General features: G+C 60.6%; 48 protein-coding genes (2 of these 48 running past the window's edge). 29 read left to right on the forward strand and 19 right to left on the reverse strand.

Annotated features, from left to right (window positions below):
• Together rhtA and F8N44_RS22910 are read left to right on the forward strand one after the other, a co-directional pair.
• A protein-coding gene (gene rhtA, locus F8N44_RS22905) for a threonine/homoserine exporter RhtA (RefSeq protein ID WP_150651898.1) crosses the window boundary here: on the forward strand, positions 1 to 609 show its 3' portion. 279 nt of this gene lie to the left of the window's left edge; 609 of the gene's 888 nt are visible here — the last part of the coding sequence; the start codon falls outside the window, past its left edge; it ends in the stop codon at positions 607 to 609.
• A gap of 168 nt (positions 610 to 777) precedes the next feature.
• Positions 778 to 1059 (forward strand): hypothetical protein, encoded by a 282-nt coding sequence (locus F8N44_RS22910; RefSeq protein WP_007917561.1) that lies wholly within the window; start codon positions 778 to 780, stop codon positions 1057 to 1059.
• A 1-nt stretch (position 1060) separates the two neighbouring features.
• Here the strand turns inward: F8N44_RS22910 and F8N44_RS22915 are convergent, their stop codons facing one another.
• Positions 1061 to 1624 carry a TetR/AcrR family transcriptional regulator gene (locus F8N44_RS22915; protein ID WP_150651899.1) on the reverse strand — a complete coding sequence of 188 codons (564 nt, stop codon included), beginning with the start codon at positions 1622 to 1624 and terminating at the stop codon, positions 1061 to 1063.
• Between the two features lie 91 nt (positions 1625 to 1715).
• Between F8N44_RS22915 and F8N44_RS22920 the strand changes: the two genes are divergently transcribed.
• Positions 1716 to 2444, forward strand: coding sequence for an SDR family oxidoreductase (locus tag F8N44_RS22920; RefSeq protein WP_150651900.1), 729 nt, complete (start codon positions 1716 to 1718; stop codon positions 2442 to 2444).
• Positions 2445 to 2481: 37 nt separating this feature from the next.
• Positions 2482 to 3078, forward strand: coding sequence for a 2-hydroxychromene-2-carboxylate isomerase (locus tag F8N44_RS22925; protein ID WP_150651901.1), 597 nt, complete (start codon positions 2482 to 2484; stop codon positions 3076 to 3078).
• A 43-nt stretch (positions 3079 to 3121) separates the two neighbouring features.
• Here the strand turns inward: F8N44_RS22925 and F8N44_RS22930 are convergent, their stop codons facing one another.
• The 4 genes from F8N44_RS22930 to F8N44_RS22945 form a co-directional block, all read right to left on the reverse strand.
• A complete protein-coding gene (locus tag F8N44_RS22930; protein WP_150651902.1) occupies positions 3122 to 4930 on the reverse strand; it encodes an aminopeptidase P family protein in 1809 nt (602 codons plus the stop codon).
• Between the two features lie 56 nt (positions 4931 to 4986).
• Positions 4987 to 6153, reverse strand: coding sequence for an aminotransferase class V-fold PLP-dependent enzyme (locus tag F8N44_RS22935; protein ID WP_150651903.1), 1167 nt, complete (start codon positions 6151 to 6153; stop codon positions 4987 to 4989).
• A 205-nt stretch (positions 6154 to 6358) separates the two neighbouring features.
• Entirely contained in the window at positions 6359 to 6973 is a 615-nt protein-coding gene (locus tag F8N44_RS22940) for a LysE family translocator (RefSeq protein WP_150651904.1), read from the reverse strand.
• 101 nt (positions 6974 to 7074) lie between these two features.
• Positions 7075 to 7332: a hypothetical protein gene (locus F8N44_RS22945; protein WP_150651905.1), complete on the reverse strand. Its 258-nt coding sequence runs from the start codon at positions 7330 to 7332 to the stop codon at positions 7075 to 7077.
• Positions 7333 to 7722: 390 nt separating this feature from the next.
• Here F8N44_RS22945 and msuE point away from each other — a divergent pair, with 390 nt between their 5' ends.
• The 4 genes from msuE to F8N44_RS22965 all read left to right on the forward strand — a co-directional run bounded on the left by msuE (position 7723) and on the right by F8N44_RS22965 (position 11900).
• Complete coding sequence (gene msuE / locus F8N44_RS22950; protein ID WP_038364098.1) at positions 7723 to 8286, forward strand: FMN reductase; 564 nt, start codon at positions 7723 to 7725, stop codon at positions 8284 to 8286.
• 10 nt (positions 8287 to 8296) lie between these two features.
• Positions 8297 to 9442 carry an FMNH2-dependent alkanesulfonate monooxygenase gene (ssuD, locus tag F8N44_RS22955; RefSeq protein WP_150651906.1) on the forward strand — a complete coding sequence of 382 codons (1146 nt, stop codon included), beginning with the start codon at positions 8297 to 8299 and terminating at the stop codon, positions 9440 to 9442.
• 133 nt (positions 9443 to 9575) lie between these two features.
• Positions 9576 to 10763: an acyl-CoA dehydrogenase family protein gene (locus F8N44_RS22960; protein ID WP_099756809.1), complete on the forward strand. Its 1188-nt coding sequence runs from the start codon at positions 9576 to 9578 to the stop codon at positions 10761 to 10763.
• Between the two features lie 36 nt (positions 10764 to 10799).
• A complete protein-coding gene (locus F8N44_RS22965) occupies positions 10800 to 11900 on the forward strand; it encodes a sigma-54 interaction domain-containing protein (protein ID WP_150651907.1) in 1101 nt (366 codons plus the stop codon).
• Here F8N44_RS22965 and F8N44_RS22970 read toward each other — a convergent pair.
• Positions 11897 to 12250, reverse strand: a complete 354-nt coding sequence (locus tag F8N44_RS22970; protein ID WP_150651908.1) for an antibiotic biosynthesis monooxygenase — start codon at positions 12248 to 12250, stop codon at positions 11897 to 11899. The genes F8N44_RS22965 and F8N44_RS22970 overlap by 4 nt on opposite strands.
• Positions 12251 to 12343: 93 nt before the next feature.
• On the opposite strand from F8N44_RS22970, the gene soxR reads away from it, so the two are divergent.
• The 4 genes from soxR to F8N44_RS22990 all read left to right on the forward strand — a co-directional run bounded on the left by soxR (position 12344) and on the right by F8N44_RS22990 (position 15458).
• Positions 12344 to 12796, forward strand: a complete 453-nt coding sequence (gene soxR / locus F8N44_RS22975; RefSeq protein WP_150651909.1) for a redox-sensitive transcriptional activator SoxR — start codon at positions 12344 to 12346, stop codon at positions 12794 to 12796.
• Between the two features lie 104 nt (positions 12797 to 12900).
• Positions 12901 to 13359 carry a VOC family protein gene (locus tag F8N44_RS22980; RefSeq protein ID WP_150651910.1) on the forward strand — a complete coding sequence of 153 codons (459 nt, stop codon included), beginning with the start codon at positions 12901 to 12903 and terminating at the stop codon, positions 13357 to 13359.
• A 248-nt stretch (positions 13360 to 13607) separates the two neighbouring features.
• On the forward strand, positions 13608 to 14483 hold the full coding sequence (locus F8N44_RS22985) for an alpha/beta fold hydrolase (protein ID WP_150651911.1): 876 nt from the start codon (positions 13608 to 13610) through the stop codon (positions 14481 to 14483).
• A 24-nt stretch (positions 14484 to 14507) separates the two neighbouring features.
• Positions 14508 to 15458, forward strand: a complete 951-nt coding sequence (locus tag F8N44_RS22990; protein WP_150651912.1) for a LysR substrate-binding domain-containing protein — start codon at positions 14508 to 14510, stop codon at positions 15456 to 15458.
• 126 nt (positions 15459 to 15584) lie between these two features.
• On the opposite strand, the gene leuD is transcribed toward F8N44_RS22990, so the two are convergent.
• Both leuD and leuC read right to left on the reverse strand, forming a co-directional pair.
• Complete coding sequence (leuD, locus tag F8N44_RS22995; protein ID WP_150651913.1) at positions 15585 to 16199, reverse strand: 3-isopropylmalate dehydratase small subunit; 615 nt, start codon at positions 16197 to 16199, stop codon at positions 15585 to 15587.
• A complete protein-coding gene (gene leuC, locus F8N44_RS23000) occupies positions 16196 to 17614 on the reverse strand; it encodes a 3-isopropylmalate dehydratase large subunit (protein ID WP_150651914.1) in 1419 nt (472 codons plus the stop codon). Before leuC ends, leuD begins: the two co-directional genes overlap by 4 nt.
• Before the next feature lie 405 nt (positions 17615 to 18019).
• Between leuC and F8N44_RS23005 the strand changes: the two genes are divergently transcribed.
• Genes F8N44_RS23005 through F8N44_RS23040 form a run of 8 tightly spaced genes read left to right on the forward strand, consistent with a single transcriptional unit; the run spans position 18020 to position 24277 of the window.
• Positions 18020 to 19219, forward strand: a complete 1200-nt coding sequence (locus F8N44_RS23005) for a PepSY-associated TM helix domain-containing protein (protein WP_150651915.1) — start codon at positions 18020 to 18022, stop codon at positions 19217 to 19219.
• Complete coding sequence (locus F8N44_RS23010) at positions 19216 to 19758, forward strand: thiamine pyrophosphate-binding protein (RefSeq protein ID WP_150651916.1); 543 nt, start codon at positions 19216 to 19218, stop codon at positions 19756 to 19758. The genes F8N44_RS23005 and F8N44_RS23010 overlap by 4 nt, the downstream gene beginning before the upstream one ends.
• Positions 19755 to 20096 (forward strand): hypothetical protein, encoded by a 342-nt coding sequence (locus F8N44_RS23015; protein WP_150651917.1) that lies wholly within the window; start codon positions 19755 to 19757, stop codon positions 20094 to 20096. The genes F8N44_RS23010 and F8N44_RS23015 overlap by 4 nt, the downstream gene beginning before the upstream one ends.
• On the forward strand, positions 20093 to 20668 hold the full coding sequence (locus F8N44_RS23020) for a DUF6162 family protein (protein WP_150651918.1): 576 nt from the start codon (positions 20093 to 20095) through the stop codon (positions 20666 to 20668). Before F8N44_RS23015 ends, F8N44_RS23020 begins: the two co-directional genes overlap by 4 nt.
• A 35-nt stretch (positions 20669 to 20703) precedes the next feature.
• The gene (locus F8N44_RS23025) at positions 20704 to 21633 is read left to right on the forward strand and encodes a metal ABC transporter substrate-binding protein (RefSeq protein WP_095113060.1); all 930 of its coding nucleotides are present in this window, start codon (positions 20704 to 20706) and stop codon (positions 21631 to 21633) included.
• Complete coding sequence (locus tag F8N44_RS23030) at positions 21630 to 22475, forward strand: metal ABC transporter ATP-binding protein (protein ID WP_150651919.1); 846 nt, start codon at positions 21630 to 21632, stop codon at positions 22473 to 22475. The genes F8N44_RS23025 and F8N44_RS23030 overlap by 4 nt, the downstream gene beginning before the upstream one ends.
• Positions 22475 to 23374, forward strand: a complete 900-nt coding sequence (locus tag F8N44_RS23035; protein WP_007917717.1) for a metal ABC transporter permease — start codon at positions 22475 to 22477, stop codon at positions 23372 to 23374. Before F8N44_RS23030 ends, F8N44_RS23035 begins: the two co-directional genes overlap by 1 nt.
• Positions 23375 to 24277 carry a metal ABC transporter substrate-binding protein gene (locus F8N44_RS23040; protein WP_150651920.1) on the forward strand — a complete coding sequence of 301 codons (903 nt, stop codon included), beginning with the start codon at positions 23375 to 23377 and terminating at the stop codon, positions 24275 to 24277.
• A 145-nt stretch (positions 24278 to 24422) separates the two neighbouring features.
• On the opposite strand, the gene F8N44_RS23045 is transcribed toward F8N44_RS23040, so the two are convergent.
• From F8N44_RS23045 to F8N44_RS23070, 5 genes are all read right to left on the reverse strand, one after another.
• Complete coding sequence (locus tag F8N44_RS23045) at positions 24423 to 24647, reverse strand: MbtH family protein (RefSeq protein ID WP_016985437.1); 225 nt, start codon at positions 24645 to 24647, stop codon at positions 24423 to 24425.
• An 83-nt stretch (positions 24648 to 24730) separates the two neighbouring features.
• The gene (locus F8N44_RS23050) at positions 24731 to 26143 is read right to left on the reverse strand and encodes an aspartate aminotransferase family protein (protein ID WP_150651921.1); all 1413 of its coding nucleotides are present in this window, start codon (positions 26141 to 26143) and stop codon (positions 24731 to 24733) included.
• 142 nt (positions 26144 to 26285) lie between these two features.
• The gene (locus tag F8N44_RS23055) at positions 26286 to 26771 is read right to left on the reverse strand and encodes a GNAT family N-acetyltransferase (protein WP_150651922.1); all 486 of its coding nucleotides are present in this window, start codon (positions 26769 to 26771) and stop codon (positions 26286 to 26288) included.
• A gap of 208 nt (positions 26772 to 26979) precedes the next feature.
• Positions 26980 to 28302: an ATP-binding protein gene (locus tag F8N44_RS23065; RefSeq protein WP_150651923.1), complete on the reverse strand. Its 1323-nt coding sequence runs from the start codon at positions 28300 to 28302 to the stop codon at positions 26980 to 26982.
• A complete protein-coding gene (locus F8N44_RS23070; protein WP_007908710.1) occupies positions 28302 to 28982 on the reverse strand; it encodes a response regulator in 681 nt (226 codons plus the stop codon). Before F8N44_RS23070 ends, F8N44_RS23065 begins: the two co-directional genes overlap by 1 nt.
• A 237-nt stretch (positions 28983 to 29219) precedes the next feature.
• On the opposite strand from F8N44_RS23070, the gene F8N44_RS23075 reads away from it, so the two are divergent.
• The 4 genes from F8N44_RS23075 (at position 29220) to dsbG (ending at position 33371) form a co-directional block, all read left to right on the forward strand.
• Positions 29220 to 29912, forward strand: a complete 693-nt coding sequence (locus F8N44_RS23075) for a hypothetical protein (protein ID WP_150651924.1) — start codon at positions 29220 to 29222, stop codon at positions 29910 to 29912.
• Between the two features lie 98 nt (positions 29913 to 30010).
• Positions 30011 to 31744, forward strand: a complete 1734-nt coding sequence (dsbD, locus tag F8N44_RS23080) for a protein-disulfide reductase DsbD (protein ID WP_150651925.1) — start codon at positions 30011 to 30013, stop codon at positions 31742 to 31744.
• Positions 31744 to 32625 carry a TlpA disulfide reductase family protein gene (locus tag F8N44_RS23085; protein WP_150651926.1) on the forward strand — a complete coding sequence of 294 codons (882 nt, stop codon included), beginning with the start codon at positions 31744 to 31746 and terminating at the stop codon, positions 32623 to 32625. The genes dsbD and F8N44_RS23085 overlap by 1 nt, the downstream gene beginning before the upstream one ends.
• Positions 32601 to 33371 carry a thiol:disulfide interchange protein DsbG gene (dsbG, locus tag F8N44_RS23090; protein WP_150651927.1) on the forward strand — a complete coding sequence of 257 codons (771 nt, stop codon included), beginning with the start codon at positions 32601 to 32603 and terminating at the stop codon, positions 33369 to 33371. The genes F8N44_RS23085 and dsbG overlap by 25 nt, the downstream gene beginning before the upstream one ends.
• Positions 33372 to 33496: 125 nt before the next feature.
• Here dsbG and F8N44_RS23095 read toward each other — a convergent pair whose 3' ends face one another.
• Positions 33497 to 34321 carry an alpha/beta fold hydrolase gene (locus F8N44_RS23095; protein WP_150651928.1) on the reverse strand — a complete coding sequence of 275 codons (825 nt, stop codon included), beginning with the start codon at positions 34319 to 34321 and terminating at the stop codon, positions 33497 to 33499.
• A gap of 194 nt (positions 34322 to 34515) precedes the next feature.
• Entirely contained in the window at positions 34516 to 47514 is a 12999-nt protein-coding gene (locus tag F8N44_RS23100) for a non-ribosomal peptide synthetase (RefSeq protein WP_150651929.1), read from the reverse strand.
• Between the two features lie 370 nt (positions 47515 to 47884).
• On the opposite strand from F8N44_RS23100, the gene F8N44_RS23105 reads away from it, so the two are divergent.
• A complete protein-coding gene (locus F8N44_RS23105) occupies positions 47885 to 48439 on the forward strand; it encodes an RNA polymerase factor sigma-70 (RefSeq protein WP_141127401.1) in 555 nt (184 codons plus the stop codon).
• Positions 48440 to 48574: 135 nt separating this feature from the next.
• On the opposite strand, the gene F8N44_RS23110 is transcribed toward F8N44_RS23105, so the two are convergent.
• The 4 genes from F8N44_RS23110 to F8N44_RS23125 all read right to left on the reverse strand — a co-directional run bounded on the left by F8N44_RS23110 (position 48575) and on the right by F8N44_RS23125 (position 52213).
• Entirely contained in the window at positions 48575 to 49588 is a 1014-nt protein-coding gene (locus F8N44_RS23110; protein WP_150651930.1) for a GNAT family N-acetyltransferase, read from the reverse strand.
• Between the two features lie 140 nt (positions 49589 to 49728).
• Complete coding sequence (locus tag F8N44_RS23115) at positions 49729 to 50565, reverse strand: sugar-binding protein (RefSeq protein ID WP_150651931.1); 837 nt, start codon at positions 50563 to 50565, stop codon at positions 49729 to 49731.
• 137 nt (positions 50566 to 50702) lie between these two features.
• Positions 50703 to 51497 carry a substrate-binding periplasmic protein gene (locus F8N44_RS23120; RefSeq protein WP_150651932.1) on the reverse strand — a complete coding sequence of 265 codons (795 nt, stop codon included), beginning with the start codon at positions 51495 to 51497 and terminating at the stop codon, positions 50703 to 50705.
• Between the two features lie 92 nt (positions 51498 to 51589).
• Positions 51590 to 52213, reverse strand: a complete 624-nt coding sequence (locus tag F8N44_RS23125; protein WP_122597091.1) for a TetR/AcrR family transcriptional regulator — start codon at positions 52211 to 52213, stop codon at positions 51590 to 51592.
• Positions 52214 to 52397: 184 nt separating this feature from the next.
• Between F8N44_RS23125 and F8N44_RS23130 the strand changes: the two genes are divergently transcribed.
• The 4 genes in view from F8N44_RS23130 to atuD are tightly spaced (at most 30 nt apart) and all read left to right on the forward strand, a layout consistent with a single transcriptional unit that may run on beyond the window.
• Positions 52398 to 54182 (forward strand): acyclic terpene utilization AtuA family protein, encoded by a 1785-nt coding sequence (locus F8N44_RS23130; protein ID WP_150651933.1) that lies wholly within the window; start codon positions 52398 to 52400, stop codon positions 54180 to 54182.
• 12 nt (positions 54183 to 54194) lie between these two features.
• Entirely contained in the window at positions 54195 to 55064 is an 870-nt protein-coding gene (locus F8N44_RS23135) for an SDR family oxidoreductase (protein ID WP_150651934.1), read from the forward strand.
• Positions 55065 to 55067: 3 nt separating this feature from the next.
• Complete coding sequence (locus tag F8N44_RS23140) at positions 55068 to 56684, forward strand: acyl-CoA carboxylase subunit beta (protein ID WP_150651935.1); 1617 nt, start codon at positions 55068 to 55070, stop codon at positions 56682 to 56684.
• Positions 56685 to 56714: 30 nt separating this feature from the next.
• Positions 56715 to 57671, forward strand: partial view of a citronellyl-CoA dehydrogenase gene (atuD, locus tag F8N44_RS23145; protein ID WP_007908685.1) — the 5' portion only. The gene runs 201 nt beyond the window's last position; the window shows 957 of its 1158 coding nt (coding positions 1–957); the start codon lies at positions 56715 to 56717; its stop codon lies off the right edge, out of view.

Genomic DNA, 57671 nt, shown 5'->3' on the forward strand with positions numbered 1-57671 from the left:
CGCACGGTTCCGCTGGGTATTGCCGTCGCGCTCGAATTTACCGGGCCACTGGCCGTCGCCATCTATGCTTCCCGGCGTGCCATCGACTTTCTCTGGATCGCCTTGGCCGCCATCGGCTTGATGTTGCTGATTCCAACAGGCGCGACCAGTGCTGGAATCGACCTGGTGGGCGCCGGGTATGCGCTGGGAGCGGGTGTCTGCTGGGCGCTATATATTCTGTTCGGCCAGAAGGCCGGCGCCGATAACGGAATTACGACTGCAGCGTTGGGCGTCATGATCGCGGCGTTGTTCGTCGCTCCTATCGGCATCGTGCATGCTGGTGCAGCCCTTTTGACCCCCTCGCTGATCCCGATTGCCATTGGTGTCGCCATCCTGTCCACCGCCCTGCCCTACACCCTGGAGATGGTCGCCCTGACCCGCATGCCAGCACGCACCTTTGGTACATTGATGAGTATCGAACCAGCCTTCGGAGCGTTATCGGGCCTTCTGTTTCTGCATGAATTCCTCACGCTGTCACAATGGATGGCGATCCTGTGCATTATTCTGGCGTCCGTCGGCGCAACCATGACCATGGGCAGCGCTGCGAAACCCGCCATCGCGGCTGATTGAAAGAGGTTTTTACGAAGGTCTGGCAATTGGCGCGCATTTAGGCCATGTTTAGACCCGTAACCCAATGCCAGACATGGATTTTTTCGGACAGGGATTTCAAAAAGCTTAGAGCGCACGCGAACACAGGCAAACCCGAGCATTAGACTCGTGGCCGCTATAAGGACGGTAATGAAACGAATTTTGATACTGATCGCCATACTGGCTGTTGCGGGTTGTGCGGCGACTTCGGAAACTCAGGTAAAACGCGGAAAAAAAGGGCTGCACATCAACTGCTCCGGGCTATCGTCCTCCTGGGACAAGTGCTACGCCAGTGCCGCCAATGCCTGTTTGCCGAAAGGCTACAAGGTCATCGCCAAGTCCGGTGATGCCGTGGAAGAACCCGGCGATTACCCGTTCGGTCTCAATCCTGCGGGCTACACCAGTCGCAGCATGATCGTTATCTGTAAATAGATCAGCGCTGCCCGGCAATCTGCCGGCCGATCTCTTCATGGCTGGACTTCAGCACCGCTTGCTGAACGTCCGGCGTGGCCAACATGCGCGCCACCACCAATGCTCCGACGCATTGCGACAGCACCGACCAAGCCAGAGTCTCGCTTTCCAGTATCTGTGCCCAACGCTCCTGGAGGCGACAAATCCACCGCTCGGCCTGTTCGCGCACCTGGACATCCGAACGGGCGATTTCTGCGCCCAATGCCGGTAACGCGCAACCGGCCTCAGGTTGTTCGACGTGGGCCATGCTCAGATAGTGTTTGAGACAACGCTCCAGTCGTTCACGATCCTGCGCCCCCTCTCCCCCCAACCGCTCAAGGCTTTGACCCAACTCTCGCTCGACGATAGCAGTGAACAGCGCATCTTTGGACGAGAAGTGACTGTAGAACGCCGCCCCACTCAACCCGATAGCCTTCATCAGACCATCGACGCCTACCGTGGAAAAACCCGATCGCTTCGCTGAAAGCGCGCTGCTCTGCAAGAGCTTTTCCCGGGTCTCCAATTTGTGACTGGCGGAGTAACGCATGTATTTGCCCTCGAATCGACTGCCTTGACGTTGCCTGGATCCTAGCATAACGTTCGTTCACTTAACGATCGTTTAATAAAGGGATTCACCCATGAACAACAAGAAGGTCGTATTGGTTGTCGGCGCTGGCGATGCCACGGGCGGTGCAATTGCCAAGCGTTTTGCCAAAGAAGGGTTCATCGCCTGCGTCACCCGGCGCAGCGCCGACAAATTGCAGCCACTGGTGGATGCAATCAAGGCTGAAGGCGGCGAAGCCCATGGCTTTGCCTGCGATGCGCGCAAGGAAGAAGACGTCATCGCCTTGATTGAAGACATCGAAACCCGCCTCGGTCCGATCGAAGCCTTTGTGTTCAATATCGGCGCCAACGTGCCGTGCAGCATTCTTGAAGAAACCGCGCGCAAGTATTTCAAGATCTGGGAGATGGCCTGCTTCTCGGGCTTCCTCAATGCTCGTGAAGTAGCCAAACGCATGGTCACTCGCCAGCGCGGCACGATTCTCTTCACCGGAGCCACCGCCGGACTTCGCGGCGCTTCCGGATTCGCCGCATTCGCCGGCGCCAAGCACGGCATCCGCGCACTGGCGCAAAGCATGGCGCGGGAAATGGGGCCGATGAACATCCATGTTGCCCATGTGGTTGTGGATGGCGCGATCGACACCGACTTCATCCGTAACAGCTTCCCCGAGAAGTACGCGACCAAGGATCAGGACGGCATCCTCAACCCCGAGCACATTGCCGAGAACTACTGGTATCTGCACAGTCAGCCACGGGATGCCTGGACGTTCGAGCTGGATCTGCGCCCGTGGAACGAACGCTGGTAAGCCCACGCCATAACAATAAAGAGAGAGAGAAGCCCTAATGACCAAAACCGTGGAGTTCTATTTCGACCTCGGCAGCCCTGCCACCTATCTGGCCTACACCCAGTTACCGAAGATTTGCGCCGAAACGAACAGTGAACTGATCTACATCCCGATGCTGCTCGGTGGCGTCTTCAAGGCAACCGGCAATGCATCGCCGGCGATGATTCCGGCGAAGGGTCGGTATATGTTTGAGGATCTGGACCGCTACGCGAAACGCTACGGGGCGCCGCTGACATTCAATCCGCATTTCCCGATCAACACACTGATGTTGATGCGTGCGGTCACTGGCATCCAGTTGCGTCAGCCAGAACGCTTTCAGGCGTTTATCGATTGTCTGTTCACGGCGCTATGGGTTGAAGGACGCAGCCTGGACGAACCCGAGACAGTCGCTGCCGTGCTGAGTGAACACGGCTTCGATCCGCTTGAAGTGCTGGCACTGACTAACGACGAGTCCGTCAAAGCCGTACTCAAGGACAACACCGAGACCGCAGTTAAACGCGGCGTGTTCGGTGCGCCGAGCATGTTCATCGGCAATCAACTGTTCTTCGGCCAAGATCGGCTCGACTTCGTTGAGCAAACCTTGCGCCAAGGCTAAGCAATCATCCAGGCGCTGATAACAGAGCCTGGATTGCAACCGATCAGATGGCGGCAGTGCGGGTATTCAGCCATTCCAGCGCGGCACCCTCAAGCAATGGACTCAAGCGCTCACGCACTTGTGCGTGATAGTCGTTGAACCACTGCTTCTCTTCCTCCGACAGCAGCGCTGGCAGCAGGCAACGCGTGTCGATCGGGCACAGTGTCAAGGTTTCGAACTTGAGGAATTCACCGAATTCGCTGCTACCCGCCTCGCGGTTCATCGCCAGGTTCTCGATACGCACGCCCCAACGACCCGGACGATAGGTGCCCGGCTCGATGGAAGTAATCATCCCCGGCTGCATGGCCGTCTGCGGTGCAGGCGCGGCCTGATAAGCGATCACCTGCGGACCTTCATGGACGTTGAGGAAGTAGCCAACGCCGTGACCAGTACCGTGACCGTAATCCACGCTTTCGGCCCAGATTGGCGCACGGGCAATGGCGTCCAGCAGCGGCGAGAGAATGCCTTTCGGGAACTGCGCGCGCGACAGGGCAATCACGCCCTTCAACACACGCGTGCAATCGCGTTTCTGCTCTTCAGTCGGCGTGCCGACCGGCACCATCCGCGTGATATCCGTGGTGCCGCCCAGGTATTGACCACCCGAGTCGATCAGCAGCAAGCCGTCACCCTCGATCACCGCATGCTCTTCTTCGGTGGCGTGGTAATGCGGCATGGCGCCATTGGCGTTAAACGCCGCAATGGTGTTGAAACTAAGCGAGACATAATTCGGGCGACGTTCACGAGCAGCGGTGAGCTTCTCGTCGATGGTCAATTCGGTAATGCGCTCGCGACCCCAGGCCGATTCCAGCCAGGCGAAAAACTCGCACAGTGCCGCGCCGTCCTGCTCCATCGCTTTGCGGATGTGCCGGGCGTCGGCTTCGCTTTTCTGCGATTTGGCCAACGTAGTCGGGTTCAAGCCTTCAACCAATTTCACGCCGCTGTCGAGGTTATCCAGCAGACCACTGGTCACCCGGGCCGGGTCGACCAGCAGGCTCGCGCCACTCGGCACGGCACGCAGGGCTTCGGCGACTTCGCTGTAATCGCGCAGCGTCACGCCATCCTGTTCCAGCACGGCGCGCAATTGAGCATCAACCTTGCTCAGCGCCACAAACAATGTGGCTTGCTGTTGATTGATCAACGCAAACGAAACAAACACCGGATTGAACGACACATCGCCGCCACGCAGGTTGAACAGCCAGGCAATGTCGTCGAGAGTGGCGATGAAATGCCAGTCCGCCCCGCGCTCTTGCAAGGTTTCGCGCAGTTTGGCGAGTTTCTCGCCACGGCTGACGGTCGCTTGCGGCGGCAGATGCTGATAGATCGGTGCATTCGGCAGGCTCGGGCGATCGCGCCAGACTTCCTGCAGCAGATCGATGTCGTTACGCAGACGCGCGCCGCGTGCTTCCAGCTTGCTGCTCAGCGTACGCGCCGATGCCACGGCCATCACCGCGCCGTCGACCGCGACCACACCACCTTCAGGTGTCTGCTCGGCCAGCCAGTCCAGCGGGCTCGGCTGACCCGGTTGCAGTTTGACCAGTTCGATGCCGCTGCCTTTGAGCTCCTTGCTCGCTTGCTCCCAATAACGACTGTCGGCCCAGACGCCGGCGAAATCAGCGGTAACGATCAACGTCCCGACCGAACCATGGAACCCCGACAACCATTGCCGGCCCTGCCAGTAACCCGGCAGATATTCCGACAAATGCGGGTCGGCGGACGGCACCAACAGTGCGTGAATGCCTTCGCGGCGCATCAATTCGCGGGTGTGCGCCAGGCGCTGGGGCACCGATCCTTCGGTCGAGGTCTGGGTACTCATCATGTCTCCTGCTAATCACTTCATCGTTATTGTTCGTAGCCGTGAGGTCGGCTCGTTTAAAGCCCTGTCGCCCAGAATGCCGGAGCACTGGCGCAGGCGGTCTTGATCAGTTGAACGGCCTTGTCGACATCTTCGGCGGTGGTGAAGCGGCCGAGGCTCAAGCGAATGGTGCGACCGGCCAGATGCGCGTCATGTCCCAACGCCAATAGCACGTGGGACGGCGCGTTACTCGCCGAATTGCAGGCCGAGGTCGCGGAAAACGCGATCGAATGACTCAACGCCGCGCTGTTGAATTCGCCTTCGCTGAAGGTCAGGCTCAAGGTGTGCGGAATACGTTGAGTGGCGCAACCGTTCAAGCGTACGCCCGGCAAACTCAGCAGTTGTTCGAGCAAGCGTTCGCGCAGTGCGACGATGGTTTTTTTCTCGGCATCGAACGCCTCGGCGGCCAAGGCAAATGCTGCGCCCATCCCGGCAATCTGGTGCGTCGCCAAGGTTCCGGAGCGCAAACCACCTTCGTGACCGCCGCCGTGAATCTGCGCCTGCAACCGTTGCTGCGCCCGCGGGCCGACGTACAACGCGCCGATGCCTTTGGGGCCGTAAAGTTTGTGCGCCGAAAACGACATCAGATCCACCGGCCATTGCCCCAGATCGATGGCCACTTTACCGGCCCCCTGTGCTGCATCGACGTGGAACAACGCTTCTCGACTGCGCACCACTTCGCCAATCGCTTGAACATCATTGACGGTGCCCAACTCGTTGTTGACCAGCATCAGCGACACCAGAAAGGTGTCTTCACGCATGGCTTCACTGACTGCTTGCGGCGTGATCAGGCCATCGGCGTCCGGCACCAGATAGGTCACGGCGATGCCGGCGTCCTGCAATTGGCGGGCGGTATCGAGGATGGCTTTGTGTTCGATCTGGCTGGTGATGATGTGGCCGCCGGACACGCCGCGCGCCTGGGCCACACCTTTAAGGGCAAGGTTATTGGACTCGGTGGCACCGGAGGTCCAGACAATCTGCTGAGCTTGCGCGCCGACCAGTTCGGCGACTTGCCGGCGGGCCTGCTCGACCGTCTGCCGGGCCTGCTGGCCAAACGCATGGGAGCTGGAAGCCGGGTTGCCAAAGTTACCGTGAAACCCCAGACACTCGATCATCACCTGGATGACCCGCTCGTCAACCGGGGTGGTGGCGGCGTAATCGAAATACAACGGACGTGTGTTCATAAAAGACTCGCAGAGCGTGTTCCGGGATCAGGAGGCTCGTGTCTGCAAACGGTACGGCGCAGCCTTGTGAGCTGCGCGTCGGTTCGAGAGCGTCATCAATACCTGATCGGATGCCGTTAAAGAAGAACAACTTCATTTAAAAGTGCGTAGGAACGCTCCTGAAGTCGAGCTTAACAGGCATCCGGCCTGCGGTTGAAGCGATGCGTCAGCTAAAGCTTTCGAGAAGTAACGGGTACAGCGAAATCACCAGCAATGCGGCCATGCCCCAGTTGAACACGCGCAACCAGCGCGGATCCTTCAGCACATTGCGCAACAACGTACCGCAGGCCGCCCAGACGCCGACGCTCGGCAGGTTGATGATGGCGAACACCGCAGCAATCACCACGACATTAGTGAAATAACCCTGCATCGGCGTGTAGGTGCTGATGGCACCGATGGCCATGATCCACGCCTTGGGATTGACCCACTGAAACGCAGCGGCGCCAAGGTAGCTGATCGGCTTCGCTTCGCCTGCGGCGCTGTCACCGACCGGCCCCGAGTGAGCGATTTTCCACGCCAGATACAGCAGATACGCCGCGCCGACGTAGCGCAGAACTGTATAGAGAATCGGATAAGTCTGAAACACCGCGCCGAGGCCAAAGCCCACGGCCACGACCAGAACGAAGAAGCCACAGGTAATTCCGAGCATATGCGGGATGGTGCGGTTAAAGCCGAAATTCACCCCCGATGCCAGCAACATGGTGTTGTTCGGCCCCGGCGTAATCGAGGTGACAAGGGCAAACAGGGCAAAGCCCAACAGCAGGTCAAGCGAGAGGGTCATGGCAGGCAATCCATCAGGGTCATTCAGGTGTTGACCCTATCCCACGCCGCCCGGCAAGCCCACGGACAGTTGGGTAAAACTTCGAGCAGTACAGTTTGCTTTCAGCTAGGACGACCGTGCAGCTGTACGGCACGTTCGGCACTCATTTCAGCTTTTTTGTCGAACTGGGTCTGACCGAGCAATTGCGCTTTTTTCGCGTGGTATTCGTCGAAGGACAGGCCGCTGCGATTAAGCGCTTCCATCGCTAATTCGCGGGACTCTTCATCGGTGTAAGGGCGCAGCTCCGGCGAAACATGTCCGGCACAACCGGCGAGTACGGAGAAAGCGAGTAACAGGGAAACAGTCAGTAAACGATTCATGGGAGCGTCCTGGCGAGCAATGGGGAGTCGATGAACAAAGGCTACGCCCGGGTGCGCTCGTGCAGAAATCAACGCTCTCAATAGTGGCTATCAGGAAATCGACACAGGTCGGCTTATATCTCCGAACGATCTATAAATATAGATTAACGTTCTTTTACGGAATAACAAACTGCCTTTATAACTTCATTCAAGCGCTGAGCACTGTTGCTCCAGCAACTGTTGCTCAGCCAACACCGATTCAACAAAGCGCCTCGCTACTCACAAGGGCGACCGCCACGCTAACGCTCAACGCCTTGTTAACCGGGGCTTGCAGGAATTGGTACAGCGCTTGCTCAAGCCTGGTGACTCACTCACTGCTCGCTGAGCAACTGTTGAAAAAAGGAACTGATCATGTCGCGTCCCCTGAAAGTCGTCGCCCTCTCCGGCGGCACCTGGCGTCCGTCCCGCACTTTGGTGCTGACCCAAGCCTTGCTCGCCGAACTGGCCGGGCACCTGACCATCGAAAGCCATTTGATCGAACTCGGTGATATCGCCCGTCCGCTCGGCAGCGCCCTGTCGCGTCAGGAACTCAGTGCCGAGGTTGAAGCCGAGTTGCAGGCCATTGAACAGGCCGATCTGTTGATCGTTGCCGCGCCGGTTTATCGCGGTTCCTACCCGGGTCTGCTCAAGCATCTGTTCGACCTGATCGACCTCAACGCCCTGATCGACACGCCGGTGCTGCTCGCCGCAACCGGCGGTAGCGAACGTCATGCGCTGGTGCTCGATCACCAGTTGCGCCCGCTGTTCAGCTTCTTTCAGGCCATGACGTTGCCAATCGGCGTGTACGCCACCGAAGCCGACTTCGCCGATTACCAGATCACCAGCGAACTGCTGAAGGCGCGTATCCGCCTGGCCGCCGAACGCGCCGCGCCGCTGTTCGCCACGCAAATCAAACCCTTGCTGAAAATCGCCTGAGGAGCCGTTCATGGATGTTTTCTGGTTCCTGCCGACCCACGGTGATGGCCACTATCTGGGCACCACCCAAGGGGCGCGCCCGGTCACTCTCAATTATTTGAAACAAGTAGCGCAGGCCGCCGACAGTCTCGGTTACCACGGCGTGTTGATTCCCACCGGGCGTTCCTGCGAAGACTCGTGGGTGATCGCCTCGGCACTGGTGCCGTTGACCGAACGCCTGCGTTATCTGGTGGCGATTCGTCCGGGGATCATTTCGCCGACGGTCTCGGCGCGGATGGCCGCAACCCTTGATCGCCTGTCCAACGGGCGTTTGCTGATCAACGTGGTGACCGGCGGCGATCCGGACGAGAACCGTGGCGACGGGAGTTTTCTCAGTCACGCCGAGCGCTATGAAGTCACCGATGAATTCCTGAAGATCTGGCGCCGCGTGTTGCAGGGCGAGGCGGTGGATTTCGACGGCAAGCATTTGAAGGTGCAAAACGCCAAAGCACTGTATCCGCCGGTGCAGAAACCTTATCCACCGCTGTACTTCGGCGGCTCTTCCGATGCCGCGCATGATCTGGCCGCCGAACAAGTCGATGTCTACCTGACCTGTGGCGAGCCTCCGGCCGCTGTCGCGGAAAAACTCGCCGACGTGCGCGAACGTGCCGCACGGCATGGGCGCAAGGTGAAGTTCGGCATCCGCCTGCATGTGATCGTGCGCGAGACCGCCGAAGAAGCCTGGAAAGCCGCGGACAAACTGATCGAACACATCAGCGACGAGACCATTGAAGCGGCGCAAAAGTCCTTCTCGCGTTTCGACTCAGAGGGTCAGCGACGCATGGCGGCACTGCACGATGGTCGTCGCGATAACCTCGAAATTGCCCCGAACCTGTGGGCCGGTGTCGGTTTGGTGCGCGGCGGTGCCGGGACGGCGCTGGTTGGCGATCCGCAGCAAGTGGCGGCGCGGATCAAGGAATACGCGGATCTGGGCATCGAGAGTTTCATCTTCTCCGGTTATCCGCATCTGGAAGAGGCTTACCGCTTTGCCGAGTTGGTGTTCCCGTTGCTGCCTGAGCCTTACGCCAGTCTCGCCGGGCGTGGCGTGACCAATCTGACCGGGCCGTTTGGCGAAATGATTGCCAATGATGTGTTGCCCACAAAAGCCTCGGCGTAAACCGGATCTCTTGTGTAGGAGCTGCCGCAGGCTCGGGCCGCGATCGGACGATCTTTTGATCTTAAAAACAACATCAAAAGATCGCAGCCTGCGGCAGCTCCTACATGGGCAGTTTGAATTCAGGAGTGTTGGTGTGACCGCCAAACCGCAAAGTACTTTGTTATCCCCGTTGCAGACCGCCCGCCAACTGGCTGCCGAGTTTGCCCTGACCGCCGTCGAGCGTGACGAGCGTGGCGGCACGCCGAAGGTCGAGCGCGATGCCCTGCGCGACAGCGGCTTGCTGGCCCTGAGCATTCCCACCCGCTACGGCGGCCTCGGCGCGAGCTGGAGTGAAACCCTGCAGGTCGTTCGCGAATTCGCCAAGGTCGACAGCTCGATCGCTCACGTTTTCGGCTTTCATCACTTGATGCTCGCCACCGTGCGCCTGTTTTCCCGGCCGGAACAATGGCAGCCGTGGTTCGAACAGACCGCACGGCAGAACTGGTTCTGGGGCAATGCGCTCAATCCGCTCGACACTCGCACCGTGGTCAAGGATCTCGGTGGCTGGCGCGAGTTTTCCGGTAAGAAGAGTTTCTGCTCCGGCGCCAGCGACTCACAAATGCTGATCGCCTCGGCGGTGGATGAAAGCGCTGGCGGCAAGTTACTGATCGCGGCGATTCCCAGCGGCCGCAGTGGCATCACCCTGCACAATGACTGGAACAACATCGGCCAACGTCAGACCGACAGCGGCAGCGCCACGTTTGAACGGGTGCGCGTCGAAGAATCGGAATTGCTGCTCGATCCCGGCCCGCTGAGCACGCCGTTCGCCTGCTTGCGACCGCTAATCGCGCAGCTGACGTTCACGCATATGTTTCTCGGGATTGCCGAAGGCGCTTTCGAAGAGGCCCGGCAATACACCCTCAGCGAAACCCGCCTCTGGCACAAATCCACGGCGCGCGATGTGCGCGAAGATCCCTACGTGCTCGCGCATTACGGCGAGTTCTGGGTGGCGCTGGAAGGCATTCGCCTGTTGGTCGAACGCGCGGCGGCGTTGCTCGATGAGGCCTGGGCCAAAGGCGCGAATCTCAGCGCCGAAGAGCGCGGCCAAGTCGCGACAGCGATTGCCACCGCGAAAGTTGCCGCCAGCCGCCAAGGCCTGGAAATTTGCAGCCGTTTGTTCGAAGTGACCGGCGCGCGTTCGACCCACGCCTCCCTGCGCCTCGACCGTCACTGGCGCAACCTGCGCACGCAAACCCTGCACGACCCGCTGGACTACAAACTCCATGAGTTGGGCGACTGGGCGCTGAATCAGTCGCTACCGGTGCCGACCTTCTATTCCTGACCTGCCTGCATTTGAACTAAAAAAAAGGACGAGCCCATGCAACTGCTGACCCTACCGCCCTCCCCCGCGCTCGCCACGTCGATCCGCGCCACCGCGCAGGTCTTCGAAGACCCGAAGTCCCAGGCCTTGCTCGCGCATTTGCAACAGGTCGCGCCGAGTGAAGCGAGTGTGCTGATCATCGGCGAGACCGGTACCGGCAAAGAGCTGGTGGCGCGGCATATTCATAACCTCAGCAACCGTCGTCATCGGCCGTTTATCGCGGTCAATTGCGGGGCGTTTTCCGAATCGCTGGTGGAAGCGGAATTGTTCGGTCATGAAAAAGGCGCGTTCACCGGCGCGCTGAGCGCCAAGGCTGGATGGTTCGAGGAAGCGGATGGCGGCACGTTGTTTCTTGATGAGATCGGCGATCTGCCGATGGCGATTCAGGTCAAGTTGCTGCGGGTGTTGCAGGAACGCGAAGTGGTCCGACTGGGCTCGCGCAAAAGCATTCCTATTGATGTACGAGTGCTGGCGGCGACCAACGTGCAGCTGGAAAAAGCCATCAACGCCGGTAATTTCCGCGAGGATCTGTATTACCGCCTCAATGTGGTCAATCTGGAATTGAGTCCGTTGCGCGAGCGTCCCGGCGATATCCTGCCGCTGACTCGACATTTCATCGAAGCCTACAGTCAGCGCCTCGGTTATGGACGCGTGAGTATCAGCCCCGGCGCCGAGCACAAGCTGCGCGCTTACAGTTGGCCGGGCAATATTCGCGAGCTGGAAAACGTCATCCACCACACCCTGTTGATCTGCCGCAATGGCGTGATCGAGCGCGACGATCTGCGCCTGTCGAACCTGCGTATCGAGCGACCCGACGATCATGCCGGCACCGACGATTCACCGGAGGCATTGCTGGAACAGGCCTTTCAAAAACTGTTTGCACAACAAGCCGGTGCTTTGCACGAAAAAGTGGAGGACGCCTTGTTGCGCGCGGCGTATCGCTTTTGCCATTACAACCAGGTGCACACCGCTGCGTTGCTCGGGCTGAGCCGCAACGTTACCCGCACGCGACTGATCAAGATCGGCGAACTGGCAGTGAACAAGCGGCGCCTCACGGAAAACCTGAAAGGTGAGCGTTTGATCCAGTTATCGATCTAGCCGACCAGGTGGCAGTGCAGCGCATCGTCGTGACTGCGGGCGATGCTGCTCAGCACCTGGAACGAATTGAAGGTGATGGTTTTCGCCTGATGGGTGTGAATCAGTTGCCAGAAATCCTGCTCGCCACTCTCGAAGCTGCGAAAGGCCGCCTCCCCCGCCTCGCGGGTCTGCCATTGCAGAAAACCCAACACGCGCCGGCCGTCATCGCTGGCCTGCACACTGGCGCTGACAAAACCTGCATAACGCTGAGCCAGACGTTCGGTCTGCATCGATAACGCAGTGACCAAGGCCGGTTGCTGACGTGGTTCGATTTCGAATTCGATCAATTGGGTGAAACTGCGGTTGTTCATGGAAAGCCCCCACTCATCGTAAGCCGAGCCTTGCGACTCGAAGGCCTGCAGGGTAAAACCTCTAGTTAAGTCAAGGTCAAGAGCATTTTTGCAATGATCACCAAGGACACCGTGCACAAGCAGCTCACCGTCGGTGAAGTCGCAGAACGCAGTGGCGTCGCCGTCACCGCCCTGCACTTTTATGAATCCAAAGGCTTGATCAAGAGCCAGCGCAATGCCGGCAATCAGCGGCGCTATCCGCGCGAAGTACTGCGCCGCGTGGCGTTGATCAAAGTCGCGCAGCGGCTGGGGATTCCGCTGGCGGAGATTGGCGAAGCACTGAAAATTCTCCCGGATGATCGTGCGCCCAGCGCGGCCGACTGGAAAATCCTCTCGCAGCAATGGCGCCGGGAGCTGGATCAGCGAATCGAGCAATTGACGCTACTGCGCGATCGGCTCAATGGCTGCATCGGTTGTGGCTGTTTGTCGATGGAGGCCTGCCCGCTGCGCAATCAGGGTGATGTGCTCGGTGAACAGGGACCGGGGCCGCACTTTCCCGAAGACTGACGCTCGTCGGGCAAAAATCTGCAGGGCGAGGACAGTTCTATAGTGAATTTTCCACAAATCCGGTGGAGCCACTTCTCATAGAACAAAAAATCAGGGAGAACGTCATGAGCGTCAAACCCATTCCCGAGGGGTATCACAGCATCACCCCGTATCTCGGCATCCATAAAGCCGCCGAGGCCATCGACTTCTATAAAAAAGCCTTCGGCGCCACCGAAGTCATGCGCCTGGACATGCCCGACGGCGGCATCGGCCATGCCGAACTGCGCATTGGCGACAGCGCGATCATGCTCGGTTCGCCGTGCGATCAGGGGCCACTGAGCAATCCGGATCAAGCAGTGTCAGTTGGTTTGCATCTGTATGTAACCGATGTCGACAAGTCATTCCAACGGGCGCTGGATGCCGGGGCGACCTCGGTGTCCGAGGTCAAGGATCAGTTTTACGGTGATCGCAGCGGAACATTGAAGGATCCGTATGGGCATCTGTGGTTTCTGGCCTCGCGCAAGGAGGATCTGACTGAAGAGCAGATCAAGCAGCGGGCGATGGAGATGTTCAGCCAAGGCTAGCTTCTTGGTTGTCTGGGCTGGCCCTTTCGCGAGCAAGCTCGCTCCCACAGGGTTTCGTTGGGTGGCATAGATAATCGTCATACCGGAAATTACTGTGGGAGCGAGCTTGCTCGCGAAGGGGCCGGCACTGGCAACCCGAGCCTCATCAACACACTTCATGAACCGGCCGACCACGCTTTGCCCCTTGCCGCAAACGCCGGACGATTTCAGGATGCAGCCAACCAGAACCCTGAAAAAGGATCAGCCCGATGTTTGCCGGATTCCGCAAAGAGCAGCGCCACGTCAACGGCGTCGACATTGCCTACCGCGTCGGCGGCAGCGGGCCGGGCCTGCTGCTGTTGCACGGGCACCCGCAGACCCACGTGATCTGGCACAAGATTGCCGAACAACTGGCCGAACACTTCACCGTGGTTGCCACCGACCTGCGCGGTTACGGTGACAGCAGTCGCCCGGCTGCGGATGAGTTGCACGTTAATTACTCGAAACGCGAAATGGCCCGCGACAATGTCGAGCTGATGCAGTCGCTGGGCTTCGAGCAGTTTTCGATCCTCGCCCACGACCGTGGCGCACGAGTTGCCCATCGTCTGGCCCTCGACCACCGCGCCGCCGTGCAGCGCATGATGCTGCTGGACATCGCGCCGACCCTGTCGATGTACGCACAGACCAACGAAGCTTTCGCCCGTGCGTATTGGCACTGGTTCTTTTTGATCCGCCCGGCGCCACTGCCGGAAACCTTGCTCGAAGCCGATCCCGAAAGTTATCTGCGCAGCGTGATGGGCAGTCGCAGCGCCGGACTCAAACCGTTTACCGATGAAGCTTTTGGCGAATACCTGCGCTGCTTGCGACAACCCTGCAGCGCCCGTGGCATCTGCGAAGACTATCGCGCCAGCGCCGGCATCGATCTTGCGCACGACCGCGCCGACATCGCTGCCGGAAATCATCTGAATCTGCCGCTGCGCGTGTTGTGGGGCGCCGAAGGCACGGTCGGGCGCTGCTTCGATCCGCTCAAGGAATGGCAGCAAGTGGCGACCAACGTCAGCGGCCAGGCACTGCCCGCCGGCCATTACATTGCCGAAGAAGTCCCCGAACTGTTGCTTGCCGAAGCACTGGCCTTTTTGCGCTGAGCCGAGCCGCCGGATGCCAGTGCTATGCTGGCGGCTTCTGCCGCCAGTGTGCGTTTTGACATGCCCCAGAAGAAAGACATCGTGCCCCTGCCTGAAGACCTGCGCGTGCTGCTCACCGTGATCCGCAAAAACGGCTTTGCCGCCGCAGCCGATGAGTTGGGCCTGTCACCGGCCTACGTCAGCAAACGCATCCAGATTCTCGAAACCACCCTCGGCACTCGCCTGTTGCACCGCACCAGCCGGCGCGTCTCGCTGACCGAGGACGGCGAACGCGTGCAACGTTGGGCGTTGCGCATTCTCGATGATTTCCAGCAACTGCACGACGAACTCTGCGACGCCCACGACAGCCCGCGTGGGCGTTTGCACCTTTGCAGCAGCTTCGGTTTCGGTCGCAATCACGTCGCGCCAGCGGTGTCGTTGCTGGCGGCACGTTATCCAGAACTGGAGATTCGCCTCGACCTGTTTGACCGGGTGGTGGACATCATCAATGAAGGCTTCGATCTGGAGATCCGTGTCGGCGATGATATTCCCGGCCAGCACATCGGTCGGCGTCTGGTCAGTAACCGGCGCGTGTTGTGTGCCGCCCCCGGTTATCTGCAACGTCGAGGCACGCCGCAGACGCTGGACGAACTGCAACAGCACGATTGTCTGGTGATCAAGGAGCGCGACAACGCCTTTGGTATCTGGAATCTGGATCGCGATGGCGGACAAGAGAGTGTGCGGGTCAGCGGGCCGTTGTCGTCCAACAACGGCGAGATTGTTTTGCAGTGGGCGCTGGATGGGCGTGGGGTGTTGTTGCGGTCATTGTGGGATGTGAAGCCACTGCTGGAGCAAGGACGCTTGGTGCAGGTGCTGGACGATTACAGCCAGAGCGCCAACGTCTGGGCGGTGTACCCAACACGGCTGGCGCATTCCGGGAAGTTGCGCGCGTGCGTGGAGTTTCTTCAGGGGCATTTCAAAGGGCTTTCCCTTTAGTTGAAATACCCGATATCAAATGTGGGAGCGAGCCTGCCCGCGAATGCGTCCAGTCAGTCAACATTGATCTCGACTGAACGACCGCTTTCGCGAGCAGGCTCGCTCCCACAGGGGATCAGTGGTGTGTCAGCAAAGCCAAGGGTTGTTGGCCAGGTGTTGCCGTTCGAAGGCTTTGATCTGTTCGCGGCGTTGCAAGGTACTGCCGATAGCGTCCAGACCGAGGAGCAACGCAGTCTTGCGCAGGGTATCGATCTGAAAGTCGATCACGCTGCCATCCGCCAGGCCAATCCGCTGCGCCTCCAGATCAATACTGATTCGCGCCGTTTCAGCCTGACCGACAAGCTGTCCGACCCGCTGTACCTGCGCCTCTTGCAGGGTGATCAACAACACCCCGTTACGCTGGCAATTGTCGTAGAAGATCCCGGCGAAACTGCTGCCGATCAAGGCGCGAATGCCCATCTGCTGCAAACCCCAGACCGCGTGTTCGCGGCTGGAACCGCAGCCAAAATTCGGCCCGACCAGCAGAAAACTTGCGCCCTGCCACGCCGGTTTGTTCAACACGAAATCGGGGGCTGGGCTGCCATCGCGCAGAAAACGCAGATCGAAAAACAAGCCGCGATCGAGTCCCTGGCGATCAATGCCTTTGAGGAACTGCTTGGGCATGATCACGTCTGTGTCGACATTGGCCGCCAGTAACGGCGCGGCCTGACCGCTGACTTGCGTGAAGGGTTGCAGGCTCATGGGCGTTCTCCAAAGTGGCGGATATCGGTGAGTCGCCCGTTGATTGCAGCGGCGGCGACCATGGCCGGGCTCATCAGATGAGTGCGGGCGCCGGCGCCCTGACGGCCTTCGAAATTGCGATTGGTGCTGGATGCGCAGCGGTCGCCGGGCGCGAGGACATCGTCGTTCATCGCCAGGCACATCGAGCAGCCGGACTGCCGCCATTCGAAACCGGCGTCGATAAAGATCTGCGCCAGCCCTTCGGCCTCGGCCTGCGCGCGAACTTCACTGGAACCGGGAACAATCATCGCCCGTACATGCCCGGCCACCTGCTGACCGCGCACGACGCTGGCGGCATCACGCAGGTCTTCGATCCGCGCGTTGGTGCACGAGCCGATAAAGGCATGGCTGATAACGATGTCGCTGAGCGCCATGCCCGCTTCGAGCCCCATGTAGTTGAGGGCACGACGCATGTCCTGACGCAGGATCGGATCGCTGACCGCTTGCGGATCCGGCACCCTTGCGCCGATCGCGGCGGCCTGATCGGGGCTGGTGCCCCAGGTGACCATCGGCTCCAGCACGCTGGCATCGAGGTGAATCTCGCGGTCAAACACCGCGCCCGGATCACTGCGCAGTTCGCGCCACTTCTCCACTCCCCGCTCCCAAAGCGCACCTTCCGGCGCGCGGGGCTTACCCTTGAGATAGGCGAAGACCTTTTCATCCGGCGCCATGAATGCGCCCCGCGCGCCGGCCTCGACCGCCATGTTGCAGATGGTCATGCGCGCTTCAACGCTCAAGGCATCGATGGTCGAGCCGCAGAATTCAATGGCGTAACCGCTGGCCCCGGAAGCGCCGATGCGGCCGATCAGGGCCATGATCACGTCTTTCGACGTCAGGCCCGGTGCCAGGTCGCCGTCGACGGTCACGCGCAGGCTTTTCAGACGTTTGTAGACCAGCGTCTGTGAAGCCAGCAGATGTTCGATCTCGGACGTGCCGATGCCAAAACCGAAGGCGCCGAGCGCGCCATAGGTGGTGGTGTGGCTGTCGCCAGCGGCAATCACCATGCCGGGCAGAATGAAACCCTGCTCGGGGGCGATCACATGTTCGATGCCCTGACGCTTGTCGAGAATGTCCAGTAACTCGATGCCAAAGTCCCGACAGTTCTGCGCCAGATACGACACTTGCCGCGCGCCACCCGCATCGGGCATTGCCGCGACGCGCACAGGCGTGGTCGGGTTGACGTGATCGACCACCGCCAGCGCCGTGCCCGGCCGCCATACATCGCGCCCGGCCGCGCGCAAACCGCTGAAGGCCTGCGGGCTGGTGTACTCGTTGATCACTTGGCGATCGATGTACAACAGAACGTGGCCCTGGTCGTCGAGGCGGCACACGGTGTGCGAATCGATGTGTTTGTCGTAGAGGGTTCTGGCGGTCATCAAGGCGCTCACTCAGGCATTCGTCATGATTTCCATCATAGGCAGCGCGCAGCGGCCATCAATTGCCTGACAGTGATGGCGGGAATCATGAATCGTGTTTGATCCCATGCACGCAGCAAAACCCTGTGGGAGCGAGCTTGCTCGCGAAAGCGGTGTGTCAGTCACATTAGTTGCAACTGGCCGTCCGCCTTCGCGAGCAAGCTCGCTCCCACAAGGGGATTTGTGGTGATCGGGGAATTGGGAAACATTTGCTTTCATATCACCTTTCGGGATTTACCTCGCTCATCCGTCCTATAGAGATGCAGGCCGTTCGCGTAGGCAAAAGCCACGTCCGGCCTTTCGGGGACTCCCGTGCTGCGAAGCCCGTAGCCACGCGCCCTTTCACCGCTATCAAGACGCGCAATCATGTCGAAGAAATCCCGCTCCAAACTGTGGTTCCTCGTTCATAGCTGGCTGGCGTTACCGATCTGGTTTTTTGTCCTGATCGTCTGTGTCACCGGTACCCTGGCGGTGGTCAGTCAGGAGATCGTCTGGCTGACCAACCCGCAGATGCGGGCCAGCCAGCCATCGGATGACGCACCGCGACTCGGTTACGACCAGATCATCGCGGCGATCAAAACCTCCGAGCCGCAGGCGCTGGTTCAGCGCATCAGCCGTCCGGACGAATCGCATTTCGCACTGGAAGTGACCCTCAGCTATCCCGACGGGCGCTCGCTGGTGACCTACGTCAACCCGTACACAGGGGTGATTCAGGGCACGGCGCCGGAATTCAATTTCCGCGGTTTTACCCGCGCACTGCATGGCTGGTGGCTGGTGCCATTCACCAATGGCTACAGCTGGGGCTGGTATCTGGTGTCGGCGCTGAGCCTGCCGATGCTGGCTTCGCTGATTACCGGACTGGTGGTCTACAAGCGTTTCTGGAAAGGCTTCTTCAGTCCGACCCTGCGTCTGCGTCACGGTGCGCGAATTTTCTGGGGCGATTTCCATCGCCTGAGCGGTATCTGGTCGATCTGGTTCATCGCGGTGATCTCGATCACCAGCACCTGGTTCCTGATTGAAGCCACGCTGTCCGATTACCAGATCTCCATTTCCAGCGAGAAGATCCTTCCGGCGCTGGCGCGCGACAGCGTGCCGTTATCCGCCGATGGCCAACCGCCCGCACAGATCAGCCTTGATCGCGCCATCGAAATTGCCCGACAGAAGATTCCCGGGCTTGAGGCCAGCGTCATCAGCATGCCGTTCAACGCCTACAGCCACCTCGATATCCGTGGCCGTGGCTGGTATCCACTGATGTTCCAGAACGCGTCGCTCAACCCATACAGTGGTGATCTGGAATCCTCGCGGGTGCTCTCCGACCGCACGTCGCTGGAGTTTGTCACCGAGTCCATGCGGCCGTTGCATACCGGCGACTTCGGCGGTTTATGGATCAAAATGATCTGGTTCTTCTTCGGCCTGCTGCTCAGCATGATGGTGCTCAGTGGCTTGTTGATCTGGACCAAACGCACGGCCCTGGCCACCGCCAACGCGCTCAAGCGCGAGCACAAGAAACAACGCGCCAATGCGCAACCACTCATCAACCGTGAACCGTCGGAGGTCAACCTGTGAGCAAGATCACCACCGCCGTTCAACCTTCACGACTGAGCGTGTTCTGGCATAAATGGCGCTTTCACATCAACGTTCTGTTGCTGCTGATCCCGCTGGGGTTCATGCCCAAATACTTCTCCGACGCGGCGCTGTTTCGCGGTGACGCCGGCCTGGGCGAGCGCGAAATCGGTGAAATACAGGTCGGGCCGTGGAGCCTGCGTCTGGCCGAATTGCGCATTGAAGCGCCACGCTCCGACGGTCCCGGCGGCTACTTGAAAGCCTTCAGCGCCGCCCTGTGCACCGCCTGCGTCGAACCGGTCAAGGCAACTTACCTGCGTATCGGCAAACCGCGCAGCCTGCGCGCCGCCGGGGTGATTTTCTTCGGCACGCCTTACCGCATGGGCACGCAACTGCCGGTCCCGGTAAAAACCCCGGCCGACGCCGAACTGTGGATCACCATGGAAGGCTGGGACGGCAGCATGCATCAAGCCTCTATTCCCCTGAGTCAGGCATCCCCCGCCACGATTGCCTGGCTGAACAAACAAGGAGCCAAACCATGAGCTGCTCTTATCGCCTTTTGCGCCTGCACCTGAGTGCTGCGCTGCTGGTGCTGGGCGCCGGCTTCAGCGCCAGCGCCCTCGCCCACAACCCGATGTGCGAATGCAAAGCCATCGATGCCGAACAGATCAAATGCACCGGTGGTTTCTCCGACGGCAGCGGTGCGCCGGGGGTGACCCTCGATGTGATCGGCTACGACGAAACCATACTGGTGCCGGGCAAGCTTGGCAGCGACTCGACCCTGACGTTCAAGAAACCTGGCGCCGAGTTCTATGTGCTGTTCGACGCAGGCCCAGGCCACGTTGTCGAAATCGACCAAGCGGATATCGAATCCCCATGAGTACGCCAACCACACAAATCGTGCGCCCGGCCGGTGCCGGCCATGAAACCCTCAATGTGCTGCTGTTGTGCCTGTTGATCCTCGCGGTCGCTGGCTCAGTCGTCGCGTGGCGCGGGGTTTCCCATGAGCCGGAGCCCGTCGCCAGCAACCAGCTCGATGCACGCCGCGACCTCAGTGCTGCCGAGCAAGGCATCTACGCCGACCTGCGGGTGACTCTCGACGAAATTCGCTTGCTGCGCGAAGAACAGCAAGCCCTGCCGACACCGCAGAATCTGGCCGACGAAGGCTTCGCGCCGTTTGCCCAGGATGCAAGTTCGGTCAGCCGTGGCGGTCATGCCTGGCAATTGCTGGCGGACACCGCCTATTTCGGCCATAGCCAAAACCCGGCCATCGCCGGTTCGTTCGTCATGCTGCTGAACAGCGATGACAAGGCTGCACCAGACATCTGGCTCAACCGCGATGCCAGCCTGCAAGTGCCGACCGCATTGACCGAAGCCGCCCTGTCCGCCGCCGGCTGGAAACAGATCGTCGCGCAATACGATGCCGGGGTTACCCGCGAACATCGCCATTGATTCCTCGCCCTCATCCGAGAGAAGACCGCTTGCCCATGTCTATTTCATCGCCTCGCCGTCCATTGCTACGTTTGTTTCTGGTCGGCCTCTGTGCCTGCCTGCTGAGTCCGCTGGCCAGCGCCGATCAGGCCAAGCGCCTGCGCATCGGTATTACCTTGCACCCCTATTACAGCTATGTGGCGAACATCGTCGGCGACAAGGCCGAGGTGGTGCCACTGATTCCTGCCGGTTTCAACCCGCACGCCTATGAGCCGCGGGCCGAGGACATCAAACGCATCAGCGGGCTGGATGTGATCGTGCTCAACGGTGTCGGCCATGACGACTTCGCCGACCGCATGATCGCCGCCAGCGAAACGCCAAACATCAAAACCATCGAAGCCAACGAGAACGTGCCGCTGCTGGCCGCCACCGGAGTTGCTGCACGCGGCGCCGGCAAAGTGGTCAACCCGCACACGTTCCTGTCGATCAGCGCCTCCATCGCTCAGGTCAACAACATTGCCCGCGAACTGGGCAAGCTCGATCCGGACAACGCCAAGACCTACACCCAGAACGCCCGCGCCTACGGCAAACGCCTGCGGCAGATGCGCGCCGATGCCCTGGCCAAACTGACTCAAGCGCCGAACGCCGAACTGCGCGTGGCCACGGTACACGCGGCTTACGACTATCTGCTGCGTGAGTTCGGCCTGGAAGTGACCGCTGTGGTCGAACCGGCGCACGGCATTGAGCCGAGCCCGAGTCAGTTGAAAAAAACCATCGATCAACTGCGCGAACTCGATGTGAAAGTGATCTTCTCGGAGATGGATTTCCCCTCCACCTACGTCGAAACGATTCAGCGTGAATCCGGCGTGAAGCTGTACCCGCTCTCGCACATTTCCTACGGTGAATACACCGCCGACAAGTACGAAAAGGAAATGACCGGCAACCTCAACACCGTGGTGCGGGCGATTCAGGAGTCTGGCGCATGACTTCCAGAGAAACGATCTCGAACGAACTCGAATCCCCTGTGGGAGCGAGCTTGCTCGCGAAGGCGCCGGGTCAGCCAACATCTTTATCGAATGACACACCGCATTCGCGAGCAAGCTCGCTCCCACAAGTCTGTGGGCCGACTCTGGATTTTGCGGGGGTTGGTCTGACGCTGGGGCGAACCACAATTTTGGATAACGTCACCTTCCAGGTGCAGCCCGGCAGCGTACATGCCCTGGTCGGCCCCAACGGTGGCGGCAAGAGTTCGCTGATCAAGACCCTGCTCGGACAGATGCCACACCAGGGCCAACTCAGCCTGCAATGGCCCGGCGAGCCCGGCATCATCGGTTATGTGCCACAGGCGCTGGAGTTCGATCGCGGGCTGCCGATGACCGTCGACGACTTCATGGCCGCCATGTGCCAGCGACGCCCGGCATTTCTCGGTTTGAGCAAGCGTTACGCCGGCGCCATCGGCGAGGCGCTGGAACGCGTCGGCATGCAGGACAAACGCAAGCGGCGCATGGGCGCGTTGTCCGGCGGTGAGCGGCAACGGGTTCTGCTCGCACAAGGCTTGATTCCGGCGCCGCAACTGCTGGTGCTGGATGAGCCGATGTCGGCCCTTGATGAAGCCGGAATTCAGGTATTCGAACGCCTGCTCGGCGACTGGCGCGCGGCGGGCATCACCGTGCTGTGGATCGAGCACGATCTGGAAGCGGTCGGGCGTCTGGCCAGTCGCGTTACCGGTCTTAATCGTCGTGTGCTGTTCGACGCCACGCCACAACAGGCGCTGACCCCGGAACGCCTGCTGACCCTGTTCTCGACCCATCCACGGAGTGCTGCCTGATGAGTTACGAAGCCTTTCGTTTGATGGTGCAAGGCTGGGCCTCGTCCGGTTACCTGCCGGAGGCGCTGGCCTACGGTTTCGTGGTCAATGCGCTACTTGCCGGGCTGCTGATCGGCCCGGTGCTCGGCGGCCTCGGCACGCTGGTGGTGGTCAAGCGCTTCGCATTTTTCTCTGAAGCAGTGGGTCACGCGGCGCTGACCGGTGTAGCCATCGGCATCCTGCTCGGCGAACCGTACACCGGCCCCTATGGCAGCCTGTTCGGCTACTGCCTGCTGTTCGGCATTCTGCTCAATTACCTGCGCAACCGTACCGGTCTGGCACCGGACACGCTGATCGGCGTGTTCCTGTCGGTGTCGCTGGCACTGGGCGCGAGTCTGCTGCTGATTCTTGCGGGCAAGATCAATGTGCACATTCTCGAGAACGTGTTGTTCGGCTCAGTGCTGACGGTCAACGGCAACGATCTTGCGGTATTGGCCATTGTCGGTTCGCTGGTCATGGCCCTCGCCTTGCCGCTGTACAACCGCATCATGCTCGCCAGCTTCAACCCGCAGCTGGCAGCGGTGCGCGGGGTAGCGGTGAAGACCCTGGATTATCTGTTCGTGATTCTGGTGACGCTGATCACCGTGGCGGCGGTAAAAGTCATCGGCGCGATTCTGGTCGGCGCACTGCTGGTGATTCCTGCAGCGGCGGCGCGTTTGCTCAGCCAGTCGCTCAAAGGCTTCTTCTGGTGCTCGGTGCTGATCGCCACCGTCAGCACGCTGTGCGGGATTCTTGCACCCATCGTGTTCGATCTGCCGATTCCGTCCGGCGCCGCGATCATTCTGGTCGCCGGCATCGCTTTCGCCCTCGCCGCCATTGCGCGCGGGGTTGTCCCGAGCCTGAAAGGGAATCTTGGATAAATGACTTTTTCACTGCGCAAACTGACCCTGGCCATGACCCTGTGCGGCGTCATCTGCACGCCGTTGATGGCCGCCGAAAACACAAAACCGCTGCGGGTGCTGGCCTCCTTGCCCATCACCTTTGGCTTGGCTGAAGCGCTGCTCAAAGGCACCGATGTCAATCTCGAACGGGCGGCGCCAGCGAACCTGCCGGGCAGTCGTCAGAGCGCCTACTTCACGGGACGTGGCGCTCCGGCATTGAGCAAACTGGCAAACGATGCCGATGCCGTGATTGGCGTGCGCTCGCTGTGGCCGGATGACCAGCTGTACCCGATCGCCCGCCGCAGCAATATCCGCATCGTTGAAGTCGATGCGGCGCGCCCGGTCGACGGCGCCCTGCCCGGCATTGCCGTGCAACCAGGTCTGAAGGTCGATGGTTTGAACAGTCAACCATGGCTGGCCAGCAACAACATGGGACGTATGGCGGACGTGATGGCGGCGGATCTGGTGCGCCTGGCACCTAGCGCAAAGCCTGCGATCGAGGCGAATCTGGCGACGTTGAAGCAACGTTTGCTTAAGCTCAGCGCCGACAGCGAAGCGCGACTGGCCAGCGCCGACAATCTGAGCGTGATGAGCTTGAGTGATCACTTCGGCTATCTGATCGGCAGTCTGAATCTGGAGCTGGTTGGCCAGGATCCACGGCCTGATGCCGAGTGGACGCCTGAAGATCTGAAAAAACTGACGGCGACGCTGAAAGACAATGATGTCGCGATGGTGCTGCATCATCGGCAGCCGTCGGAACCGGTGAAAGCGGCGATTGCCGAATCGGGTAGTCGTCTGGTGGTGTTGAGCACCGATGCGGCGGACCCGGTGGCGGAGCTGGAAGGCAATGTGGATCTGGTGTTGAAAGGATTGAAGGGCTGAAGATCAAAAGATCGCAGCCTTCGGCAGCTCCTACTGGGTGTAAACGCTGCACTGTAGGAGCTGCCGAAGGCTGCGATCTTTTTTGCTGGCATAAAAAAACCCGCTGACCGTTATCGGTACAGCGGGTTTGTTTTTGCCCGGTCGCTTATTGCGCGGCGGCCTGCCCTTCCATCTTCTGGCGCAGGCTCAGCGGACGCATGTCAGTCCAGACTTCTTCGATGTAGGCCAGGCATTCCTTTTTCAGGCCGCTCTTGCCCACGGTGCGCCAGCCTTGCGGCACGGCTTTGTAATCCGGCCAGATCGAGTATTGCTCTTCGTGGTTGACCACGACCTGAAAGAGGATGTCCTCGCGGTCGAATACTGACGTCATGCTGGTTCTCCATCGTTGTAAGGGTGGGCTGCACGAGGGGTGCAGCCGGGTATGTAGAAAGAACGTTCGGCGCGGCGAAAAATTTACAGCGCCGCCGTGGCAGCGGCCAAAGCGCGACCGAAGATTTCCGCAACGCGATCGATTTCGGCGGCAGTAATCACCAGTGGTGGCAGGAAACGCACCACCGCACCATGGCGACCGCCCAGTTCCAGAATCAGCCCACGCTTGAGGCATTCGCGCTGGACCAGCGGCGCCAGTCGCGCAAACGCCGGCGGGTGGCCGAGCGCATCCGGCGTGCCGTTCGGCTCGACCAGTTCGACGCCGAGCATCAGGCCACGACCGCGTATGTCGCCCAGTTGCGGGAAGTCGCGTTGCAGGATGCGCAGGTGCTCGCCGAGGCGCTCGCCCATGGCAGCGGCGTGTTCGCAGACCTTGTGTTCAACCAGATAACGCATCACCGCAGAACCTGCCGCCATGGCCATCTGATTGCCGCGGAAGGTGCCGGCGTGAGCCCCTGGCTGCCAGGTGTCGAGCCAGTCGCGGTAGACCACGACAGCCAATGGCAGGCTGCCGCCGATAGCCTTGGACAACACCACCACGTCCGGGGTGATGCCGGCGTGTTCGAAGGCAAACATCTTGCCGGTGCGGGCGAAACCGCTCTGGATCTCGTCGACGATCAGCGCCACACCGGCCTTCTCGGTGATCCGGCGCAAGCCGCGCAACCACTCGATATCCGCCGGAATCACGCCGCCTTCGCCCTGCACCGCTTCGACGATCACCGCCGCAGGCAATTGCACACCGGCCTCGGGATCGTTGAGCAGGTTTTCCAGGTAACTCAGGTTAGCCTTCACGCCTGCTGCGCCACCGAGGCCGAACGGGCAACGGTAGTCATACGGGAACGGCATGAACTGCACGCCACTGCTGAGCAAGGCGCCCAGCGGCTTTTTCGGCCCGAGGCTGCCCATCAGGCTCAGCGCGCCTTGGCTCATACCGTGGTAACCGCCGGAAAACGACAGCACGGTGCTGCGCCCGGTCGCCGTGCGTACCAGCTTCAGCGCCGCTTCCACGGCATCGGTGCCAGTCGGGCCGCAGAACTGGATTTTCGCTTCAGCCGCGAGGGCCGATGGCAGCAGGCCGAACAGGTCCTGCACGAACTGATCCTTGACCGGCGTGGTCAGGTCGAGGGTGTGCAGCGGCAATTCATCGGCCAGCACCTGCTGGATCGCTTCGATCACCACCGGGTGGTTATGCCCCAGCGCCAGCGTGCCGGCACCGGCCAGGCAGTCGATGAAGGTGCGGCCTTCGACGTCTTCGACATACAGGCCTTTGGCACGTTTGAGCGCCAGAGGAATACGCCGCGGATAGCTGCGAGCGTTGGATTCCTGCCGGGCCTGGCGGGCCAGCAATGGCGACTCATTGAACTGGTACAGCGTTTCGGCCGGCGCCGAGCTAACCCGGGCCGACGACTCTTCGATAAGGCTGGTGGCGACTGACATCTCTCGACCCCTCAATTGGCTATGGATAGTGACCAAAACAGCACACCGGACAGGTGCGCATTCCGATTGCGGGGCGCACTTGCAGGTTTTCCTGTTCTGGAAACGCTTAAGGGGCTTGAGGATTTAGCCTGTGATCGAATTGTCAGACCGGCGATGCCAGCGACTTGTGCATGGGCAGGGTCTGCAAGCCTTGGTATTCGAGCGCTGGCGCTGATTCGCGGTAACCCAGTCGGTGATAAAACGCACGACCGGTGCGCGTGCTGTTGAGGTCAGCATGAGAAACGCCGCAAATCCGTAACCAGCCCTCCAGATCCTGGATCAACGCTCGCCCGACGCCCCGGCGAAATGACTCTGGCTGCACGTAACACAGCGAAATATCGCCACTGACCTCGGCCATGCCGACACCAACCGGTCTGTCCGCCCACAAAGCAATACATAGATAGAAGTGGGGATCGGCAAGTCGAGCGCTGATGAAATCGGCGCATTGCCGGCCGATCCATTGGCTGACGAGTATCGGATCATTACGGTGGTCGAGCGCACAACCGATGCGAATCGAACGTTCGATGATGCGGCTGATGATACCGGCGTCGGCCAGGATGGCCGGACGAATGCAGATGGGTGCTTCCATGGCGCAGTTCCCTCAATCCATTGAGTCAAAGCTGCGTTGACCTTACCCCTCCCCCTGCCGGATAGCGAACGCCGAGAAGTTACATTTGATGTGTCTGGCGCGATTTACTGCAGGAGCTGCCGAAGGCTGCGATCTTTTGATCTTGATCTTGAAAAACAAAATCAAAAGATCGCAGCCTTCGGCAGCTCCTACTCAGGCGGTGCTGGAATCAGACAGGCTGCAACGGCATGGTCAGCTCGACGCGCAGGCCATCCGGGCGGCTGTCGAAATGCAGGGCACAGTCGCAGCGCTGGACGATCGCCTGAACAATTGCCAGGCCGAGGCCACATCCGGTGCTCTGGCCGTTGCGCCAGAAGCGTTGGGTCAGGTGTTGCAGATCATCCGGCGCAATCCCCGGGCCATGATCGCGCACAATAAAACGTACGCGGTTGCCAATGGTTTCCAGGCTCAGTTCAACCGCACAGTCTTCGGCGGTATGGCGCAAGGCGTTATCGAGCAGATTGCGCAGCGCCGCAATCGACAGCACCGCCGGCATTTGCAGCGGTGCAACGGAAAGGCTGGTCGGCAGGTGCAATTTGATCCGCAGGCGCTCGCCCCCCGTGGCGTCCTGAATCGCCAGGCGTGCCACTTGCTCGGCGCTGCATTGCGAGCCGTCATCGAACGACAGACTGCCCTCGACCCGCGCCAGCAACAGCAGTTGTTCGAGGGTGCGATGCAGACGATCGGCGCCCTCCTCGGCCCGCGCCAGCGACTGATCGCGGGCATTGCCTTCAGTCATGCGCGCGACTTGCAGGTGCGTCTTGATCGCCGTCAGCGGGCTGCGCAGTTCGTGCGCCGCGTCACCGGTCAGGCGGCGTTCACGCTCGATGGTTTTGCCAATGCGCTGGAACAACTGGTTTTGCGTTTCGAGCAACGGCTTCAGTTCACTGGGGAAGGTCTGGATCTGCAACGGCTCAAGCGAGTCGGCGTTGCGTCGCATCAGCGCTTCACGCAGGCGATTGAGCGGCGCCAGCCCTTGGCCGATACCCAACCACAGCAGGCACAGACAACCCAGCAACGCCACCCCCACCGGCACCGACGCCGCGAGCAGGATCGACATGTTCAGAGCTTCGCGCTCGATCTGCCGGTCAGCGGTGGTAATCCGCACATCGCCTCGGGCAAGGGTGAAACTGCGCCACGGTGCACCGTCGATCATCTGATCGTGGAAGCCCATTTTCTCGGCTTCCAGCGCTTGTTCGGGGTTGTTGTGACTGCGCGCGAGGATTTCCCCGCGTAAGGAGCTGACTTGGCAGGCCATGCCGCCGGGGATATTCAGTTGTTCGGCACTGAAATGGGTGCCCTCGCCTTTGCTCGGCAAAGTCGGCAACTGTTCCAGCAGCCCGGCGACCATGCGCGCCGACGCCACCAGACGCTGGTCGAGGGAAAACATCATCTGATTGCGCAGATCACTGAGCATCCAGGCCGCTGCCAGTGCCCAGATCAGCGCAAACGCGGCGCCGAGGGTCAGGCTCAGGCGCAGTCGCAGACTCATCACTTGCCTTGGTCCCCACCGTCGGCCGGGCCGAGGCGGTAGCCCAGACCGCGCACGGTCTCGACGATGCCTTTGCCCAGTTTGCTGCGCAGGTGATGGATGTGCACGTTCAGCGCGTTGCTTTCCAGTTCATCGTTGAAGCCGTAGACGCTGTCTTTCAACTGTTCGGTGGACAGCACCCGGCCGCGATTGTGCAGCAGCGCTTGTAACAGCGATTGCTCGCGACGCGACAAATCCACCGGTTGTCCGGCCAGAGTGGTTTCGCGACTGCTCGGATCGTACGTCAGCGCGCCGTGCTCGATCAGGTTGACGCTGCGCCCAGCGACCCGGCGCAGCAAGGTTTGCAGACGGGCGAACAGTTCACGCAGATCAAACGGTTTGAGCAGGTAATCGTCAGCCCCGGCCTGCAAGCCGTCGACACGGTCGGTGACCGAGTCGCGCGCGGTCAGGATCAGCACCGGAATTTCCAGGCCGCTCTGACGCAACTGTTGCAGCAATTTGAGGCCATCTTCGTCGGGCAGGCCGAGATCGAGCACCATCACGTCGAATTCGGCCACCTTGAGCATCGCCCGCGCTTTCGACGCGGTGTTGACGTGCTCAACAGTCAAACCCTGAGCCGTGAGACCGGCAACGATGCCGCTGGCGATCAGCTCATCGTCTTCGCAAACCAGTACGTGCATGGGTGCTCCGTGGATAAAAAAGGCGAGTGAAGCAGGTGAGGATTAAGCGGCAATTATGGCCGTCACCGGCGTTTACCGAAAGCCGGGCAAGAACATCGGGCGCCACCCGACGCAGGGGCTCCCCCGGTTCTGAAACTTTCCCACCAATAAAGAAACAGTTTCTCCCTATGGAATAACCCTTCGATCCTTTAGTTTTCGGCTGGCAACCACCGACAACTTTAAATGGACTTGATAAACATGCCTAAACTAAAAAACTTCGTCGCGATCGATTGGCGCTCCGGCCTTGACCGTATTTATTTCTTCTTCAAGGACAGCGACACCTATTCCCGATTCGACCTCGGTGACAACAAGGTATCTGCCAACTATCCCGCTTCTGTCGACGGTAGCTGGGACAGCTTTGACCCCTATGCCAAAGACTTGCGTTTCGGACTGACGACCACTTCATTCGGCTGGAACACCAAGTCCGATGAAGACATTGCCTGGTTGTTCTTCTATCAGGGAACCACACCCATGGTGTGTAAATACAACCAGGACAAGGACAAGGTCGATGCCTTCTATAAAGTTGCCGATTCGATCTGGAAGCCGATACTGCCCTACTTCGACAAGATCATCGCCGGCACCTGGTTCCAACTGACCGGTCACCCGTTTCTGTTCAGGTTCATCCTCAACGACGGACACTATCTATCGTTCAACTACAAGGCAAAGACCCTGACTTACAAATCGTTCGGGGATTATCAACTTGGCGCGCTGAAACCGTACAAGGATCGCATCATCACGGCAGCGCAAAATGACCGCACTTTGGCCGACAGTTACTGGTACATCTTCCTGACCGACAACCAATACCTGACTTACAACATTCAGTCCGACCGCCTGGTCTCCGGCCCGCAAACCATCAACGACAAGAACTGGCCCGGACTGCTGCGCGGCTGATTGGCCGAAGCCCGGAGGGCCTTGTAGGATAGGGTTAATTATCGGTTAATCGCCGCCGCCCATTCTGCACCTCACTTGCACAGGGACAAGGCTCCTCCATGCGTCATTTTTTTCTTTTGTTTGCTCTGCTGATTTCCAGCCTGGCCCAGGCCGGGAACAATCCATTTGATACCAAACCCGAGTTTCTGCCGGTCGACAAAGCGTTCGTGCTCACCTCCGAACGTCTGGAATCCGGTGAAACCCAGCTGTTCTGGCAAATCACCGACGGCTATTACCTGTATCAGAAACGCCTGAAATTCGATGGCCTGAGCGTCGAACAGCAGCCCGCACTGCCCGAAGGCGAGTCCCACAGCGACGAGTTTTTCGGTGAGCAACCGGTCTATCGTCAAGGGCTGGAGGTGAAGATCCCGGCAGCAGCCACAGGCCAGATCAAGGTCAGCTATCAGGGCTGTGCCGATGCCGGTCTGTGCTATCCGCCGCAAACCCGGGTTATTGATCTGGGCGGCAAAGCAGCAGTGGCTGCAAGCGCTGAAGCGCCGGATCAGGCCTTGGCCAGCAGCCTGCAACAACGCGCGCTGGGCTGGAGCTTGCTGGTGTTTTTCGGCCTCGGACTATTGCTGGCCTTCACACCGTGCACATTGCCAATGCTGCCGATTCTCGCCGGTATGGTGGTCGGCAGTGGCGCCACCCCGCGTCGCGGTTTCGCGCTGGCCGGCAGTTATGTGATCTGCATGGCCCTGGTGTATGCGGCGATGGGTGTTATTGCTGCGCTGCTCGGTGCGAACCTGCAAGCGTGGTTGCAGAATCCATGGCTGCTCGGCACGTTTGCCGCGATTTTCGTGGTCTTGGCCTTGCCGATGTTCGGTTTCTTTGAACTGCAACTGCCGGTGGCCCTGCGCGACCGCCTCGAACACGCCTCGCGCAGCCGCAGCGGTGGCAGCCTGATCGGCGCCGGGGTGCTTGGTGCCTTGTCCGGTCTGCTGGTCGGCCCGTGCATGACCGCGCCGCTGGCCGGTGCATTGTTGTATATCGCGCAGAGCGGCAATGCGCTGCACGGTGGCTTGATCCTGTTTTCGCTGGGTATCGGCATTGGTGTGCCGTTGCTGTTGCTGGTCACCGTGGGCAATCGCTTCCTGCCTAAACCCGGTGCGTGGATGAACCTGCTCAAAGGCGTGTTCGGCTTCCTCTTTCTCGCCACCGCGCTGTTGATGTTGCGCCCTGTACTGGACGCTTCGTTGTGGCTGGGCCTGTGCGGTGCACTGCTGTTGATCGCCGCGTTCTGCGCCTGGAAACAGTCCGAGGGTTTTGGCCGCGTTGCCCAGTTGTTCGGCGCAACCTCGCTGTTGCTCGGGTTGTGGGGCAGTTTGCTGGTGATTGGTGCGGCGGGCGGCAGCGATGATCCGTATCAGCCGTTGCAGGTCTACAGTGCCGGCCGCGCCAGTACGGCGGCGCCATCGGCGCATGACGCGTTCACCACTATCAAGGAACCGGCGGCGCTACAACGCGAACTCGATGCCGCCAAGGCTCAGGGTCAGTGGGTGCTGCTCGATTACTACGCCGACTGGTGCGTGTCGTGCAAAGTCATGGAGAAACAGGTATTCGGCAAGGACAAGGTCATGCAGGCGTTGAGTGACGTGCGCCTGCTGCGGCTCGATGTCACCGAAGATAACGCCGCCAGCCGTGAGCTGCTCAGCCGCTACAAAGTGCCGGGGCCACCGAGTTTCGTCTGGATCGGCACGGATGGCGAAGAACGCCGCAGCCAGCGCATCACCGGCGAAGTCGATGCCGAGACATTCCTGCAACGCTGGGCTACCACCCGGGAAGCCAATTAATGCTGACTTTCACCCTCGGCACCTTCGCCATTGCGCTTAATCACCTGCTGCTGATCAGTGCCTTGGCGCTGGCGACCTTTGTCGGCTGGCGGGTGGCCAAGCGTGGTGGCGATAACCCCGAGTCGGCATTGTTCAGTCTGTTTCTGCTGGGCATGCTCGCAGCGCGTGTTGCCTTTGTGCTGCTGTACTGGTCGCACTATCGCAGTGATCCGTGGCAGATCATCGATTTGCGTGACGGCGGTTTCCTCGCCTGGCCGGGGGTGATCGCGCTGTTACTCGCGGCGCTGTATCGCGGCTGGCGCCGTCCGGGCTTGCGTCGTCCGTTGGGTTTTGGTGTGGCCAGCGGTGTGGCGTTCTGGCTGTTGGCCACGCTGTCGCTGAATATCTATGAACAAGGCACCCGGCTGCCGGACATCTCCCTGCGCAATGCGGCTGGGGAAACCATCCAGCTCAGCGACTATCAGGGCGGCCCGCTGGTGATCAATCTGTGGGCGACCTGGTGTCCACCGTGCCGACGTGAAATGCCGGTACTGGAAAACGCTCAGCAACAGCGCCCGGACCTGACCTTCCTGTTCGTCAATCAGGCCGAAAGCATGCAAAGCGTGGCGACGTTTCTCGAAACCCAAGGCCTGAGCCTGAACAACGTGTTGTTTGACCGCAGCGGTCGGCTGGGCCAGGCCGTGGGTTCCATGGCATTGCCGACTACGCTGTTCTATAGCCCCGACGGTCGGTTGCTGAGCAGTCACCTTGGTGAGCTATCGAACGCCAGCCTGGCGCGCGCGCTGGAAAACTTCGACACCCCGACCCCGAATTCGAACCCGGCCACTGCACCGGCCACCTCTGCAAGGAAACTGCCATGCCCCGCCTCCGCCACCTGCTGACGCTGACTCTGGGCACCGCCCTGCTGCACTTGCCGTCGGTGCAGGCTGCTGAAGAGTTGCCTGCGGCGATCAAACAGATCGAAGCCAAAGGCGCGAAAATCGTCGGCCAGTTCGACGCCCCCGATGGCTTGCGCGGTTATGCGGCGCAATATCAGAATCGCGGCATGGCGCTGTACCTGACCCCGGATGGCAAACACGTTTTACTCGGTAATCTGTACGACGCCGACGGTAAGGACTTGAGCAGCGAGCCGCTGCAAAAACTGGTTTACGCGCCGATGGCCAAGGAAGTCTGGACCAAGTTCGAGGCAAGTAACTGGATTCAGGACGGCAACAAGGACGCACCGCGCACCGTGTACCTGTTCAGTGACCCGAACTGCCCGTACTGCAACATGTTCTGGGAACAGGCGCGGCCGTGGGTCAAGGCTGGCAAGGTGCAGTTGCGGCACATCATGGTCGGCATCATCCGCGAGGACAGTCCGGGTAAATCGGCAGCACTGCTGGCGGCGAAAGACCCGGTCAAGGCACTGGAGGATCACGAAAAGGCTGGCAAGGGCAGCTCGCTCAAGGCCTTGAAAGATATTCCGGTGGCGGTGCAGAGCAAACTGGCGGCGAACATGCAGTTGATGGAAGACCTCGATTTGCAGGCGACACCGGCAATCTTCTATATGGATGACAAGGGTGAGCTGCAACAGCAGCAAGGTGCGCCTTCGCCGGACAAGTTGGCGAAGATTCTTGGACCGAAATAATCTTTCAGTCTTTATTGCCTGATCTGGCCTCTTCGCGAGCAAGCTCGCTCCCACATTGGCTCTGCGTACACAAAACCAAATGTGGGAGCGAGCTTGTCTCCGGGCGGCGTTCCGACGAAGAACGATTATTCGGTGTGTCGGTTGCGCTCGCCGAGGAAGGTAAGCAACGTCTCGGTGACAAACTGCGGATTCTCCAGATTGGAGATATGCCCCGCATCCGGCACCAACACCCACGGGCAACCGATCAACTCGGCCATTTCCTGCGCTTCCGACGGTGGTCGCGGCTTGTCCTGATCGCCGCACAGCACCAGCGTGGTCGCCGCATTCAGCTCACCCAGGCGTGGCAACAAATCATCACGACCAAAGGTGATACGCCCCATCGGTACGATGCTTTCGCGCAGTCGATCCGACGAGTACGCCGCCAGTTTCGCGCGAAAATCCTGATACAGCGCCGACTGCGGATCGATGCCCGGGCGGAAGAAAATCGGCACGACGATATCGAGCAACTGCTCGGAGATTTCGCCGCTTTCTTCGATCTGTTTAAACAGTGAGAAGTAGTACTGGCGGGTCGGCTCAGGCTCGACACCGACGTAGGTGTCCATCAGCACCAGACCATTGACCCGCTGCGGTGCCGACAGCGCCAGACGCACACCCCACATGCCGCCGACCGACAGCCCGACCAGCGTGACCTGATCGATGTCCAGATGATCGAGCAAGGCCTGCGCCTGACGGGAGATATCATTCAGGGACGTCGTGCCTTCAGGCAACCGGCCCGATTCGCCATGGCCCCACAGATCCAGCGCAATCACCCGATAGTGCGGCGACAAAGCGGCAATCTGCGGCGCCCACATGGCCTGGTCCCACAAGTAGCTGCCGGCCAGCAACACCGCCGGGCCTGTGCCTTGATCAATGTAATGCAGCGCTTGTCCGTCAACCGTGAAAAAAGGCATCGACCACCCCCGCGACAAAAAAAGAGAACCGGCAGACTGAGCTGGCGGTTCTTTATCGTCAACCCTGCAAATGTACGCGATTGTTCCGCCGCCATTCGCGAGCAGGCTCGCTCCCACACTGGATTATTGGCGTTCACAAAATCCCTTGTGGGAGCGAGCCTGCTCGCGAAAGGGCCGGTACAGGCACTAGAGAACTAAAGGCCCTCCAGCTCCGCCATCAGATCATTCAACCGATCAACCTTCTCCTCGGTGATATCACTCGCCGCCAGCCCATCAATGTACTCGGCCAGTTCCTCCACCGTGCTGCACTCAAACATCGCCCGCAACGGCACGTCGCGCTGCAGGGTTTTCTGCACCCGCGAAGCGATCTGTGTGGCCAGCAACGAATGCCCGCCCAGCTCGAAGAAGTTGTCGCGCACACCGACCTGCTCGACCTTCAACACCTCGGCCCAAATGTCAGCCAATGTTTGTTCAAGCTCATTGCGCGGCGCCAGATAATCCTGGCTCTGCAATTGACCGATCTCCAGCGCCGGTAAGGCCTTGCGGTCGAGTTTGCCGTTGGCATTGCGCGGCAGCTGATCGAGCCACAACCAGTGCAGCGGCACCATGTATTCCGGCAATTCGGCGCGCAGGCGCTGTTTGATCCGCTCCAGGCGTTCGCTCGGATTGAGTGCCGAATCGGCCGCCACCAGATAGCCGACCAAGTGCTTGCCGTTGACGCCTTCCTGCACACCGACCGCGCCATCGCGTACTTCCGGTTGTTCATGCAGACGCGCTTCGATCTCACCCAGTTCGATGCGGTAACCACGAATCTTCACCTGATGGTCAACCCGACCAACGTACTCCAACACTCCGTCGCTGCGACGTCGCGCCAGGTCACCGGTGCGATACAGACGTTCGCCTGGCGCACCGAACGGGTTCGGCACAAACACTGGCGCGGTGCGTAGCGGATCGCTGACATAACCGCGACCGACGCCCGTGCCCGCCACGCACAACTCGCCCACCGCACCCAACGGCACCAGTTCCAGCGCGCCATCGACCAGATACAGCAAGTTGTTGTCGGTCGGCGTACCGATCGGCAAGTAACTGCCGCGCGTCGAGGCCATGTCGACACGGAAGAACGCCACGTCATCGGAACATTCCGCCGGGCCATAAGCGTTGACCAGACCGATGTCCGGGTAACGCAGCAGCCATTGGTGCGCCAGTTCCGGCGGCATCGCCTCACCGGTCGGCAGCATCCAGCGCAAGCCATCGAGGCTCAGGCGCTCCGAAGCGAGCATGCCCTGAATCAGCGACGGCACGCTCTCCAGCACGGTGATGCCCTGCGCCTGCACATGCACCAACAAACCTTGCGGATCGTGGGCAATCGTATTCGGCACGATGTCCACCCGCGCACCGAACAGCGGTGCGGCGAGGAACTGCCAGACCGAAATATCGAAGCTTTGCGAAGCGGTCTGCGCGATCACGTCGGCGTCGCTCAAGTTCAAGTACGGCACCTTGCTCAACTGGTTGTTGAGCATGCCGCGCTGCTCGACCATCACGCCTTTCGGCAGGCCGGTCGAACCCGAGGTGTAGATCACGTAGGCGAGGTTGTCCGGGCCGCTGTAAATGCCCAGGTCCTGCGCCGAAGTCGCTGCCGCCTGAATCTCCTCCCACACCAGCAAGCGTGGGCGATTGGCGCAGCTGAATTCATCCAGCAACGTCTGCGCCTGTTCAAAGCAGGCTTTAGAGCAAACCAGCACCGGCGTGCGGCTCAGCTCGATGATGCGTTGCAGACGCTGGCTCGGCAGGCCCGGATCCAGCGGCAGATAACCCGCGCCAGCCTTGAAGCTGCCGATGATCATGCCGAGCAGATCGAGATTGCGTTCGCCGAGCAACGCCACCGGTTGATCCATCTGCACACCCGCGGCGACCAGTGCATGGCCGAGACGGTTGGCGTTGTGGTTCAGCTCGGCGTAGCTCTGTTGCTGATCAAGACACGTGGCTGCAATGCGCTGCGGATGCGCGGCAACCTGCGCTTCGAACAGCGCAACGTAGCTCTGCTCCAGCGGATAATCGTGGGCACTCTGGTTGCAACCATGGAGCAGGAAGTCCTGTTCCTCGCCACCCAGCAGCGGTAGATCAGCCATGTCGCCATGGAAACCATCGACCAGCGCCAGCAGCAGACGTTTGAACTCGCCGAGCATGCGCTCGATGGTCGATTCGTCGAAATAACGCTGGTCGTAAGACAGATGCAGACCGAGGTCATCGCCCGGGTAGCACACCGCCGTCAGCGGGAAGTTGGTGTGGGTTCGGCCCGAGTCCGACGTCGCGTTCAGGCTCTGCGCGCGGTCCAGCACCGAGACTTCCACCGGGGCGTTTTCGAAGACGAACAGGCTGTCAAACAGCGGCTGGCCCTTCGGCAATTCGCTTTGTTCCTGGATGTTCACCAGCGGCAGGTATTCGTACTCCCGAAGCTGCATATTGCTGTCGAGCAAAGCGCTGAGCCACTGACGCACGCTGCTGCGCTGATCGTCCTCAGGCATCTTCACTCGCAGCGCGATGCTGTTGATGAACAGGCCGACGGTACGCTGCATCTCCGGCATTTCCACCGGACGCCCGGCCACGGTGACGCCGAAGAGCACGTCACGATCACCGCTCATGCGCCGCAGTACCAAAGCCCACGCGGCTTGAGCAAAAGTGTTGATGGTCAGTTGATGGGCCTGCGCCAGTTCACGCAGACGCGCTCCGTCCTCGACATTGAGGCGGGTGTAGCGGTCGCCGACGATCATGCCGCCGCTTTCACCGGCGTGTTCACGCAGGAACGGCCGGTCGCTCGGGATCGGCGTGGTGCGCTCGAACCCTTGCAGGTTCTGTTGCCACCACTGCCGCGCTTCGGCCAGGCTCTGACGTTGCAGCCAGCCGATGTAATCGCGATAACGCGGCGGCACGCTCAATTGCGCTTCGCGACCTTCACCGAGAGCGGTGTAGATCTCGAAAAAGTCGTTCATCAGCAGCGAGCGGCACCAGGCATCGATGAGGATGTGGTGGTTGCTCATCATGAACCAGTAACGCGCTGCGCCGACCTTGATCAGACGCAGGTGGAACGGCGCCTGATTGAGCAGATCGAAACCGGCCTCGCGCTCGTTTTTCAGCAGCGCTTGCAGCTTCGGTTCCTGCTCGGCTTCGGCGATGGCGCTCCAGTCCAGATACTCGATCGGTGTGCGACCCGGCGTGTGAATCACTTGCAGCATGTCTTCGCCGACGTTCCAGCAGAACGACGCGCGCAACGCTTCGTGACGGGCGATCACCGCTTGCCACGCCTGGGCGAAACGCTCGGGGTCGAGTTCGCTGTTGATGCGGTAGCGATCTTGCATGTAGTACAGACCGGTGCCCGGTTCGAGCAAGGTGTGCAGGAGCATGCCTTCCTGCATTGGCGTCAGCGGATAGACGTCTTCGATGTGCGCGGCCGGCACCGGCAAGGCATCGAGTTGCGCCTGGGTCAGTCTGGCCAGCGGGAAGTCCGACGGCGTCAGGCCACCGGCCTCATCTTGCAGGCAATGGCCGATCAGGCTTTGTAGCTCGCCGAGGTAAGCGTCGGCCAGATCGTTGATGGTTTGCGCGTCGTAACGCTCGGCGCTGAAGGTCCAGCGCAGGAGCAATTCACCACCGTAAACCTGACTGTCGATGCTCAGTTCGTTCGGCAATGGCGCCTGCGGATCGTGGGCGGCACCGACCGCTTCATCCAGCGGACGGAACAGCGCATCGCTGCCGAAGCTCTGGTCGAACTGGCCGAGGTAGTTGAAGGTGACCGGCGCCTGCGGCAACGCGGCCATGCTGCGCTGGCTGAGGTCATCGGCGAGATAACGCAGCACGCCATAACCCAGACCTTTGTGCGGCACGGCGCGCAGTTGCTCCTTGATCGCTTTGATTGATGCGCCCTGCCCGGCGGCTTCTTCGATGTTGTGCGGGGTCAAGCGTAACGGATAGGCGCTGGTGAACCAGCCGACGGTGCGGGTCAAGTCGATCTCGTCGAACAGGGTTTCGCGACCGTGGCCTTCCAGTTGAATCAGCGCCGACGGCTGACCGCTCCAGCGGCAGAGTACGCGCGCCAGTGCGGTCAGCAGCAAGTCGTTAACTTGCGTGCGGTAAGCGGCCGGTGCCTGTTGCAACAGCTGTTTGGTGTGCTCTGCGTCGAGCCGTACGCTGACGGTTTGTGCGTGACGATTGTGCTGGCCGCCCTGCGGATTTTCGCAAGGCAGATCAGCGTTCTGACCGGCCAGTTGGGTCTGCCACCAGTTGAGTTCTTCGCGCAGGGATTCGCTGCCGGCGTAGGCCTGCAAGCGCGCCGCCCAATCCTTGAAGGCGCTGGTTTTCGCCGGCAGTTTCACCGCTTGGTCGGCGTCGAGTTGGCGATAGACCGTTTGCACATCGTCGAGCAATACGCGCCACGAAACTCCGTCGACCACCAGGTGATGAATCGCGATAAACAGGCGCTGCTGGCCTTCAGGGCCGTCGACCAGCACGGCGCGTACCAACGGGCCTTGTTCAAGGTCGAGGCTGCGTTGCGCATCAGCGAACAGCGCTTCGCACTTGTCCATCGAGGTGACGCGCACTTGCCACAACACCGCCGCATCGGAGACCGGTTGGTGCGTCGCTTGCCATTGACCGTCGGCCTCGGTGAAGCGCAGACGCAAGGCATCATGCTGCACGATTACCGCCAGCAGCGCCTGCTCCAGACGGTGCGGTTCCAACGACACGGTCGGTTCCAGCAACAACGCCTGGTTCCAGTGCTGACGCTGAGGAATATCGGTGTCGAAGAACCAATGCTGAATCGGCGTCAGACGCGACTCACCGGCCACCAGACCTTGCTCGGCCGTGACCTGCTCGGTGCGGCTGGCCACAGCGGCGAGGGTTTGCACAGTCTGATGCTGGAACAGATCGCGCGGGCTGAAATGAATGCCCTGCTGACGGGCACGGCTGACCACTTGAATCGACAGAATCGAATCGCCGCCGAGTTCGAAGAAGTTGTCGTTGAGACCGACCTGTTCGACGTTGAGCACTTCGCACCAGATCTGCGCCAGGGCCTGCTCCAGCTCGTTGCTCGGCGCCACGTAGTCCTGACGATTCAACTCGGGATCCGGCGCCGGCAAGGCGCGGCGGTCGAGTTTGCCGTTGGCGGTCAGCGGCATGCTCGCCAGCAGAATAAGGTGCGTCGGTACCATGTAATCCGGCAGCTGTGCCTTGAGGTGTGTTTTCAGCGCTTCGCGCAGCTCGGCCTGCCTGGCTTCGTTTTGCTCAGCGACATCGGTGACGAGGTAACCGACCAGTTGCTTGCCGCTCGGCGCATCCAGTGCGAGCACGACGGCTTCGCGGATCGAGTCGTGATCGAGCAGGCGCGTTTCGATTTCGCCCAGTTCGATACGGAAACCACGGATCTTCACCTGATGGTCGATCCGGCCCAGGTATTCCACCAAACCATCGGCGCGCTGGCGCACCAGGTCGCCAGTGCGATACATGCGTCCGCCATTGGTAGCGAACGGGTCAGCGACAAATCGCTCGGCGGTAATGCCCGGACGATCGTGATAGGCCTGCGCCAGACCGGCGCCGCCGACGAACAGTTCACCCGTCGCACCTTGCGGCACCAGCGCCAGATCGGCGTCGAGAATGTACGCGACACGCGCACCGATCACGCTGCCAATCGGCACACTGCCGGCGCCCTCTTCCAGCACCTCCGGCGCCAGACTGGCCAGCGGCATGACCACGGTTTCGGTCGGGCCATAGGCGTTGAAGAACGTCACCGGTTTGAACGCTGCGCGAATTCGTTGCAGGTGTTCACCGGTCAAGGCTTCGCCACCGGTGATGATCATCCGCACCGGGAGGATTTCGTTTTGCGTGGACAGGAACTGCGCCAACTGGCTGCCGTAGCTCGGGGTGAAACCGAGCACGTTGATTTTATGCGTACGGATCAAACCGCAGATTTCTTCCGCGTCCCACTGACCTTGTGCACGCAATACAACCTGCGCGCCACTGAGCAGCGGCACCAACAGACGCTCGGTCGCCGCGTCAAAGTTGATCGAATAGAAGTGCAGCTCGCAGTCGTCGGGGCGCATGCCAAACCGCTCGATCACGGCTTGGCAGTGCATGGCGATTTCGCCGTGGGAGACCACCACGCCTTTCGGCTTGCCGGTCGAACCCGAGGTGTAAATCAGGTACGCCTGATGCTGCGACAGGCTGATAAATGGCAGCTCGCTGGCCGGATAATCAGCAAGTGCTGCGCTGTCCTCTTCCAGGCACCAGCGCGCCACGCTCGACGGCAGATCGCCAAGGGCGTTGAACATAGCGCGATCACTGAGCAGCAGGCCAATGCGACTGTCTTCGATCATGTAATGCAGACGGTCGAGCGGGTATTCCGGGTCCAGCGGCACGTAAGCACCGCCAGCCTTGAGAATCGCCAGCAGGCCGATGACCATTTCCAGCGAACGCTCCAGTGCCAGACCAACCCGCACTTGCGGGCCGACGCCACGCTCTCGCAGAGCCCAGGCCAGACGATTGGCGCGGGCATCGAGTTCGGCGTAGCTCAGGGTCTGCCCGGCGAAGGTCAGGGCCGGCGCGTCTTTGCGCGCCAGCGCCTGTTCGGCGAACAGGTGATGAATGCACTGGTCGAGACGATGCTCGCCCGGCTCAATGCCAAGGCTGTCGAGCAGGTGCTGTTGCTCGGGTTGATCGAGCAGCGGCAATTCGCTGAGGCGCTGTTGCGGATCGGCGATCAGCGCTTCAAGCAGATTGCGCCAATGTTTGGCCATGCGCGCGATGGTCGGTTCATCGAACAGATCGGTGCTGTAGGTCAGGCAGCAACCGAGGCGATGGTCGAGGTCGGTGACTTCCAGGTTGAGGTCGAACTTGGTCGCCCGCGCATCGTTGGCCAGGTACTCGACGGTCATGCCGGCGAGCATGCGGCTCTGCTGGAATTCCCAGCGCTGCACGTTGCACATCACCTGGAACAGCGGGTTGTACGCAGCACTGCGCGGCAGCTGCAACGCTTCGACCAGATGATCGAACGGCAGATCCTGATGCGACTGGCCTTCGATCACGGTGTGGCGCACCTGCTCGAACAGTTCGCCGACCGACATCATGCCGTTGAGCTGGCAACGCAATACTTGGGTGTTGAGGAAGGCACCGATCAGCCCTTCGCTTTCCGGGCGGATGCGGTTGGCCACTGGCGCGCCGATGCGCAGATCGGTCTGGCCGCTGTAGCGGTACAGCAGGGTGGCGAGTGCGGCGGTCATGGTCATGAACAGGGTCAGACCGTGTTGCGCGTTGAAGGCACGAACCCGCGCCGCGAGGTCATCGCTGAGGTCGAAACGGAACAGTTCGCCCTGATGACTTTGCACCGGCGGACGCGGACGGTCGCCCGGCAATTCCAGTAGCGGATGTTCACGACCGAGTTGCGCGGTCCAGTAGTCGAGCTGACGCTGACGCTCGCCGGACTCCAGCCAGTTGCGCTGCCAGACGCTGTAGTCGAGGTACTGCACCGGCAGCGGCTCAAGCGGCGAATCACGGTCGTCAACGAACGCTTCATACAGCGCGCTGAGTTCACGGGCGAAGATGTCCATCGCCCAGCCTTCGGTGACGATGTGGTGCAGGGTCAGGACGAAGTAATGCTCGTGCTCGGCGGTCTTCACCAGACAGGCGCGCAGCAGCGGGCCGGTTTCCAGATCGAACGGCAGATGCGCTTCTTCGTCGGCGAATTGCTGAACTTTTTGCTCGCGCACATCGGCGGAAAATTTTGAGAAATCCTTCCAGCCCATACGTACGCCGGTTTCGGCATGCACCTGCTGACGGGCGATGCCATCGACGCTCGGGAACGTGGTGCGCAGGGTTTCGTGACGCAGGATCAACGCTTGCAACGCCGCCTCGAAACGCTCGACATGCAACACGCCGCGCAGACGCGCCATGCCGCCGACGTTGTACGCGGGGCTGTCCGGTTCCATCTGCCAGAGGAACCACATGCGCTGTTGCGAGTACGACAACGGTACCGGTTGGCTGCGATCAACCTTGTCGATCGGCGGCTGTTTGTTGGTCCGGCCGCTGACCTGGATCAGGCGGATCTGTTCGGCGAAATCACCGAGTTCGCTGTGTTCGAACAAGGCGCGCAACGGCAGTTCGACATCGCAAGCCTGACGGGTGCGCGAGATGATTTGCGTGGCCAGCAGCGAGTGACCGCCGAGGGCGAAGAAGTCGTCGCGCAGGCCGACTTGGGTCAGGCCGAGCACTTCGCGCCAGATCGCGGCGATCTGCTGTTCAAGCTCAGTGACCGGTTCGACGTGTTCGCGTATTTGCCACTGCGGCTCGGGCAAGGCGCGGCGGTCGAGTTTGCCACTGGGGCTTAGCGGCATTTCATCCACGCGCATCAGTTGCGCCGGGACCATGTATTCCGGCAGCTCGGTGGCCAGCGCGGTTTTCAGGCGTGTGATTTGCTCGTCGTGATCTTCACTGGCATCGGTGGCGGTGAAGTAGCCGACCAGTTGCGCGCCGGCAGCGGTATCACGCACCAGCACCACGGCTTGGGCGACGCCGTCCTGTGCGAGCAAGCGCGCTTCGATCTCTTCCGGTTCGACGCGGAAGCCACGCAGTTTGACTTGCTGATCGAGACGGCCGAGGTATTCGATCACGCCATCGCAGGTCCAGCGCGCACGGTCGCCGGTGCGGTACAAACGTGCGCCCTGCTCGCCCAATGGATCAACGACAAAACGCTCGGCTGTCAGCGAAGGACGGCCGAGGTAACCCCGGGCCAGACCGATGCCGCTGATGCACAGCTCACCCGGCACACCGGCCGGCACTGGATTGAGGTCAGCGTCGAGCACGCGGCAAATCACGTTGCCCAACGGACGACCGATCGGCGAGCGTTCGCCGTCGGTCGTGGTGCAATGCCAGTGGGTGACGTTGATCGCGGTTTCGGTCGGACCGTAACGGTTGTGCAATTGCACCGCTGGCAACTGCGCCAGCACGCGATTGCGCAATTCGGCCGGCAGTGCTTCACCGCCGGAAAACACTCGGCGCAGGCTGGTGCATTCGGCGCTCAGCGGTTCGTCGATAAACAGCGAGAGCAGCGGCGGCACAAAGTGCAACGTGGTCACGCCGTACGCCTGAACAAGTTGCGCGATGCGATGCGGATCGCGGTGTTCGCCGGGGCCGGCAATCAGCAGACGCGCGCCCGTGATCAGTGGCCAGAAGCATTCCCACACCGACACGTCGAAACTGATCGGCGCCTTTTGCATCAGCACGTCGGTTTCATTGAGGGCGTAAGCGTTCTGCATCCATTGCAGACGTTCGGCCAGCGCGGCGTGAGTGTTGCCGACGCCTTTCGGCTGGCCAGTGGAACCCGAGGTGTAAATCACATAGGCGAGGTTGTCGCCGTGCAGGTGCAAACCCGGCGCCTGGCTCGGCCAGTTCTCCAGGTGCAAAGCGTCCATGGCGATCACGCTGACGCCGTCGCTGGCCGGCAAACGGTCGAGCAATTCGGTCTGGGTCAGCAGCAATTCGACGCCGCTGTCGCTGAGCATGTAGGCCAGACGATCGGCCGGGTAATCCGGGTCCAGCGGTACATAGGCGCCGCCGGCTTTGATGATCGCCAGCAGACCGATCAACAGTTGCGGCGAACGCTCGGCGGCGATGGCCACGCAGACATCCGGGCCGACGCCTTTGTCGCGCAGATAGTGCGCGAGACGATTGGACTGGCTGTTCAATTCGGCGAAATCGAGGCTGCCGCCGTCCCATACCAGCGCCGTGCGCTCAGGGGTCAGACGCGCCTGTTCGTTGAGCAGTTCCGGCAGCCATTGTTGCGCCGGGGTGCAGGGTGCAACGCCCCAGACTTTTTGCTGATCGTACTCGCTGGTGGACAGCAATTGCAGATCGCCGATGGCTTGCTCCGGGCGTTCGCAAACTTCGCGCAACAGGTTGCTGAAGTGTTCGGTCAGACGAGCAATGGTCGTGGCATCGAACAATTCACTGGCGTAGTCGAACGACAAGGTCAGGCGACCGTTACGGTCTTCTTCGCTGTGCAGTTGCAGGTCGAACTTGGCTTCGCGGCTGTGCCACGGCAGTTCTTCGGCGAGCAGGCCCGGCAGGCGTTTCAGCGCGCTGAGGTCGCGTTGCTGGTGGTTGAACATGACCTGGAACAGGCCTTGTTCGCGGGCCTGCGGGAAGGCTTCGAGCAGTTGTTCGAAGGGCAGATCCTGATTCGCTTGGGCTCCGAGGACGGCCTCGCGGGTCTGGGCCAACAGTTCAACAAACGGCAGGCGCGAATCAATCTCGGCGCGCAGCACTTGAGTGTTGATGAAGAAGCCGATCAGGCCTTGGGTTTCCAGGCGCGGACGGTTGGCATTCGGCACGCCAATGCGGATGTCGCGCTGACCGCTGTAGCGCTGCAGCAAGCTCTGCAATGCCGAGAGCAGCAGCATGAACGGTGTCGACTGGTGCACTTGCGCGGTGTTGCGGATCGCATCGCTGAGGCTGGCGCCCAGACGCACAGTGTGGCGTGCTGCGCTGTGATTTTTTTGCGCCGAACGCGGATGATCGGTGGCCAGTTCCAGCGTCGGATGCTCGTCACCCAACTGCGCTTTCCAGTAGGCCAGTTGTCGCTCGCCCTCACCTTGCGCCAGCCACTGGCGCTGCCAGCTGCCGTAATCGGCGTACTGGGTTGGCAGTGGCGCGAGGTTAGCCGTCGCGCCTTGAGAAGCGGCGGCGTACAGGCGCGAGAACTCGTCGATCACCACGTTCAGCGACCAGCCGTCGGCGATGATGTGGTGCATCGTCACCAGAAGTTGATGATCTTCGTCATCGAGGCGCACCAACGTCACCCACAGCAGCGGGCCTTTTTCCAGATCGAACTGGGTGCGTGCTTCTTCTTCGCGGATTTGTTGCGCGCGGACTTCACGCTCATGGGCCGGCAGTTCGCTGATATCGATCAGTTGCAAATTGAACTCAGCGGCGGCATCGACTTGTTGCAGGGCCACGCCGTCGCGCTCGAAGAAGCGCGTGCGCAGGGATTCGTGGCGCTCGATCAGTTGCTGGAAGCTGGCGCGCAAGGCGTCTTCGTCCAGTTCGCCGCGCAGACGCAGGGCACCGGGGATGTTGTAGGCGCTGCTGTGCGGGTCGAGTTGCCAGGTGATCCACAAACGGTTTTGTGCCAGCGATTGCGGCATTGGTTCAGAGCGCGACAACGCGGTGATTGCGCCTTGGGCGCTACCGCCGTCCTGCTGTTGTTGCGCCACGGCAGCGGCGAACGCGGCCAGCGTCGGCGCTTCGAACAGCAGGCGCAGGTTCAGCTCAAGCGCGAGTTCTTCGCGGACTCGGGCGATGACTTGGGCGGCGGCGATCGAGTTGCCGCCGAGCAGGAAGAAGTGATCGTCGGCGTTGACCTGTTTGACGTTGAGTTGCTCGGCCCAGATCTTGCCGATCAGGGCTTCGAGTTCCGAAACACTGGTGGTTGCTTCCAGGCTTTCGGACGATGTCGGCGGGAACACCGCGTAGCTGTCGAGGCTGCCATCGGCCAGACGATTGCGGCACGCCGAACGCTGCAACTTTCCGCTGGAGGTTTTCGGCAGCGCGCCCGGGTTGAGCAACACCACCACGCTCGGGGCCTCTTGATAAGCCTCGGCCACCGCTTGGCGGATGGCTTTGATCAACGCCTCCGGCGGCAGGATTTTCTGCACGCTGCGGCTGATTTCTGCGGCGATGCCGATGCCCTCTTCGCCATTCTGACTGACGGCGAATGCAGCGACGCGGCCCTTGCGCACCACCTCCACTTCGTTCTCGACGGTCTTCTCGATGTCCTGCGGATAGAGGTTGTGGCCGCGCACGATGAGCATGTCTTTCAAACGGCCAGTGATGAACAGTTCGCCGTCGCGCATAAAGCCCAGGTCACCGGTACGCAGCCAGGTGCGGCCGGCGTGCTGGACGAACGTCTTGGCGCTGGCTTCGGGGTTGCGCCAGTAACCGAGGGCGATGCTCGGACCGGCGGCCCAGACTTCGCCCACCGCGTTATCGGCGAGCTCTTCGAGACTGCTCGGCTCGACGATCAGCACGGCGTGTTCCGGCTGGCTGATGCCGCAGCTCATGATCGGACTACCCTCACCCGACTCTGCGCGGTTTTGCGCCAGCGCCTGATCGTCCACGCGCAACGCAGGAATACCGGTGCCGCGCGGGGTGCCAGCGACGAACAGCGTCGCCTCGGCGAGACCGTACGAAGCCATGAAACTGTCGGCGCTGAAACCGCACGCGGTGAACTTCTCGGCGAAGCGTTCGAGGGTGTCTAGACGGATCGGCTCTGAGCCGGAATAGGCCACACGCCAGCCGCTGAGATCAAGGCGTTCAAGCGCCGATTCGCTGATCCGCTCGCTGCACAAGCGATAAGCGAAGTCCGGCCCGCCGCTGATGGTGCCGCCGTATTGGCTGATCGCTTCAAGCCAGCGCAATGGCCGGCCGAGGAAGTAGGCCGGCGACATCAGGATGCATGGCACACCGCTGAAAATCGGTTGCAGCAGACCGCCGATCAAACCCATGTCGTGATACAGCGGCAGCCAGCTGACGATGACGTCGTCGGGGTTCACGTCAATGCCGAAACCGTGGCGGATCAGCAATTCGTTGGCGACCAGATTGCCGTGGCTGACTTGCACGCCTTTGGGCAACGCGGTGGAGCCGGAGGTGTATTGCAAGAAGGCGATGTGGTCTGGTGGCAGATTCGGCTCAACCCAGTTTTGCGCCAGTGCGCTGTCGAGGCTGTCAACACACAGCAGCGGCGGCGCGCCTTCGATTTGCTGCAAGGCGTCACGCAGGTCAGCGCTGGTCAGCAGCAGACGCGGTTCGGCGTCGGCAATGATCGACAGCAAACGCTCCTGATGGTGACGACGCGCGGATTCCGGCGGATAGGCCGGCACCGCGATCACCCCTGCGTACAGGCAGCCAAAAAACGCCGCGACGTAATCCGGACCGCTTGGGAACAGCAGCACCGCGCGATCACCGAATTCAGCGTCAGCCTGCAATGCAGCGGCAATGGTGCGCGCGCGCTCATCCAGTTCGCGATAACTGAGCACCACAGCCTGCTCTGGGTTTTCGGCAAGAAAACGCAAGGCCAGTTGATCCGGCGTCAGGGCCGCGCGGCGCTGGAGGGCTTGGACCAGGGTGCTGGGGAGTTCGAACGCGTCGGTCATGAGGTTTCCTGCCTGAATTCGGCTTGCTAGTGGAATCGGGTTGCTGCGTCACGCCCCTCAAAGGGCATGCAGGGCGCGGTCTGTGCCGACCGCGCGAGGCATTGGAATGCTGTCTGGCCGAGCGCATCACCCGGAACCATTCACCAATGAGAACGGATGACGTCTTGAAATAATTAGTCGGCAGGCTGGATCGCCAATGGGGCCGGGGTGTGGCGGCGTGTCGCAGTTCTCACATCGCACCGATTTGGATCATTAGTTCTCTTTCTCAATTGACAATCATTATCATTCAACATAATTTGTCGCTCGATGTGTAGGACGGCCCCGTCCCCGAAGGCGTCCCACTAACCTATTTGGCAGCAAGGTGATTTCCATGACGGAACAAGTATCCACAAGCAAGTGCGATTCACCGCTACTTCAGGCATTCGTCGACAATCGACTGATTCTGGTCAAGATTGCAGCCCGCATTACCGGCTGCCGGTCGCGCGCCGAAGATGTGGTGCAGGATGCGTTTTTCCGACTGCAATCGGCGCCACCGATCACGTCGTCGATCAAGGCGCAACTGAGCTATCTGTTCCAGATCGTGCGCAACCTCGCCATCGATCACTACCGTAAACAGGCGCTGGAACAGAAATACTCCGGCCCTGAAGAGGAAGGGCTGAATGTGGTCATCCAGGGTGCTTCGCCGGAAACCTCGCACATCAACTTTTCGACCCTGGAAAACATCGCCGACGCACTGACCGAGCTGCCGAGCCGCACTCGCTATGCGTTCGAGATGTACCGCCTGCACGGCGTGCCGCAAAAGGACATCGCCAAGGAACTCGGCGTTTCGCCGACCCTGGTCAACTTCATGATTCGTGATGCGCTGGTGCACTGCCGCAAAGTCTCGGGCAGTCGTCGGGATGCGGTGATTGCCGGTCGTCGCTAAGATCTGAATTCGGCGTCAAGACATTCGCGAGCAGGCTCGCTCCCACATTGGATCTGTGTACGCAGAACACATGTGGGAGCGAGCTTGCTCGCGAAGGCGGACTTGAGACCGCAATGGATCTCAAGCCCGACTGCCTCAGGCCAATTTGCACCGATCAAAAAACCGCTCACGCCCCAGAATCATCAGCGCCGCGCGCTTGTGCGGGAAGTCGAATTCCTTTTCGCAGTGAAAGCATTGATTCTGCATATGGCCGATCATCTTCGCATTGTCGGCCCGTGGTTCAGCGACCACCCGCTGCGTGCGCGGATCATCCAGAAACAGGTAATGCACCAACGCCGATAACCAGCTCGCCACTTTGTGCGGGCCGCGATGATCCTCTTCGCCGACCAGCATGTGAATGCCACGATCGTAATTGTCGGCATCGTAGAACGGCGCGATGCGATCTTCCTTGGCCCAGTAGGCTTCGAAATAGGCAAACGGCTGATCATCGAAACAGCCGATCAAGGTCAGCGTGTGCGGGTCAGCATCGAGTTTGCTCAGGTATTCGCGGTGCTTGTCGAGACTGCCCTCTTCCTGCCAGAAACTGGCGACGCGCGGGCTGTTCTGCCAGCGGTTGAAGCGCGGCAGGTCTTCTTCGATCTCTACGGTGCGCAGAGAAATCCACGCACCCAGACGCGCATCGAAACGCCGATAGACTTCACCGCGCGGCTTCACCGGCCGCAGTGGATGACGCTTGCCTTGGCTGATGATCATCTGCTGCGGATAGCTGCCGGTCAGTGAAGTGCCGAGCCACGGTTGTGGCAGTTGCCAGAACAGCGTGCGTTCGCAGCGATATTCGCCAGCCACTTCGGTGCTCACCAGCAAACCGCTGAGCAAAGCTTCGGTCGGAGGCTGGTCTAGCTGCCAGGTCAGTTGCTGGCACGCCGGATCCCGCGCGAACAGCCAGTAACACGCTGCCCACAGCGCCTGCCCGGGCGGCAGCGCGAAGCGCTCATCGAGCTGGATCGAGCCCTTGGCCTCTCGATCGAGGCGCAGGCGAATCAGCGGTTGCCCGTCCAGGCTCAGGCTCAGACGGCTTTCGGTAGCATCAGCGATCAGTTGACTGCCCGAAGGCAAGGCCAGGGCAGTCAGGTCATTCAGATTGGACATGGGTCGGGCTCACGATAATCGTCGACAGTTAAATGCTGGAACGTGATCGCGCCCGGAAAATTTAGAGATTCCCACCAACAATCTGACGATGCTGTTTGCTGGCGGGGCTCTATGAAGCTGACTAACCCAATGCTCTCAAACTAAACAGACCTGACACAGATCCTTTTGATTGCGTAATCGTTTCCGCTGCCACTCGCCGTATGACTGATGATTGCCAACGTGCACTGCGAAGAATCCGCAGTAAACGTGCCCTCCAGTGATTCCCAAGTCATGGCTGGAAAATCCTTGGCTTCAGTGACGGTCTGGGTGCCTGCTGCAAGCGACAGACTCGGCACACTGGAGCTGGTGTTGGTTCGACGAACCTGTAAACCGAACTCATAACGCGTACCGGCTTCAAGGTTCACGAAGTTTTTTTCCAGAATGATGCCAGCCGATGCGTTGGTGTACGTGCGGTTGTTGAGAACGTAGATGTCCCCGTCCTTGCCGACAACCAGATCTCCGGGGTCGATTGCAGCCGGGCCTTTTGTCCAGCCGTTCCAGGGCGCTTCTTCAGCGTCGGAGAAGGTCGTCAGATCCTCGAAGGGAACTCGCACTTTGAGGCTGATCGGAGGAAACAGCAGTGGACAATCACAACCCGCGTTATTCAGGGCCGCCTGAAAGACAAACACCAGTTGGCTGTTGTGTTTCAGATCCTGCAGGTCATCCCACGCAATCGTTCTGCGCCAGCCCGCCTCAAATTCCTGCTGCGTCAATGGTTCAGCATCGGCGATGCGCAACATGATTGGCGAACCAGCGCTTGTCTGACCACAGGCATGCAGCGTCGTCGGTTGCCCGAGCGCCATAAAGGGCCAGCTCGACACTTCGACTGTAAGGCCGGTCGAACCATCGGGCTTGTTCAAGGTGAGGACATTCCCGCTGGCTTGCTCTACGAATGGAACAGGCACACAACGCAGTGAAATCGGGGATGGATTGGACATGGCAAATTCCTTTTTCTCAAGCCGCTCACAAAGAGCGGGTGTGGAAAGGAATCAAAACCTGAAGCCAATACAGCGTCTACTGTCAGATCTGACAGGGTCACCCAAGTATCCGACCAACGGATGGGCATGACACGCCGTTACTTCGGCACCGGCACCACCGCAATCTTGTACGGCTCGAAAATTTTCAGCATTTCACCATTGTCGCGCAGCCCCTGAAGCAACTTGCCAAACGCAGCGCCGGTAATCGGCGCCGTCGGACGAAGAATGGCGTAATGGTGATAGACCTGATCGATGCGCTGCGACACCAGCAACTCATCGCGCACCTTCTCGTTACGCAGCAGGTAATCGAACAGATAGGAACGGGTCACCAAGGCAATATCGGCGCGACTACGAAGGACCATCAGCAGGTTGCTGTCATGGGAATAGGTCAGCGTGGCGTTATAATTCTGAGCCAGATACTTGGGGTCGGCATTGAAGTTAGCAAATTCGTAGTGATAACCGCTGAACAGCGCCAGGCGCTTGCCGGTGAGGTCGGCAAAGTAGTTCTGCTGACGACCGTCTTCGCGTTGCGCGACGAAAATCTCCGCGTCCTCGAGGCCCATGTCGACATCCGTGTGAGGAATATCTTTCCAGCCCCACTCAGGGTTCTCGAAAATCGCCATGTCGATCCGGCCTTGCTTGAAGTCACCGAAACGCCGGGGGATCGAGGTGGGCACAAGGACGAACTGATAGTCGCTTTGCAGGCGATTGAGGGCCTCGACCAGTTGCGGCAAGAGACCGGTGTCGGCACCGTTTTCCGGGCGAATGGTGTAAGGCGGAAAATGCGCCGCGCCGACCCGAACCAATTGCGCTGCCTGAGCGGGCAATACCCAGAATGCAGCCAGCGCTGCGAGCATCAACCCCGCGGCCGTCCGAATTGGCAAAGACTTCAAAACACCCCACTCCCCGAAAAAATACCGATCAATGCATTCAAGCTAGGCGGTTTCGCCCAGTTAGCCAGTTTCCCGGCTGGATAGAAAGTGCTTCAACGTTCTTCGAGGACCAGAATCAACGCCTCGTCGGCCAGTTGATCAAGGCTCAAACTGCCGCCGGCACGGAACCATGTGGTCGTCCATGACAGTGCGCCAGTGAGGAAACGTCGGGTAATAAATACATCGCCACGGATAAATCCGGCGTCCTTGGCTTCACCCAGCACTTGCAGCCAGATGTCTTCGTAAACATCGCGCAGCGCCAGCACTTTGGCCTGGCCCTCTTCGGACAGCGAGCGCCACTCATAAACCAACACCGCCATGGCTTCACCGCTGCCGCCCATGATCGACTGCAATTCGCAGCGAATCAGTGCCAGCACGCGCTCGCGTACATCTGCGGCGTCGGCCAGCGCCGCGCGCATCAGGGCCGTGTTGTAGCGGATGGTTTCTTCCATCACCGCGCGGAGGATTTCATCCTTGCTTTTGAAGTGATGAAAAATGCTCCCGGACTGGATACCGACGGCACCGGCCAGATCGCGCACTGTGGTGCGTTCGTAGCCTTTGTTGCGAAACAGGTGAGCCGCCACTTGCAGCAATTTGCCACGGGCGCTGTCGGGGTCGGTCAACTGACCTTCGTCGACCAAATCGCGCATGACCCTCAAGGCTTTTTGCTCGTCCACCCGTTCTCTCCTACAGTCGATCAGTCTGTTGCCCCCTGAAACCGCAGGGTTGCGCGCAATTTAAGCCGCCAGCGGCAACCAAGCAAGCGCTTGGGCAGAAGATAGTTTCAACTGTTTACAAACCAAGCGCTTGCTTGGTAGCCTCCAGACACTTCTGTCGCAGGTTGCTGAGTCGGAGATAAAAATGCCCACCACCGTTCGCATCGGATGCGCCAGTGCATTCTGGGGAGATACGTCCACCGCCGCCGCGCAGCTAGTGGAAGGCGGCGAGCTGGACTATCTGGTGTTCGACTACCTCGCCGAGATCACCCTGTCGATCATGGCCGGCGCACGCCTGAAAGACCCGCAGGCGGGCTTCGCCAGTGACTTCATCGAAATCCTCACGCCCCTGCTGCGCGAACTCGCCAGGCAGAACATCCGCGTGATCAGCAATGCCGGCGGGGTCAATCCGCAGGCCTGCGCCGCCGCCCTGCAGGCGGCATGCGACAAGGCCGGCGTCCCGCTGAAAATCGCCGTGTTACTCGGCGATGACCTGCAACCGCAATTCAAAAACCTCAGCGGCATCACCGAGATGTTCAGCGGCGCTCCGCTGCCACCGATGTGCGTGTCGACCAACGCCTACCTCGGCGCACCGGGCATCGTCGAAGCACTGCGCCTGGGCGCCGACATTGTCATCACCGGGCGCGTGGTCGACAGCGCTGTGGTCAGCGCCGCACTGGTGCACGAACTCGGCTGGTCGTGGCACGACTACGACAAACTCGCGCAAGCCGCGCTGGCCGGGCACATCATCGAATGCGGCGCGCAATGCACCGGCGGCAATTTCACCGATTGGCGCGAGGTGCCGGACTACGAACACATCGGCTTTCCGATCGTGGAAGTCAGCGCCGACGGCCAATTCATCGTCAGCAAGCCTGAAGGCTCCGGCGGACTGATCACGCCGCTGACCGTTGGCGAACAGATGCTGTATGAAATCGGTGATCCACAGGCCTATCTGCTGCCCGACGTGGTCTGCGATTTCACTCAGGTCAAACTTCAGCAGCAAGGCAAAAACGCGGTGCATGTGCACGGCGCCAAAGGCTTGCCGCCCAGCGACAAGTACAAGGTCAGCGCCACTTACCCGGACGGTTTTCGCTGCACCGCCAGTTGCCTGATCGCCGGCATCGATGCGGTGGATAAAGCACGGCGCGTCAGTCAGGCGATCATCGCCCGAACGGCGGAGATGTTCAGCCAGCGTGGCTGGCCGCCCTACAGCGAAACCCATATCGAACTGCTCGGCAGCGAAGCCACTTACGGCCCCCACGGCCAACGCCACGACAGCCGTGAGGTGGTGATCAAACTCGCCGTGCGTCACCCGAACAAGCAGGCACTGGTGCTGTTCTCCCGGGAAATTGCCCAGGCCGCGACCGGCATGGCGCCGGGATTGACCGGCATCGTCGGCGGACGGCCAACGGTATACCCGCTGATCCGCCTGTTCTCGTTCCTGATTGATAAAAGTGCCTGCACCCTGCAAATCGACATGGCCGGTAAAAGCCATCCTTGCGCCCTGCCCTCACTGGTTGCGCTCGACAGTGACGATTTGCCGATTGCCCAGCAGCCAGACAAACCTCAAGGCCGCGCCGATGCCAGCGTGGCGCTGGTGAAACTGGCCGTGGCGCGCTCCGGCGACAAAGGCAATCACAGCAACATCGGCGTGCTGCCGCGCCAACCCGAATACCTGCCGTGGATCGCCGAAGCGCTGACCCCGGCCGTCATCGTCGACTGGATGAGTCATGTTCTCGACCCGATCCACGGCCGGGTCGAGCGCTGGTATCTGCCCGGCACCCACAGCCTGAATTTTCTCCTGGAAAACGCTCTCGGCGGTGGTGGCGTGGCCAGTCTGCGCATCGACCCGCAAGGCAAGGCCTTCGCCCAACAACTGCTGGAAATCCAGATCCCGGTGCCACAGAGCATCGCCGAACAGCTCGAATAGAGGATGGTTTGCATGGCTTACGCGTCTATTTTCAACGCCGATCTGTTCAGCGGCCAGACCATCATCGTCACCGGCGGCGGCAGCGGCATCGGTCGCTGCACCGCGCATGAACTGGCAGCCCTCGGCGCCCATGTACTGTTGGTCGGGCGCAAGCCGGAAAAACTCGAAAAAGTCGCCGCCGAAATCGCGGAAGACGGCGGCCGTGCGCACTGGAAGGCCTGCGATATCCGTGATGAAGAAGCGGTGAAGCAATTGGTCAAAGAGCTGATCGCCGAGCACGGGCCGATCCATGGACTGGTCAACAATGCCGGCGGCCAATTCCCGTCGCCGCTGGCTTCGATCAATCAGAAAGGTTTCGAAACCGTGTTGCGCACCAATCTGGTCGGCGGATTTCTGATGGCGCGGGAAGTGTTCAACCAGTCAATGAGCAAACACGGCGGCAACATCGTCAACATGCTCGCCGACATGTGGGGCGGCATGCCCGGCATGGGCCACTCCGGCGCCGCGCGGTCGGGCATGGACAACTTCACCAAAACTGCCGCGTTCGAGTGGGGTTATGCCGGGGTGCGAGTCAACGCGGTGGCGCCGGGATGGATTGCCTCCAGCGGCATGGACACTTACGAAGGCGCGTTCAAAGCGGTGATTCCAACCCTGCGTGAACATGTACCGCTCAAACGCATCGGCACCGAGTCGGAAGTCAGCGCAGCGATTGTATTTCTGCTCAGCCCGGCGGCGGCGTTCATCAGCGGCAGCACCTTGAAAATCGACGGTGCGGCCAGCCTTGGCAGCCGTGCATGGCCGCTGCACAAGGCGAATCACAGCGAGTCGTTCAACGGCTTTCACCGGGCCTACCTCCCCGATGTCCTCAAGGACAAGGAGTAAGCCATGCCGCAGATCCAGTCCCGACTCGATCCGCACAGCGAAGCGTTCGCCCGCAACCGTGCGGCCATGCTTACGGCCATCGAACAAGTGCAGCAACTCGAACAGAGTCTGCTGAACAAGGCCGCCGAAGCCAAGGCGAAATTCGACAAGCGCGGGCAATTGTTGCCCCGTGAGCGCCTGAACCTGTTACTCGATCCCGGTGCCCCCTTCCTCGAACTGGCCAGCCTCGCCGGCTACAAATTGCACGACGACAAGGACGGCAGCTCGGCCGGGGGCGGACTGATCGCCGGCATCGGTTATGTCTGCGGCATCCGCGCGATGATCGTGGCGAATAACAGCGCGATCAAGGGCGGCACCATCTCGCCGAGCGGCCTGAAAAAATCCCTGCGCCTGCAACAGATCGCTCAGGAAAACAAGCTCCCGGTGATCACCCTCGCCGAAAGCGGCGGCGCCAACCTCAACTACGCCGCCGAGATTTTCGTCGAAGGCGCGCGCAGTTTTGCCAACCAGGCGCGAATGTCCGCCATGGGCTTGCCGCAGATCACCGTGGTGCACGGTTCAGCCACGGCTGGCGGCGCTTATCAGCCGGGGCTGTCGGATTACGTGGTGGTCGTGCGCGGCAAGGCCAAGCTGTTTCTCGCCGGGCCGCCGCTGCTCAAAGCCGCCACCGGCGAAGTCGCCACCGATGAAGAACTTGGTGGCGCCGAGATGCATGCGCAGGTCGCCGGGACCGCCGAATACCTCGCGGAGAACGATGCCGATGGCGTGCGTCAGGTGCGTGACATCCTGCGCATGCTGCCGTGGAATGAACAACTGCCATGGTTGCCGGAGCCGCAGTACAAAGAACCGCTCTACCCCATCGATGAATTGCTCGGACTGATTCCGGATGATCCGAAAAAGCCCTATGACGTGCGCGAAATCATCGCGCGCATTGCCGACGAATCGAACTTCGTTGAGTTCAAAGGCGAGTTCGATCAGCAAACCATCTGCGGCCAATTGAAGATTCAGGGCCGCGCCTGCGGGTTCATCGGCAATAACGGCCCGATCACCCCGAACGGCGCAAGCAAAGCGGCGCAGTTCATCCAGCTTTGCGACCAGAGCCAGACCCCGCTGCTGTTTTTCCACAACACCACTGGTTTTATGGTCGGCACCGAATCGGAACAGCAAGGCGTGATCAAACACGGCTCGAAACTGATTCAAGCGGTGGCCAATGCGCGGGTGCCTAAACTGACGATGGTCGTCGGCGGTTCCTACGGCGCCGGCAACTACGCAATGTGCGGGCGCGGTCTCGATCCGCGTTTCATCTTCGCCTGGCCGAACAGCCGCACGGCAGTGATGGGCGGCACGCAGGCCGGGAAAGTCTTGCGCATCGTCACCGAAGCCAAACAGCTCAAGGACGGTCTGACGCCAGACCCGAAAATGCTCGACATGCTCGAACAGGTCACCGCGCAGAAACTCGACAGCCAGTCCACCGCGCTCTACGGCAGCGCCAACCTGTGGGATGACGGGCTGATCGATCCGCGCGACACGCGCACCCTGCTCGGCTATTTGCTCGATATCTGCCACGAAGCCGACATTCGCACGTTGCAACCCAACAGCTTCGGCGTCAGCCGGTTCTGACCGCCACGGATTCTACGGAGAACAAGAACAATGATCTTCACCCCGGAACACGAAGCCTTGCGCCGTACCGTCCGCCAGTTCGTCGAGCATGAGATCAATCCGCACGTCGACGAATGGGAAAAGGCCGGGCGCTTTCCCATCCACGAGATTTTCCGCAAGGCCGGCGACCTCGGTTTACTCGGTATTTCTAAACCGGAAAAGTTCGGCGGCATGGGTCTGGATTACAGCTATTCGATTGTCGCCGCCGAAGAGTTCGGCACCATCCATTGCGGCGGCATTCCGATGTCGATCGGCGTGCAGACTGATATGTGCACCCCGGCGCTCGCCCGCTTCGGCTCCGACGAACTGCGCGAAGAGTTCCTGCGTCCGGCGATCACCGGCGAGCAGGTCGGCTGCATCGGCGTCTCCGAAGTCGGCGCCGGCTCTGATGTCGCCGGGCTGAAAACCACCGCGCGCAAGGATGGCGACGACTACGTGATCAACGGCAGCAAGATGTGGATCACCAACTCGCCGAGTGCCGACTTCATCTGCCTGCTGGCCAACACCTCGGACGACAAGCCGCACATCAACAAGTCGCTGATCATGGTGCCGATGAACACGCCGGGGATCAGCCTCAGCTCGCACCTGGACAAGCTCGGCATGCGCAGTTCGGAAACCGCTCAGGTGTTTTTCGACAACGTGCGCGTACCACAACGCAACCGCATCGGACATGAAGGCGCCGGGTTCATGATGCAGATGCTGCAGTTTCAGGAGGAACGCCTGTTCGGCGCGGCGAACATGATCAAAGGCCTGGAATACTGCGTCGACAGCACCATCGAATATTGCAAAGAGCGCAAGACCTTCGGCAATGCACTGATCGACAACCAGGTCATCCACTTCCGCCTCGCCGAATTGCAGACCGAAATCGAATGCTTGCGCGCGCTGGTCTATCAGGCCACCGAGCAGTACGTGAAAGGCCAGGACGTCACGCGCCTGGCGTCAATGGCC

Source organism: Pseudomonas fluorescens, assembly GCF_902497745.1.
GTDB classification, from domain to species: domain Bacteria; phylum Pseudomonadota; class Gammaproteobacteria; order Pseudomonadales; family Pseudomonadaceae; genus Aquipseudomonas; species Aquipseudomonas fluorescens_BM.

Coding starts and splice junctions, on each gene's coding strand:
- leuC (WP_150651914.1), bottom strand. CDS start 17,614: ATGACCGCCAGAACCCTCTACGACAAACACATCGATTCGCACACCGTG.
- F8N44_RS23035 (WP_007917717.1), top strand. CDS start 22,475: ATGAGTTACGAAGCCTTTCGTTTGATGGTGCAAGGCTGGGCCTCGTCC.
- msuE (WP_038364098.1), top strand. CDS start 7,723: ATGTCGCGTCCCCTGAAAGTCGTCGCCCTCTCCGGCGGCACCTGGCGT.
- F8N44_RS23135 (WP_150651934.1), top strand. CDS start 54,195: ATGGCTTACGCGTCTATTTTCAACGCCGATCTGTTCAGCGGCCAGACC.
- F8N44_RS23030 (WP_150651919.1), top strand. CDS start 21,630: ATGACTTCCAGAGAAACGATCTCGAACGAACTCGAATCCCCTGTGGGA.
- F8N44_RS23020 (WP_150651918.1), top strand. CDS start 20,093: ATGAGTACGCCAACCACACAAATCGTGCGCCCGGCCGGTGCCGGCCAT.
- F8N44_RS22920 (WP_150651900.1), top strand. CDS start 1,716: ATGAACAACAAGAAGGTCGTATTGGTTGTCGGCGCTGGCGATGCCACG.
- F8N44_RS23070 (WP_007908710.1), bottom strand. CDS start 28,982: ATGCACGTACTGGTTTGCGAAGACGATGAGCTGATCGCCAGCGGCATC.
- F8N44_RS22930 (WP_150651902.1), bottom strand. CDS start 4,930: ATGAGTACCCAGACCTCGACCGAAGGATCGGTGCCCCAGCGCCTGGCG.
- dsbD (WP_150651925.1), top strand. CDS start 30,011: ATGCGTCATTTTTTTCTTTTGTTTGCTCTGCTGATTTCCAGCCTGGCC.
- F8N44_RS22965 (WP_150651907.1), top strand. CDS start 10,800: ATGCAACTGCTGACCCTACCGCCCTCCCCCGCGCTCGCCACGTCGATC.
- F8N44_RS23050 (WP_150651921.1), bottom strand. CDS start 26,143: ATGTCAGTCGCCACCAGCCTTATCGAAGAGTCGTCGGCCCGGGTTAGC.
- F8N44_RS23130 (WP_150651933.1), top strand. CDS start 52,398: ATGCCCACCACCGTTCGCATCGGATGCGCCAGTGCATTCTGGGGAGAT.
- ssuD (WP_150651906.1), top strand. CDS start 8,297: ATGGATGTTTTCTGGTTCCTGCCGACCCACGGTGATGGCCACTATCTG.
- F8N44_RS23110 (WP_150651930.1), bottom strand. CDS start 49,588: ATGTCCAATCTGAATGACCTGACTGCCCTGGCCTTGCCTTCGGGCAGT.
- F8N44_RS23040 (WP_150651920.1), top strand. CDS start 23,375: ATGACTTTTTCACTGCGCAAACTGACCCTGGCCATGACCCTGTGCGGC.
- soxR (WP_150651909.1), top strand. CDS start 12,344: ATGATCACCAAGGACACCGTGCACAAGCAGCTCACCGTCGGTGAAGTC.
- F8N44_RS23065 (WP_150651923.1), bottom strand. CDS start 28,302: ATGAGTCTGCGACTGCGCCTGAGCCTGACCCTCGGCGCCGCGTTTGCG.
- F8N44_RS23100 (WP_150651929.1), bottom strand. CDS start 47,514: ATGACCGACGCGTTCGAACTCCCCAGCACCCTGGTCCAAGCCCTCCAG.
- F8N44_RS23025 (WP_095113060.1), top strand. CDS start 20,704: ATGTCTATTTCATCGCCTCGCCGTCCATTGCTACGTTTGTTTCTGGTC.
- F8N44_RS22915 (WP_150651899.1), bottom strand. CDS start 1,624: ATGCGTTACTCCGCCAGTCACAAATTGGAGACCCGGGAAAAGCTCTTG.
- F8N44_RS22910 (WP_007917561.1), top strand. CDS start 778: ATGAAACGAATTTTGATACTGATCGCCATACTGGCTGTTGCGGGTTGT.
- F8N44_RS22985 (WP_150651911.1), top strand. CDS start 13,608: ATGTTTGCCGGATTCCGCAAAGAGCAGCGCCACGTCAACGGCGTCGAC.
- F8N44_RS22945 (WP_150651905.1), bottom strand. CDS start 7,332: ATGAATCGTTTACTGACTGTTTCCCTGTTACTCGCTTTCTCCGTACTC.
- F8N44_RS22970 (WP_150651908.1), bottom strand. CDS start 12,250: ATGAACAACCGCAGTTTCACCCAATTGATCGAATTCGAAATCGAACCA.
- F8N44_RS22925 (WP_150651901.1), top strand. CDS start 2,482: ATGACCAAAACCGTGGAGTTCTATTTCGACCTCGGCAGCCCTGCCACC.
- F8N44_RS22940 (WP_150651904.1), bottom strand. CDS start 6,973: ATGACCCTCTCGCTTGACCTGCTGTTGGGCTTTGCCCTGTTTGCCCTT.
- F8N44_RS22990 (WP_150651912.1), top strand. CDS start 14,508: ATGCTGGCGGCTTCTGCCGCCAGTGTGCGTTTTGACATGCCCCAGAAG.
- F8N44_RS22980 (WP_150651910.1), top strand. CDS start 12,901: ATGAGCGTCAAACCCATTCCCGAGGGGTATCACAGCATCACCCCGTAT.
- F8N44_RS23085 (WP_150651926.1), top strand. CDS start 31,744: ATGCTGACTTTCACCCTCGGCACCTTCGCCATTGCGCTTAATCACCTG.
- F8N44_RS23075 (WP_150651924.1), top strand. CDS start 29,220: ATGCCTAAACTAAAAAACTTCGTCGCGATCGATTGGCGCTCCGGCCTT.
- leuD (WP_150651913.1), bottom strand. CDS start 16,199: ATGAGCCTGCAACCCTTCACGCAAGTCAGCGGTCAGGCCGCGCCGTTA.
- F8N44_RS23005 (WP_150651915.1), top strand. CDS start 18,020: ATGTCGAAGAAATCCCGCTCCAAACTGTGGTTCCTCGTTCATAGCTGG.
- dsbG (WP_150651927.1), top strand. CDS start 32,601: ATGCCCCGCCTCCGCCACCTGCTGACGCTGACTCTGGGCACCGCCCTG.
- F8N44_RS23045 (WP_016985437.1), bottom strand. CDS start 24,647: ATGACGTCAGTATTCGACCGCGAGGACATCCTCTTTCAGGTCGTGGTC.
- F8N44_RS23015 (WP_150651917.1), top strand. CDS start 19,755: ATGAGCTGCTCTTATCGCCTTTTGCGCCTGCACCTGAGTGCTGCGCTG.
- F8N44_RS23105 (WP_141127401.1), top strand. CDS start 47,885: ATGACGGAACAAGTATCCACAAGCAAGTGCGATTCACCGCTACTTCAG.
- F8N44_RS23055 (WP_150651922.1), bottom strand. CDS start 26,771: ATGGAAGCACCCATCTGCATTCGTCCGGCCATCCTGGCCGACGCCGGT.
- F8N44_RS23140 (WP_150651935.1), top strand. CDS start 55,068: ATGCCGCAGATCCAGTCCCGACTCGATCCGCACAGCGAAGCGTTCGCC.
- F8N44_RS23115 (WP_150651931.1), bottom strand. CDS start 50,565: ATGTCCAATCCATCCCCGATTTCACTGCGTTGTGTGCCTGTTCCATTC.
- F8N44_RS22935 (WP_150651903.1), bottom strand. CDS start 6,153: ATGAACACACGTCCGTTGTATTTCGATTACGCCGCCACCACCCCGGTT.
- F8N44_RS23095 (WP_150651928.1), bottom strand. CDS start 34,321: ATGCCTTTTTTCACGGTTGACGGACAAGCGCTGCATTACATTGATCAA.